Annotated in this window: 51 protein-coding genes (2 of these 51 running past the window's edge); 14 read left to right on the top strand and 37 right to left on the bottom strand. The window is 56.8% G+C overall.

Annotated features, from left to right (window positions below):
• On the top strand, window positions 1-194 hold the 3' portion of the coding sequence (locus tag OMR58_RS02710; protein WP_105592198.1) for a DUF485 domain-containing protein. 118 nt of this gene lie to the left of the window's left edge; only the last 194 of its 312 coding nucleotides appear in the window; its start codon lies off the left edge, out of view; its stop codon occupies window positions 192-194.
• Window positions 191-1,849 (top strand): cation/acetate symporter ActP, encoded by a 1,659-nt coding sequence (gene actP, locus OMR58_RS02705; protein WP_264545227.1) that lies wholly within the window; start codon window positions 191-193, stop codon window positions 1,847-1,849. Before OMR58_RS02710 ends, actP begins: the two co-directional genes overlap by 4 nt.
• Before the next feature lie 66 nt (window positions 1,850-1,915).
• On the opposite strand, the gene OMR58_RS02700 is transcribed toward actP, so the two are convergent.
• From OMR58_RS02700 to OMR58_RS02685, 4 genes are all read right to left on the bottom strand, one after another.
• Entirely contained in the window at window positions 1,916-2,746 is an 831-nt protein-coding gene (locus OMR58_RS02700; protein WP_264545226.1) for an Rpn family recombination-promoting nuclease/putative transposase, read from the bottom strand.
• A gap of 289 nt (window positions 2,747-3,035) precedes the next feature.
• A complete protein-coding gene (locus OMR58_RS02695) occupies window positions 3,036-3,581 on the bottom strand; it encodes a YfaZ family outer membrane protein (protein WP_105592201.1) in 546 nt (181 codons plus the stop codon).
• A gap of 144 nt (window positions 3,582-3,725) precedes the next feature.
• Window positions 3,726-4,424 carry an LrgB family protein gene (locus OMR58_RS02690; protein WP_264545225.1) on the bottom strand — a complete coding sequence of 233 codons (699 nt, stop codon included), beginning with the start codon at window positions 4,422-4,424 and terminating at the stop codon, window positions 3,726-3,728.
• Window positions 4,417-4,848, bottom strand: coding sequence for a CidA/LrgA family protein (locus OMR58_RS02685; protein WP_172606570.1), 432 nt, complete (start codon window positions 4,846-4,848; stop codon window positions 4,417-4,419). The genes OMR58_RS02690 and OMR58_RS02685 overlap by 8 nt, the downstream gene beginning before the upstream one ends.
• Window positions 4,849-4,957: 109 nt before the next feature.
• Between OMR58_RS02685 and OMR58_RS02680 the strand changes: the two genes are divergently transcribed.
• On the top strand, window positions 4,958-5,860 hold the full coding sequence (locus tag OMR58_RS02680) for a LysR family transcriptional regulator (protein ID WP_205065746.1): 903 nt from the start codon (window positions 4,958-4,960) through the stop codon (window positions 5,858-5,860).
• 45 nt (window positions 5,861-5,905) lie between these two features.
• Here the strand turns inward: OMR58_RS02680 and OMR58_RS02675 are convergent, their stop codons facing one another.
• The 4 genes from OMR58_RS02675 to soxR all read right to left on the bottom strand — a co-directional run bounded on the left by OMR58_RS02675 (window position 5,906) and on the right by soxR (window position 10,615).
• Complete coding sequence (locus tag OMR58_RS02675; RefSeq protein WP_264545224.1) at window positions 5,906-7,555, bottom strand: Na+/H+ antiporter; 1,650 nt, start codon at window positions 7,553-7,555, stop codon at window positions 5,906-5,908.
• Between the two features lie 195 nt (window positions 7,556-7,750).
• Window positions 7,751-9,100: an NCS2 family permease gene (locus OMR58_RS02670; RefSeq protein ID WP_200543124.1), complete on the bottom strand. Its 1,350-nt coding sequence runs from the start codon at window positions 9,098-9,100 to the stop codon at window positions 7,751-7,753.
• 343 nt (window positions 9,101-9,443) lie between these two features.
• Window positions 9,444-10,106 carry a glutathione S-transferase family protein gene (locus OMR58_RS02665; RefSeq protein ID WP_200560517.1) on the bottom strand — a complete coding sequence of 221 codons (663 nt, stop codon included), beginning with the start codon at window positions 10,104-10,106 and terminating at the stop codon, window positions 9,444-9,446.
• A 41-nt stretch (window positions 10,107-10,147) separates the two neighbouring features.
• Window positions 10,148-10,615 (bottom strand): redox-sensitive transcriptional activator SoxR, encoded by a 468-nt coding sequence (gene soxR / locus OMR58_RS02660; protein WP_105592207.1) that lies wholly within the window; start codon window positions 10,613-10,615, stop codon window positions 10,148-10,150.
• A 145-nt stretch (window positions 10,616-10,760) separates the two neighbouring features.
• Here soxR and soxS point away from each other — a divergent pair, with 145 nt between their 5' ends.
• Window positions 10,761-11,183, top strand: coding sequence for a superoxide response transcriptional regulator SoxS (gene soxS / locus OMR58_RS02655; protein WP_105592208.1), 423 nt, complete (start codon window positions 10,761-10,763; stop codon window positions 11,181-11,183).
• A 10-nt stretch (window positions 11,184-11,193) separates the two neighbouring features.
• Here the strand turns inward: soxS and OMR58_RS02650 are convergent, their stop codons facing one another.
• The 5 genes from OMR58_RS02650 to pgaA are packed head-to-tail and all read right to left on the bottom strand — an operon-like array spanning window position 11,194 to window position 18,310.
• Entirely contained in the window at window positions 11,194-12,057 is an 864-nt protein-coding gene (locus OMR58_RS02650; protein WP_200560516.1) for a GGDEF domain-containing protein, read from the bottom strand.
• A gap of 26 nt (window positions 12,058-12,083) precedes the next feature.
• Window positions 12,084-12,506 (bottom strand): poly-beta-1,6-N-acetyl-D-glucosamine biosynthesis protein PgaD, encoded by a 423-nt coding sequence (pgaD, locus tag OMR58_RS02645; protein ID WP_200560515.1) that lies wholly within the window; start codon window positions 12,504-12,506, stop codon window positions 12,084-12,086.
• Window positions 12,507-12,511: 5 nt separating this feature from the next.
• Complete coding sequence (gene pgaC, locus OMR58_RS02640) at window positions 12,512-13,840, bottom strand: poly-beta-1,6-N-acetyl-D-glucosamine synthase (protein ID WP_264545223.1); 1,329 nt, start codon at window positions 13,838-13,840, stop codon at window positions 12,512-12,514.
• Entirely contained in the window at window positions 13,837-15,846 is a 2,010-nt protein-coding gene (pgaB, locus tag OMR58_RS02635) for a poly-beta-1,6-N-acetyl-D-glucosamine N-deacetylase PgaB (RefSeq protein ID WP_444861293.1), read from the bottom strand. The genes pgaC and pgaB overlap by 4 nt, the downstream gene beginning before the upstream one ends.
• A 10-nt stretch (window positions 15,847-15,856) precedes the next feature.
• Window positions 15,857-18,310, bottom strand: a complete 2,454-nt coding sequence (gene pgaA / locus OMR58_RS02630) for a poly-beta-1,6 N-acetyl-D-glucosamine export porin PgaA (RefSeq protein WP_264545222.1) — start codon at window positions 18,308-18,310, stop codon at window positions 15,857-15,859.
• Between the two features lie 769 nt (window positions 18,311-19,079).
• Between pgaA and OMR58_RS02625 the strand changes: the two genes are divergently transcribed.
• Window positions 19,080-19,361 carry a YjcB family protein gene (locus OMR58_RS02625; RefSeq protein WP_105592214.1) on the top strand — a complete coding sequence of 94 codons (282 nt, stop codon included), beginning with the start codon at window positions 19,080-19,082 and terminating at the stop codon, window positions 19,359-19,361.
• 276 nt (window positions 19,362-19,637) lie between these two features.
• Window positions 19,638-20,033 (top strand): transposase, encoded by a 396-nt coding sequence (locus tag OMR58_RS02620; protein WP_264545221.1) that lies wholly within the window; start codon window positions 19,638-19,640, stop codon window positions 20,031-20,033.
• 115 nt (window positions 20,034-20,148) lie between these two features.
• On the opposite strand, the gene OMR58_RS02615 is transcribed toward OMR58_RS02620, so the two are convergent.
• Window positions 20,149-21,108, bottom strand: a complete 960-nt coding sequence (locus OMR58_RS02615) for a DMT family transporter (RefSeq protein ID WP_264545220.1) — start codon at window positions 21,106-21,108, stop codon at window positions 20,149-20,151.
• Between the two features lie 78 nt (window positions 21,109-21,186).
• Complete coding sequence (locus OMR58_RS02610; RefSeq protein ID WP_200560511.1) at window positions 21,187-22,017, bottom strand: AraC family transcriptional regulator; 831 nt, start codon at window positions 22,015-22,017, stop codon at window positions 21,187-21,189.
• 182 nt (window positions 22,018-22,199) lie between these two features.
• On the opposite strand from OMR58_RS02610, the gene OMR58_RS02605 reads away from it, so the two are divergent.
• Window positions 22,200-23,135, top strand: coding sequence for a VirK/YbjX family protein (locus OMR58_RS02605; protein ID WP_264545219.1), 936 nt, complete (start codon window positions 22,200-22,202; stop codon window positions 23,133-23,135).
• 2 nt (window positions 23,136-23,137) lie between these two features.
• Here OMR58_RS02605 and OMR58_RS02600 read toward each other — a convergent pair whose 3' ends face one another.
• From OMR58_RS02600 to dld, 5 genes are all read right to left on the bottom strand, one after another.
• A complete protein-coding gene (locus OMR58_RS02600) occupies window positions 23,138-23,602 on the bottom strand; it encodes a YbjP/YqhG family protein (protein ID WP_264545218.1) in 465 nt (154 codons plus the stop codon).
• A gap of 134 nt (window positions 23,603-23,736) precedes the next feature.
• On the bottom strand, window positions 23,737-24,444 hold the full coding sequence (locus tag OMR58_RS02595) for an alpha/beta fold hydrolase (RefSeq protein ID WP_264545217.1): 708 nt from the start codon (window positions 24,442-24,444) through the stop codon (window positions 23,737-23,739).
• Window positions 24,441-25,937, bottom strand: a complete 1,497-nt coding sequence (locus OMR58_RS02590) for a J domain-containing protein (protein ID WP_264545216.1) — start codon at window positions 25,935-25,937, stop codon at window positions 24,441-24,443. Before OMR58_RS02590 ends, OMR58_RS02595 begins: the two co-directional genes overlap by 4 nt.
• Window position 25,938: 1 nt before the next feature.
• Window positions 25,939-27,636 (bottom strand): Hsp70 family protein, encoded by a 1,698-nt coding sequence (locus OMR58_RS02585; protein WP_200560508.1) that lies wholly within the window; start codon window positions 27,634-27,636, stop codon window positions 25,939-25,941.
• Between the two features lie 38 nt (window positions 27,637-27,674).
• Complete coding sequence (dld, locus tag OMR58_RS02580) at window positions 27,675-29,366, bottom strand: D-lactate dehydrogenase (RefSeq protein WP_264545215.1); 1,692 nt, start codon at window positions 29,364-29,366, stop codon at window positions 27,675-27,677.
• Window positions 29,367-29,972: 606 nt separating this feature from the next.
• On the opposite strand from dld, the gene OMR58_RS02575 reads away from it, so the two are divergent.
• Window positions 29,973-31,367 carry an amino acid permease gene (locus tag OMR58_RS02575; RefSeq protein WP_264545214.1) on the top strand — a complete coding sequence of 465 codons (1,395 nt, stop codon included), beginning with the start codon at window positions 29,973-29,975 and terminating at the stop codon, window positions 31,365-31,367.
• A 188-nt stretch (window positions 31,368-31,555) separates the two neighbouring features.
• On the opposite strand, the gene gdhA is transcribed toward OMR58_RS02575, so the two are convergent.
• Complete coding sequence (gene gdhA, locus OMR58_RS02570; RefSeq protein ID WP_200543108.1) at window positions 31,556-32,899, bottom strand: NADP-specific glutamate dehydrogenase; 1,344 nt, start codon at window positions 32,897-32,899, stop codon at window positions 31,556-31,558.
• Between the two features lie 887 nt (window positions 32,900-33,786).
• Between gdhA and OMR58_RS02565 the strand changes: the two genes are divergently transcribed.
• On the top strand, window positions 33,787-35,952 hold the full coding sequence (locus tag OMR58_RS02565; protein WP_264545213.1) for a FepA family TonB-dependent siderophore receptor: 2,166 nt from the start codon (window positions 33,787-33,789) through the stop codon (window positions 35,950-35,952).
• Between the two features lie 14 nt (window positions 35,953-35,966).
• A complete protein-coding gene (locus OMR58_RS02560) occupies window positions 35,967-37,409 on the top strand; it encodes an NAD(P)/FAD-dependent oxidoreductase (RefSeq protein WP_264545212.1) in 1,443 nt (480 codons plus the stop codon).
• 45 nt (window positions 37,410-37,454) lie between these two features.
• On the opposite strand, the gene OMR58_RS02555 is transcribed toward OMR58_RS02560, so the two are convergent.
• From OMR58_RS02555 to OMR58_RS02545, 3 genes are all read right to left on the bottom strand, one after another.
• Window positions 37,455-38,654: a multidrug effflux MFS transporter gene (locus tag OMR58_RS02555; protein ID WP_264545211.1), complete on the bottom strand. Its 1,200-nt coding sequence runs from the start codon at window positions 38,652-38,654 to the stop codon at window positions 37,455-37,457.
• 200 nt (window positions 38,655-38,854) lie between these two features.
• Window positions 38,855-39,409 carry a TetR/AcrR family transcriptional regulator gene (locus OMR58_RS02550; RefSeq protein ID WP_264545210.1) on the bottom strand — a complete coding sequence of 185 codons (555 nt, stop codon included), beginning with the start codon at window positions 39,407-39,409 and terminating at the stop codon, window positions 38,855-38,857.
• 239 nt (window positions 39,410-39,648) lie between these two features.
• Window positions 39,649-40,671, bottom strand: coding sequence for a LacI family DNA-binding transcriptional regulator (locus OMR58_RS02545; protein ID WP_200560502.1), 1,023 nt, complete (start codon window positions 40,669-40,671; stop codon window positions 39,649-39,651).
• 287 nt (window positions 40,672-40,958) lie between these two features.
• Between OMR58_RS02545 and OMR58_RS02540 the strand changes: the two genes are divergently transcribed.
• From OMR58_RS02540 to OMR58_RS02525, 4 genes are all read left to right on the top strand, one after another.
• Entirely contained in the window at window positions 40,959-41,882 is a 924-nt protein-coding gene (locus OMR58_RS02540; RefSeq protein ID WP_264545209.1) for a substrate-binding domain-containing protein, read from the top strand.
• A gap of 268 nt (window positions 41,883-42,150) precedes the next feature.
• Window positions 42,151-43,329 (top strand): Gfo/Idh/MocA family protein, encoded by a 1,179-nt coding sequence (locus tag OMR58_RS02535; RefSeq protein WP_105592231.1) that lies wholly within the window; start codon window positions 42,151-42,153, stop codon window positions 43,327-43,329.
• A 9-nt stretch (window positions 43,330-43,338) separates the two neighbouring features.
• Window positions 43,339-44,280, top strand: coding sequence for a sugar phosphate isomerase/epimerase family protein (locus OMR58_RS02530; protein ID WP_264545208.1), 942 nt, complete (start codon window positions 43,339-43,341; stop codon window positions 44,278-44,280).
• 111 nt (window positions 44,281-44,391) lie between these two features.
• Entirely contained in the window at window positions 44,392-45,870 is a 1,479-nt protein-coding gene (locus OMR58_RS02525; protein ID WP_105592233.1) for a sugar porter family MFS transporter, read from the top strand.
• Window positions 45,871-45,922: 52 nt separating this feature from the next.
• Here OMR58_RS02525 and OMR58_RS02520 read toward each other — a convergent pair whose 3' ends face one another.
• The 13 genes from OMR58_RS02520 to OMR58_RS02460 form a co-directional block, all read right to left on the bottom strand.
• The gene (locus OMR58_RS02520; protein WP_264545207.1) at window positions 45,923-46,126 is read right to left on the bottom strand and encodes a hypothetical protein; all 204 of its coding nucleotides are present in this window, start codon (window positions 46,124-46,126) and stop codon (window positions 45,923-45,925) included.
• Window positions 46,127-46,355: 229 nt separating this feature from the next.
• Complete coding sequence (locus OMR58_RS02515) at window positions 46,356-47,318, bottom strand: KpsF/GutQ family sugar-phosphate isomerase (RefSeq protein WP_264545206.1); 963 nt, start codon at window positions 47,316-47,318, stop codon at window positions 46,356-46,358.
• 2 nt (window positions 47,319-47,320) lie between these two features.
• On the bottom strand, window positions 47,321-48,088 hold the full coding sequence (srlR, locus tag OMR58_RS02510; RefSeq protein ID WP_105592235.1) for a glucitol operon DNA-binding transcriptional repressor SrlR: 768 nt from the start codon (window positions 48,086-48,088) through the stop codon (window positions 47,321-47,323).
• A gap of 92 nt (window positions 48,089-48,180) precedes the next feature.
• Window positions 48,181-48,543, bottom strand: a complete 363-nt coding sequence (gene gutM / locus OMR58_RS02505; protein WP_200543098.1) for a transcriptional regulator GutM — start codon at window positions 48,541-48,543, stop codon at window positions 48,181-48,183.
• A gap of 43 nt (window positions 48,544-48,586) precedes the next feature.
• Window positions 48,587-49,366, bottom strand: a complete 780-nt coding sequence (gene srlD, locus OMR58_RS02500; protein WP_105592237.1) for a sorbitol-6-phosphate dehydrogenase — start codon at window positions 49,364-49,366, stop codon at window positions 48,587-48,589.
• A gap of 13 nt (window positions 49,367-49,379) precedes the next feature.
• Complete coding sequence (locus tag OMR58_RS02495; protein WP_105592238.1) at window positions 49,380-49,748, bottom strand: PTS glucitol/sorbitol transporter subunit IIA; 369 nt, start codon at window positions 49,746-49,748, stop codon at window positions 49,380-49,382.
• Window positions 49,749-49,761: 13 nt separating this feature from the next.
• Entirely contained in the window at window positions 49,762-50,850 is a 1,089-nt protein-coding gene (gene srlE / locus OMR58_RS02490) for a PTS glucitol/sorbitol transporter subunit IIB (RefSeq protein WP_264545205.1), read from the bottom strand.
• Between the two features lie 14 nt (window positions 50,851-50,864).
• The gene (gene srlA, locus OMR58_RS02485) at window positions 50,865-51,413 is read right to left on the bottom strand and encodes a PTS glucitol/sorbitol transporter subunit IIC (RefSeq protein ID WP_264545204.1); all 549 of its coding nucleotides are present in this window, start codon (window positions 51,411-51,413) and stop codon (window positions 50,865-50,867) included.
• A gap of 824 nt (window positions 51,414-52,237) precedes the next feature.
• On the bottom strand, window positions 52,238-52,990 hold the full coding sequence (locus tag OMR58_RS02480; protein ID WP_244913704.1) for a Crp/Fnr family transcriptional regulator: 753 nt from the start codon (window positions 52,988-52,990) through the stop codon (window positions 52,238-52,240).
• 388 nt (window positions 52,991-53,378) lie between these two features.
• Window positions 53,379-54,725 carry an MFS transporter gene (locus tag OMR58_RS02475; protein WP_264545203.1) on the bottom strand — a complete coding sequence of 449 codons (1,347 nt, stop codon included), beginning with the start codon at window positions 54,723-54,725 and terminating at the stop codon, window positions 53,379-53,381.
• 79 nt (window positions 54,726-54,804) lie between these two features.
• Window positions 54,805-55,929 (bottom strand): mandelate racemase/muconate lactonizing enzyme family protein, encoded by a 1,125-nt coding sequence (locus OMR58_RS02470; RefSeq protein ID WP_234471960.1) that lies wholly within the window; start codon window positions 55,927-55,929, stop codon window positions 54,805-54,807.
• 368 nt (window positions 55,930-56,297) lie between these two features.
• The gene (locus OMR58_RS02465) at window positions 56,298-57,311 is read right to left on the bottom strand and encodes an OmpG porin family protein (protein ID WP_264545202.1); all 1,014 of its coding nucleotides are present in this window, start codon (window positions 57,309-57,311) and stop codon (window positions 56,298-56,300) included.
• Between the two features lie 12 nt (window positions 57,312-57,323).
• Window positions 57,324-57,671, bottom strand: the 3' end of a protein-coding gene (locus tag OMR58_RS02460; RefSeq protein WP_264545201.1) for a glycoside hydrolase family 32 protein. It continues 1,146 nt past the right edge of the window; only the last 348 of its 1,494 coding nucleotides appear in the window; its start codon lies beyond the right edge, outside the window; its stop codon occupies window positions 57,324-57,326.

Raw genomic sequence — 57,671 nt, 5'->3', positions numbered from 1 at the left:
TTATTCTGCTGATTGCCTTTGCTCCCGGCTGGCTGGGCACGCCGCTGCATGACGGTACTAATGTCACGCGCGGTATCCCCATCGGCATCGGACTGATTGTTATCTCCTTTGTACTCACCGGCGTTTACGTCTGGCGCGCTAACGGCGAGTTCGACCGCCTGACCCGTGAATTGCTGAACGAGGTGAAAGGATGAAACTTCGCCGTCTCACGCTGGCTCTGCCAGCCCTGCTGCCTTTCGGTACACAGGCTGCCGATGCGATTACCGGTGCGGTTGAACGCCAGCCAACCAATGTTGAAGCCATTGTCATGTTCCTGATTTTTGTGGCTGCCACGCTGGGCATTACGTACTGGGCTTCCAAACGCACCCGATCCCGCAGTGATTACTACACCGCCGGCGGCAATATTACCGGTTTTCAAAACGGGCTGGCGATGGCCGGGGACTTTATGTCTGCCGCCTCGTTCCTTGGCATTTCCGCGCTGGTTTATACCTCCGGCTACGATGGCCTGATTTATTCACTCGGCTTCCTGGTCGGCTGGCCGATTATTCTGTTCCTGATCGCCGAGCGCCTGCGCAATCTGGGCCGCTACACCTTTGCCGATGTGGCCTCCTACCGCCTGAAGCAAAAGCCTATTCGCACCCTCTCCGCCTGCGGTTCACTGGTGGTAGTGGCGCTGTACCTGATTGCGCAGATGGTCGGGGCCGGTAAGCTGATCCAGCTGCTGTTTGGGCTGGACTACCACGTTGCGGTCGTGCTGGTCGGCATTCTGATGGTGATGTATGTGCTGTTCGGCGGCATGCTGGCCACCACTTGGGTGCAGATCATCAAAGCCGTGCTGCTGCTGTTCGGCGCCAGCTTTATGGCCATCATGGTGATGAAAACCGTCGGGTTCAGCTTCAATAACCTGTTTACCGAAGCGATGAAGGTCCACCCGAAAGGCATTGAGATTATGCGCCCCGGCGGGCTGGTGAAAGACCCGATATCCGCGCTGTCACTCGGCCTTGGCCTGATGTTCGGTACCGCAGGCCTGCCGCATATTCTGATGCGCTTCTTTACCGTCAGCGATGCCCGTGAGGCGCGTAAAAGCGTCTTTTATGCCACCGGCTTTATGGGCTACTTTTACTTCCTGACCTTCATCATTGGCTTCGGCGCGATCCTGCTGGTCGGTGCTAACCCGGCCTTCAAAGATGCCACTGGTGCGCTGATTGGCGGCAATAATATGGCCGCGGTTCATCTGGCCGACGCGGTTGGTGGCAGTATGTTCCTCGGCTTTATCTCAGCGGTGGCCTTCGCCACAATTCTGGCGGTGGTAGCCGGGCTAACCCTCGCGGGCGCATCGGCGGTTTCCCATGACCTTTACGCCAGCGTGTTCCGCAAAGGACAGGCGACCGAGCGTGAAGAGCTGAGAGTATCCAAAATTACCGTGCTGGTGCTCGGCGTGGTGGCGATTGCGCTGGGCATACTGTTTGAGAAGCAAAATATTGCGTTTATGGTCGGGCTGGCCTTCTCGATTGCTGCCAGCTGTAACTTCCCGATTATCCTGCTATCAATGTACTGGTCAAAACTGACCACGCGCGGTGCGATGGTCGGCGGCTGGCTGGGGCTGATTACCGCCGTCGTCCTGATGATCCTCGGCCCGACCGTTTGGGTACAGGTGCTGGGGCACGAGAAGCCGGTTTATCCTTATGAATATCCGGCGCTGTTCTCTATGCTGGCAGCCTTTATCGGCACCTGGCTGTTCTCCGTCACCGATAACTCAGCAGAAGGTGCGCAGGAACGTCTGCGCTTCCAGGCTCAGTTCGTCCGTTCACAAACCGGTATCGGCATTGAAGGCGGCAAAGGGCATTAACCGATCGCTACAGGGGCGGGCCGGATGCCTGCCCCATCACGGATAAGCCACGGCCTGGATGGATGATTAATGATCCAATTTGGCAAGTTCATCTTCCGACAGGCCGGTAATGTCTGCTACCGTCTGCCGCTCGAATCCCTTCGCCAGCATTTTTCTCGCCAGGGATCTTGTGACATCCATCGCCCCCTCAAGGCGGCCTTTTCTCAGCCCCCTTTCCATGCCTTTTTCAATCCCTTTTTCCTCTCCCTGTTCAAAAAAAAACTGATTGCCGTTCTGCTCAAACCATTCTGCCAGCCTCATCATTCCCTCCTTGTATCCAGACGTTCGGCGAGACAACTCCTGAGCAAAGGCATGCGGTGAGGGCGTCCTGCCAACCTGTAACATATAATTGAACAGCGGTTTCAACTGCTCCTCGCCAGTGTAGCCAGCGAACATTAGCGTGACCAGCGGCTCCAGCAACTCCGAAAGATCGCGCTGGCGAATATGCTTCTGCAGCAGTTCCAGTATCGCCATTCGGCGATGTTGCATGATTTCATCATCCGCAATAACCGTCACATCAACCAGTGGGAAGTCACCACCGTAGAGCTGAGCTGCCCGCTGCGGATCGCTAAACGCCTGCAGCCAGCTCATCGAATAGGGATAAGGCGTGACCCGACCGTGATAAAAAAGTATCGGCACCACCAGCGGCAGAGTCTCATTTCCGGCATCAAGATGGCGCTGCATGACGGCAATGGCGTAACGCATTAATCGAAAGGCCATTAGCCTGTCGGGCGTGCTTTGATGTTCAATCAGCGTGTAAATATAGCCCTCACCGTTGAGGGTTTTGACCGTATCCACGTGGCCTAATATCTTTTTAAAAATCGCATCATGCGGCGTTGGCGTTTGAGTTCCTTTCATCGCCGCAAGATGATTTATTTTTCAGAGGCGGGAAAGGAGAATTTTTATTTATTCTCTGCGCCTGCGGCAGCCATTCCTTTTTTATGAAAACGGTATGCATTCGATAATAAAAAAACCGAGCGCTGTCCGAAAGTCATCATTTACTATTTCAGTTAAAACCGCCGGGAGTATATTTTAAATTTAAAAGAACAGCAGAATAAACGGGACGAAAACAGGCTCAATGCCCGTTCTCACCCCGTTCCGCTTCAGCCGCGCAGGTTTGCGCGGTTCGAAGTATAAGACTGCCCGATTAGAAGTGCAGCGCGGCACCGACGTAAGGACCGTCGGCCACAACGTTGTCTTTACGGCCGTCTTTACCGTTCATGGTCATGTACTTGTAACCTACATTCACATCAATCAGCGAGATCGGCTGGAAGCTAACACCGGCAGAGGCTTCCTGGTAGTTATCGATATGGCTGGAGAAGGAGTCAGGCGAGTAGAAGTACTGGCCGTAGACATTGAACATTTTGGTAACCGGCACCTTCACACCGCCACCAACGGCGATGGCATAGCCATCTTTGGTGTCTTTCGGGTTGGTCGACATGGCTTTGATGGTTGGGGACAGCATCACATCACCGATCGCCACGTTATAGCCGAGACCCAGGCTGCTGACGTTGCCATCATGATCGCTGCGCAGCCAGTCACCGGATAAGGCAAAACCCGGAGTACTGGTGCCCAGGCCGACGTGTACGTCGGTGTAATCTTTGCCGACGCTCACGCCGCCATCAATCGCCTGAGCCGTTCCTGCCAGCGCCAGCAGCGCCAGAGCGCCGGTTGTCATTGCCACTTTTTTCATTGTTCTCTCCCAATTAATTTTACTCACGCCTGAAAACGGCGGTGGTGCAGCGTAAACCAACTGTTTTAAGAATTATATGAGAAAGAACTAAATGGTAATAAATTTGATTAATCTTACAAAAGAGTGAGTAACCAGATATTTCCGTCAGGCGCTGACCCACATAATATGGCCGACTATCGGCGCGATAATCACCGTCAGCACCCCGGAAAGCATCATTACCAGGCTGGACACCACGCCCTCCTGCGGGCCGAGTTCGTAGGCTCGCGCGGTACCGGCACCGTGAGAGGCAGCACCGAAGCCTGCGCCTTTCGCCATGCCCTGTTTGATCGCCAGGCGCAGGAACAGCAGGTCACCGACCGCCATGCCGAAGACCCCGGTGATCACCACAAATAGCGCCACCAGATCGGGTTTACCGCCCAGCTGTTCAGCCGCCGCCAGCGCAAAAGGCGTGGTGATCGAGCGCACCGCCAGGCTGCGCTGGATCTCTTCCGGCAGCGTCAGCAGGCGCGCCAGCCACACCGAGCTGCAGATTGCCACCAGCGTAGCGGTAATCACCCCGGCAGTCAGCGACAGCCAGTGGCGTCGGATAATCGCCGTGTTTTCATAGACCGGCACCGCGAAAGCCAGCGTCGCCGGGCCGAGCAGCCACAGCAGCCAGCGGCTTTCGCCAATATAGTCCTGCCAGCTGATATGGGTGACCACCAGTAACGCCACCAGCACCATTGGGGTCATCACCAGCGGCATCAGTAGCAGACGATGCCAGCGGCGATACAGCCGTTTATTAGCAAAGTAAATCAGCAGGGTTGCGGCCAGGCACAGCACGCTCAGGACAAAATCATTCATGGTGCTGCCTCTGCTGTTTACGCGCGGCCAGCCACAGCTCAAAACGGCTGACCCGATCGACGACGATGCTGGTTGCCGCCAGCACCAGCAGCGTGCTGAGGGTAATCACCAGCAGGATACGCCAGCCCTCAACGCGCAGCAGTTCAGAGTAGTTCACCACCGCTACGACCGCCGGAATGAAGAACAGCAGCATTTCGGCCAGCAGCCAGTTAGACCCGGCCTTCACCCAGCCAATGGGCAGGATGCGCAGCATGATCATCGCCAACAGCAGCAGCATACCGACGATATTGGCCGGCAGCGGGAGGTGCAGCCAGCTCACCAGATGTTGTGAAAAAACAAACAAACCGACATACAGCATCACCTGTAGCGGAACCTGAACCCGTAGCAGCCAGCCCGTTTTCACCGGGTCTGTCATGGTGGCCATCGCTTTATTACCTCTTTGGCAGCAATTTTGCTGTGATTATTATAAAGGGGTAACAAAGCGTGAAAAAAATGACTTAATATTATTCCAACTATGCCAAACAGGAATGATTATGGACGTTCGCGCCCTGCGCTATTTTGTTGAGGTTGTCCGCCAGCAAAGCTTTACCCGGGCCGCCGAACAGCTGTATGTCACCCAGCCGACCATCAGCAAAATGCTGCGCCAGCTGGAGGATGAACTCGGCTGTACCCTGTTAATGCGCGAGGGCCGCAAGCTGCACCTGACCGATACCGGCCAGGCGGTCTATCAGCGCGGGCTGACCATTTTGCAGGAGTTCAAGCAGCTGGAAGCGGAAATCAGCGATCTTAACGAGCTGAAAACCGGCGAACTGCGGCTGGGTATTCCGCCGATGGTCGGCATGCAGATCGCCGGGTCGATCTCCGCTTTCCGCCAGCGCTATCCCGGCGTGGAGCTGAAAATTTCCGAATTCGGCGGCCTGACCGTTCAGCAGGCGGTGCTGTCAGGCAGCCTGGATATCGCCATGACCGCCCTGCCGGTAGCCGACGATCTGCCGCTTAACGCACTGCCGCTGATGAGCCATCCGCTGTGCGTGCTGGTGCCGCGTACCGAAGCCTGGCTGCGGCGCACGCACCTCAAACTCAGCGAACTGGCCGGGCAGCCGATTCTCATCTACAACGAAGAGTTCTCCCTTAACCGCCAGCTGATGCGCGCTTTTCAGGCCAGCGGCTTCACGCCGCAGATCGCCGTCCGCAGCGGGCAGTGGGACTTTCTGGCGGCGATGGTACAGGCCGGAATGGGCGTAGCTATCCTGCCCGAGCCGATCTGCCAGCGGCTGGATAAAAGCCAGCTGCTGTGGCTGCCGCTGGAGTCGGACCTGGTGTGGAAGCTGGGGCTGATCTGGCGGGAGGGAAGCTATCTGTCGCGCAGCGCCCAGGCGTGGATTGCCTGCTGCCGCGAGTTCTGGCCGGACAGCACGCCAGGACTGGCGGTTTAACATCATAAAAAAGGGCGGCCATTTCAACGGCCGCCCTGTACAATATTACTCTTCTTTTTCGCTCAGCAGCGTTTCCAGCAGGTCAAGGTCGTGCAGCAGCTTTTGCATCGTTTCGTCGCTGATCTGTTGCGTAGCACGCAGGTGATACAGCTCGCCGCGCTCGGCACGCAGGCCGGTCAGGCGGAAGCGACGTTCCAGATTCTCCGCATACAGCGCGCGCTCCAGATCCTCTTTGCCATCCACCCGGCGGCGCAGATTACCAATCACCCGCGAACTGACCTCTTTCAGCAGCTCAGGGTCGGAAGTCTCTTCGCTATCGGCCAGCAGGCGCTCTTCCATTTTGTACAGGCTTTCAATCGCCGTTCCGGCCATGACCGCTCGTGCCATCTGCACTTCACGGCGGTGACCCGTTTTATCGGTCCCTTCAATCCCACGCAGCAGCAGCGGTAAGATCACCACGCCCACCAGCAGGGAGAAGAGGATCACGCCGGTCGCGAGAAACACCAGCTCATAGCGTGCCGGGAAGTCGTTGCCGTTGCTTAACAGCAGCGGAATCGACAGCACACCAGCGAGGGTAATCGCACCGCGCACGCCAGCGAAGGAGGCGATCAGCAGCTCACGGGTGGTATAGCTGGAAAACTCCATCGGGCGCTTCTTCAGCATATGGCGGCTGATGTAACGCATGCCCCATAGCCAGCCAAAGCGCACCAGCATCAGCGCGGCGTAAATGGTGACAACGGAAGCAAATAGCGCCCACAGTTCCACGTTGGGATCGGCATCGGCCTGCCGCACGGAAATCTCCAGAATGCCCGGCAGCTGCAGGCCCAGCATCAGGAACACCATGCCGTTAAAGACGAATTCCAGCATCTGCCAGGCCCCGTTGGCGCGCAGGCGCATCGCCAGCGGAGCCTGGCGGATAATGCCGGAGCGGGAGATGGTCATCCCGGCGGCGACCGAGGCCAGAATGCCGGAAACGCCAATGTGTTCCGCAATCAGGTAGGAGGCAAACGGCAGCAGCAGCAGCAGCACGGTCTGCGTTGCCGGGTCGTCACCGCTCCAGCGGCTGAACAGGCGCAGGGATTTACCGTACAGCCAGCAGATAGCGATACCCGCCAGCAGGCCGCCAATCGCCACCTTGAGGAATTCCAGCGAGGCGCCGGAAACGGTAAACACCATAGTGCCCATCGCCACCGCGACGGCAAACTTCAGCGATACCAGGCCCGATGCGTCGTTCATCAACGCTTCGCCCTGCAGGATCGCCATAATCTTTTTCGGGATGCGCCCTTCCCCAACGATGCCGGACAGCGCCACGGCATCGGTCGGTGACAGCACCGCCGCCAGGGCAAACGCCGGGATCAGCGGGATGCCCGGAACCAGCCAGTAAATCAGGTAGCCAATCCCCACCACGGTAATCAGTACCAGCACCAGCGCCAGGCCGATAATCTCGCGCCCGTGGTGCAAAAATTCACTGGTGGGGGTTTTCCAGCCGTCGGCAAACAGCAGCGGCGGGATAAACAGCACTAAGAACAGCTCCGGGTCAAAATCGACATGCAAACCAAACGTCGGCCAGGCAAGCAGCGCGCCCACGGCGATTTGAACCAGCGGCAGGGGGATTTGAAATGGGATCATTCGCGCGGCGACGCCCGACAGCGAAACGACCAGCATCAGGATCAGGATGGTAAAGAAGATTTCCATGTTTTCCTTTATTTATCTTCCAGTTGTGTGCAGGTGAACGCCGGCAAGGCAAGAGCCATGCCCTATCCGGCAGCGCCGTAAGACACTGGTTATAGTAAAGCAAATAAATAAACTGATGAAAAACAGGATGTGCGTCGAGGGGAAAATTCAGTGACATCTGAAGGTGGGGCCGAAGATTTCGGCCCCGGAACAGGATTAAATCGCCCAGCCGCCCGCATAGAAGGCAACCAGTATTACCGCGATAACCACGGTGCCGATATTCAGCTTGCGCCATTCACCGGCCACAATGCGGCCAATCACCAGCGAACCGAAACCGATCATAATGCCGGTCACAATGTTGCAGGTCAGCACGATAAATACCGCGGCCAGCAGGCCGGACATCGCATCAACGAAATCATCGAAGTCGATTTTCGACACGTTGCTCAGCATCAACAGGCCAACGTACATCAGCGCAGGTGCGGTCGCATAGCCCGGTACCAGATACGCCAGCGGCGACAGGAACAGGATCAGCAGGAACAGCACGCCAACCACCACCGCCGTCAGGCCGGTTTTACCGCCCGCCGCCGTACCGGCCGCAGACTCGATATACACCGCCGCAGGCGCTGCGCCCACCAGACCGGAGAAGATGCTGCTCACCGAGTCGCTGGTCAGCGCTTTACCGCCGTCGATAATCTGATTGTTTTTATCCAGCAGGTTCGCCTGACCGGCAACGGCGCGAATGGTGCCGGTGGCATCAAATACCGCCGTCATCACCAGCGCCAGCACGCTTGGCAGTACCGCAGGCTGCAACGCACCGAGAATGTCCAGGCTGAACACCAGAGAGTTGCCCTGCGCATCGCTCAGGCTCGGCATGGCAAACAGGCCCTGGTATTTCACTGAAGGATCAAAGATCAGCCCAATCACTGAAATTCCGATAATGGTTAACAGGATGCCACCGGGGACGCGGCGTTTTTCCAGACCAAAAATCACCGCCAACCCCAGCAGCGACATAATTACCGGGAAGGAGACGAAGTGACCCAGCGCTACCGGCAGGCCCGGAGCCGGGTTTTTTACGACCAGGCCAACGCCGTCGGCGGCAATCAGCAGCAGGAACAGACCGATACCTACGCCAGTACCGTGCGCCACGCCCATCGGTAAATTGCGCAGTATCCAGGCGCGAATCCCGGTTGCGGAGATGACGGTAAACAGGATACCCATCAGGAACACCGCGCCCAGCGCAACCGGCACGCTAATCTGCTGACCCAACACCAGACTAAAGGCGGTGAAGGCAGTCAGGGAGATGGCGCAGCCGATAGCCATTGGCAAATTCGCCCACAGTCCCATCAACAATGAGCCAAATCCGGCAACCAGACAGGTGGCAACAAATACCGCCGTCGGTGAGAAACCGGCTTTGCCCAGCATGCCCGGCACCACAATGACCGAATACACCATGGCCAGAAACGTGGTCAGACCGGCCAGAACTTCGGTACGCACGCTGCTACCGCGCGCGGATATTTTGAACCAGGTGTCTAACGTACCACCGGCCGGTTTAGAAGGAGTCGACATAGTAATCCCCTGAAATTTCTTATGAACTATTGCTGCGTGGCACCGTTGAAGCAAATGGACGTAAACGTTTGCGTCTTCGATGCAATATTCACGAGAAAAAGAATAAGGTTTCCTTTTTTCGTGTTTATAACCGCGTAATTTAGATGCTTAATTAAAAGGCAAACGATTATCCAGCGTTTAACGGTCTGTTTTCAACACCTGTTCACGGTTATCTTTATTTATTCCATAATCGGCAACTCGGTGATTCAACGTGAATCCCGGCTTAAAAGAAACTTTATAGAGATACGCGGTACGGCAAAAATAGCGCTTTCTTATGAACAGCTGAGAAAGCGCGAAAAATCCGTCAGGAGAGAGTGATTTCACCGCCCTTTTGCAACGCACGCTGCCAGGCACCGCGATGCTGAATTTTATCCAGCCAGTTTTGAATCCCCGGGCTGTCTGCACGACCACCTCGCGCGGTCAGCGCCAGCAGTGGAAAGCTCATCTGCACGTCGGCAATGCTGAAGCGGCTGCCGGCAAACCACGCATGCTGCGCCAGGTGCTGCTCGATGAACTTCCGATGGGTGGCCAGCTGCTTGTCCAGATACGCTTTCTGCACCCCTTTGCCAAACGCGCTGCCAACCGGCCTGAGCAGCCAGGGCACCGGTGCCTGACCCATCCGGCTGAAAATCAGCTTCATCACCAGCAGCGGCATCAGCGATCCTTCGGCATAGTGCAGCCAATAGCGGGATTGCAGCTGCTCCTCTTCTTCTATTAAAGTCAGCCTTTCTTCGTCGTCATAGCGCGACTCAAGGTACTCCAGAATCGCGCCGGACTCGGCAATCACCCGGTTGCCATCGGTGATAACCGGTGATTTCCCCAGCGGATGGATTTTTTTCAGCGCTTCGGGGGCCAGCATGCTCGGCTCTCGCTGATAGCGCTTGATCTGATAAGGCACGTCCAGCTCTTCCAGCAGCCACAGCACGCGCTGCGAACGGGAGTTGTTCAGATGATGTACGGTGATCATGCTCGCTCCTGTCAACGCCAAATCTGAAGTATAGGTTTGGCTCAGCTGCTTTTCACATCCAGCAGGATCGCCCCGGTCCCCTGTTCGCTCAGTCGGTCATTCGGGTTACGCAGCGGGCAGTCTTCCATGGAGAGGCAACCGCAGCCGATGCAGCCATCCAGATCGTCACGCAGGTGGGTGAGCATTTCGATACGGCTATCCAGCTCGTCGCGCCACTGCTTCGACAGCACCGCCCACTCTCTCGGCGACATGCGTTTACCCGGCGGGAACTGCATTAAGTTGTCGCCAATTGTCGCCAGCGGAATGCCGATACGCTGGGCAATCTTGATAATCGCCACCCGGCGCAGCACGTCTCGCGTATAGCGGCGCTGATTCCCCGCGTTGCGATGGCTGCTGATTAATCCTTTGCTTTCATAGAAATGCAGCGCAGAAACTGCGACACCGCAGCGCTGCGCCACGTCGCCGGGGGTCAGTTCACGCTTGTTGGGGGAGTTGCCGCTTTTTTTCATTTAGCTCTTTACCTCAAGTTAACTTGAGGAATTATACTCAGCCTCCATTGAAAGGGCGAGATGCGTGTTCCATCGTGCCCATCCGTTTCTGATACGTCAGTTGTTATGGCGGCCAGATTTGACGCAGAACCAGGGAGAAAAATGTATGCATGATGACATCATCCGCACCCTTACCGACTGGATCGAAAGCAATCTTGATAAAACGCTGTCGATTGATGAAGTGGCGGCCAAATCGGGCTATTCGAAATGGCATCTACAGCGCATGTTCCGCACCGTAACCAAGCAAACGCTGGGGGGCTATATTCGCGAGCGCCGCCTGACGCTGGCGGCAGAAGAGCTGCGGAAAACCCAGCGCCCGGTGTTTGATATCGCCATGCAGTATGGCTACGACTCACAGCAGACTTTTTCCCGCGTGTTCCGCCGTCAGTTCTCGCAAACGCCGACCGCCTATCGCCACACCATGCGTCGCCAGGCACTCCAGCGCGGCAGCTGGAATTTCGACTGTAGCGACTTTGCGATGAGCGGATTTTCGCGCAGCAGCAGTAAAGTCAGCACCGTCTGCAACTGACCCGCCCGGGTCAGCACGGTGCCGCCTCTCTCTCCGGTGGCACCCCGGGGGTCAGTTCCCAGAACGACGGGGACAAGAACCAGCCACCGCCCCGCTGTTTAATCTGATACATCGCGCTGTCCGCCTGGGCAAGCAGCACCTCAGTACTCTGATGGTGCTTGCCTAAGGCAACGCCAATACTCAGCGTCTGAGGTAATAGCGTACCGTCACCCAGTTTTACAGGCTGCCGCATCTCGGCAGTGATATCCCGTGCCACCTGCGCCGCCTGCTCTTCGCGATCGATCGACGTCAGCAGAATGGCAAACTCGTCGCCGCCGAGCCTCGCCACCAGATCGTCTTTACGCAGCCGGGCCCGAAGCCGCTGAGCGACAACCCTCAGCACCCTGTCGCCCGCCGCATGGCCGAACCGATCGTTGACCTCTTTGAAGCGGTTGCCGTCGATAAACAGTACGGCAATGCGCTGACGCTCCCGAAGATCCAACCAGCGTTTCTCCAGCTGATAGGTAAACGCCGCGCGGTTGGGTAAACCGGTTAGCGTGTCGTGCAGCGCCTGATGGGCAAGCGTGTCATTCTCGCGCGTCAGGTGATGATGCCAGCGCTCCAGCTCCGCATTTAGCCGCCGGGTGAGGAAGCTGGCAATCAGCCCGCTGACCAACAGCGCCACGCTCAGCAGCAGCAGCAGTGGCCATAGATAGAAAGGCAGCTGCCCGCCCTGATGCGGTTTTTCCAGCGCCATTGCCAGCAATGAAATCAGCCCCGCCAGCAGGGCAACCGCCGCAATAATCAGATGGATGCGGTGGAATGATTTCCGCAGCGTCGGCAGCGTGCGCGACGGTGCAGCGGCAGGCGGGCTGTCATCCCGATCAATATTCATGTTTATGTCCTCCCTGAAAGCGGCCCTCAGGCCGGCTCCCGCAGCGCTTCGACCTGCGTAATACGCCCGTCGCTGTCGTGATACACCCGCAGCATATCGCTGCCGCTCAGCAGGCTGACATCCTGCTGGCTGATGTCAAAACTGCGTGCCACCTCTACCGGCTCCAGCCCAGGCCTGCGCCGACGGCGCTCGATGCGAAAACGCAGCTGGTTATACTTGGCCCAGCCGATCAGCAGCAGCGCATTAAACAGCCCGATGCCGATATACAGCGTCAGCGTACTCAGCCCGGAAACCAGCGGACGCGGGCCGCTGAAGGGCATGGTTTGCAGGACTTTGAGCAGCCCGGTGGTAAACAGCCAGATAAAGCCGCCCCAGCCAAACAGCGTGAGCACAAAATCGATAGCGCGCGGCACCCAGCCGCGCGGGGTGAAAATCAACGGATTCGCCATAGTTATTATCCTTTTTCGATGCCGCGATCGGGGCTTTCCCAACGGGCGCGCTGCTTTCTGGAACGCAGCATCACTTTAGGGAACGCCACCAGCGTGGTGAACAGACTCAGCATCCAGTAGACCAGCGGATACCAGATGACCCAGAACAGAGAACCGGCCAGACGCGGCTCATAGCGGCGTTCAATCAGCAGGCTGACGCTAAACTGCAGCAGACAGGTCACCGCCAGCACCATGCCGGTAAACTGCGGCGGGAACAGATCGTAAACCCGGATACTGTCGGGGATCGGCATCACCAGCCCCAGCAGGAACAGAATGACGCTTACCGCATAGGTGAAGGCCCAGATGGTTGACAGGCTGAATTCAAAGAACAGCGTCCACATCCGGCGATACTCCCAGGACCAGATATGACGCAGATTTTTCAGGAACACCTCTGCTCCGCCCTGCGCCCAGCGCAGCCGCTGGCGCCACAGGCCTTTCAGCGTTTCCGGCATCAGTATCCAGCACAGCGCCCGCGGTTCAAAAAACACCGACCAGTGACGCAGCTGTAGCTTCCAGCTGATATCAATATCTTCGGTGATCATGTCCGGGCTCCAGTAGCCGATTTCCGCCAGCGCGCGGCGGCGGAACGCGGCGACCACGCCGGAAACGGTAAACACCTGGCCGTAAACCCGCTGTGTGCGCTTGATCAGGCCGATAATCGAGGAGAACTCACCCACCTGAATTCGACCAATCAGCGTCGAGCGGGTGCGGATACGTGGATTACCGGTCACCGCTCCCACGCGCGGATTATTCAGCAGCGGTGCCACCAGCCAGGCAGCGGCGTCCCTGTCCAGCAGTGCGTCGCCATCAATGCACACCAGAAAGTCGCTGCGCGCGGCGGCGGCTCCGGTCTGTAGCGCAATCGCTTTCCCCTGATTAGCCGCCAGGTGGATCACCCGCAGTTTGGGGTGGCTGACAGCCATCGCATCCAGCACGGCGGCGGTGTTGTCTTTGGAACCGTCGTTAACGGCGATCACTTCGATATTGCTGTAGCGCTGGCCCAGTGCCGCCAGCAGCGTCTCCTCGGCGTTAGCCTCTTCGTTGTAGCAGGGAACAATAATCGAAATCAGCGGATTCCCTTCCAGCTCGGGGGCCGCGACGTCTTTCCCCCATTTCCAGCGGCGTTCACGATAAAACCAGAAATAGAGTCCGCCGGTCATCCAGATGCCGGACATAAACAGCGGCCAGAAGAAAACGAAGTTCAGCATCACTTCACCGGTATAAATCACCGTAATACCGAACGGTATGCTCAGCACCAGGCAGAGCATCAGAAAGGCAAGAATACGATCGATCATGGCAGCGGATACCAGGTTGATGAAAACACGGGACGGATGTCGTTCAGCGCAGGGCTGTCGTTAAGGAAATCATCCGGGTAGTAGCCAAAGCTCTGCGCACCGCTGGTTTGCAGCTGTTTCATCCAGCTTGCCAGCTGTACCGCCGGGATAGCGCCGTGCTGTTCCGGCTGACGCCAGTCGCGGGACTGCAGCTCAAAGACGGTCTTCTTCAGCGCGCCGGGGCGGCGACCCACTTCGGTCACCAGCTTGTCCAGCCAGGCGTTGCTTTCCGGCATCGGCACTTTTTCCATCAGCGGCATCGCCATCGGCGCAACCCAGTCATAGGCCTGCAGGAAGTCGTCAAGATTCTGCGCAAACCACGCTTCGCTCTGCGGTTCCAGGATCGGCAGGGCAAAGATATTGCGCGCGGTTTTCACCTGCGGCCCGCGAATAGCCCGCACGTCAGCGGTCAGCTGGCGGGTGAAGTCGATCAGCGTGCGGCTCTTGAAGCGCGTCCAGCGCTGGAAGGTGGCAGGATCGCGACGAATCTCGGCGATCGATGCCGGGAATCCGGCGGCCTGATAGGCGCGCATAGCATCCAGGCTGGCATCTTCATCATCGGCGAGCACCGCGTCATCGTGGTAGATGATCCCGCTGAACACCGCGTGACTGGCGAGATCCTGGTAGATCTCGCGAATACGATCGCGGGCCACTGCGCTGTACGGCGACAGGCGCTGATACTGCTGCGGGTCCACACGGGTCTGCCCGGTTTTCAGATCGATTTTCTCCACGCGCGGCAGCGATTTATCCAGATCGAAGGCCAGCACCGGCATCCAGGCATAGACCTCAGCGCTGGTGCGGGTGGCGATCTGCCACGCCACGCGGTTAAACAGATCCTCGCGTACCGGCAGCCAGCGGTTGGGGAAATAGAGCTCATGCACCAGCCCGTCACCGTCAGGATCGGCGAACGCCTGTAAGAAGACGGTGTTCGCCCCGGAGTCGGCCACGCGCTGGATCAGCTTGTCTAAATTACGCGCCTGCTGCTCAGGGTCGGCATCGTAGACGTAGTCGAGGTCGACATGCATCACCCGCATGTCGCTGGTTTCCTGCACCTCCACCACCCGCCGGGCAAAGCTTTCCAGGCTGGGGTTGTTAGCAATCAGCAGGCGCGGCACGTTGTCCAGCGCATCAACGGAAGCCAGCCCGTCATCCAGCGTCATCGCCATCTGGTAGCCGTGCTGGCGCACGATGCTCAGCGCTTCACCGCCAGCGGCACCGTAAGGCCAGACCCAGACGCGCGGCGCTTTGCCGGTGGCCTCGGTAATACGCTGAGTGATTTTCTCCACGTCGGCATTCACCCGCTGGCGATACTCGGCCCCGGTTTCATAACGCTGTTGTTTGGTGTCGTAGCGGCGGTTCACCGCATACGGCTCGCTGTTGCCCTGCGGGTTGGACACCTCGCCTTCATGCTGGGCATAAGTATGTGCGCCGATTTCAACCAGCCCGGAGCGGGACATCTCGGCGATTTGCTGCCAGGTGGTGAAGCGATCGCGCGGCGTCATCAGCCCGCCAAAGTTCACCGGCTGCCCGGCGGGAGTATCGATCCAGCTGCCCACCGGGGCCAGCACCGCGTGCCAGCGGTACGCCTGCAACAGCGGCCAGACGCGGCGATAAAAGCTGCTGTAGCCATCGTCGAAGCTGAGCAGTACCGCTTTTTTCGGCAGCGGCTTGCCACCGGCTTTGGCGGTGAGGATCTCGTCCACCGACACCGGGTGGTAGCCGTTTTCCCGCAGCCAGGCGAACTGATCGTTCAGCGCGCTGCTGCGCACCGACAGGTAGCGCTGATCGGCGGACTCATCCTCCACGTCATGATAGGCGAGGACAATAAAGTGATTTTTCGGCCACGGCTTTTCCGCCGCTGACAGCTGGCGGTCAGCGGGAGAGAGAAAGCGCGGGCGCTCGGCCTGACTGCATCCGTTTAGCAGCAGCGCGACAGGCAACAATAGAAGAAGCATGAACAAACGCATCGTCTGATCCTCAGAATCGGTAGTTCATATCAAATGAAACAGAAAGGTTTTTCTCGCGGACGCCGTCATACGGGCGTTTATCCCACGTCAGCTTGACGCCGGTATCCAGCACGTCGTTCCAGCGAACCCGCTGGCCGTAGCTGACCGTGGTCACCGCGCCGCTGCCCTGCCCCTGCTGCCAGTAGGCACCGGCACCCACCTCAACCTGCTGGCTCCATTCGGTCTGATAGTGGCGATACATCAGGTGATCGAGGCTCAGCGCAGGCACCACCGCCAGAGCCCGCGACGGGCTGTAGTACGGCGTATCCGTTTTACTGTTGTGGCTGCCGCTGATATTCGGCGTGAAGTCGAGGGTATAGCGCGCGCCCGAGGTCAGCCGTTCCGAGCCGTCAACCGACCACTCAACGCGGTTGTTACCGTCCGAGAACCAGGACGGCGCGACGGAGACCTGCCATTCGCGGCGTTCGCTCTGCCGCCAGCGCGCCCAGAGATTACCGCCGTTGACGGTGATGCCGTTGCGCAGTGCCTGTAGCGGCGTTTCACGCATCAGCCGCTCCGCGCTGCCGCCGATGCGCCAGCTATCGCTAAAATCGTGCCAGCCAGACAGCCGAGCACCGATTTTCTGCCCGCTGCCGTAGCGCTGGCCGTTCAGCTCCGCTTCCGCCCAGTTGTCGCGCGCGCGGTACTCCACACCGCCGCGCACGCTGCGGTTAATTCCCCGGCCTTCACTGAACTCGCTGTCGGCAAACGACAGGCCGGTGAAGACCCGCCAGTTCTCTTCGATGGGCGGACTGTAGAGCAGCGCGTCGAGGGAGAGATCGTTAGCGCCGCTGACCGGGCTGTCGGAGTTGATGCCGTGTTCACCCTGCACGCGCAGCTCGGCGTAGCGATGCACATCGCGCAGGCGATCGAGCCGCTGCGTGCTGCGGCTTTCCGGTTGGCGCGTGATCACGTCATCCGCCAGCAGGTCGGCCTGCCGCCACTCCTGCAGCTCCAGCGCGGTCAGCCCCTGCTGCGTTTCCAGCCCCAGACTGCGCGGCTCCATGCTCTCCACCCGCTTCAGTTCGGCTTCCGCCCGGCGCGGCCAGCCGCGGGTCAGCCACAGGCTGGCTACGTCGATCTGTAATCCCTGATTTCCCGGCGCGGTGCGCGCCAGATGTTCGGCCTGCTGCTGTGCCGCAGGCAAATCGTCATGCAGCAGTGACGACTGAACCTGCAACTGCTGCGCATCCAGCCAGTCGTCGTTAGGCACCCGTTCCGGTGAACCGAAAATATTGAGCAGATACGGGCTGGAGGCAACGAACCGATCGCTTTGCCGGCGTGCGGCATCGGGCTGCTCATCCTCGGCCAGTGCATAGAACAGATCGCTCTGTTCGGTGCGGCTGAGCGGACTGGATGAGGTTTCCGGCGACAGCGACTGATAGAGTGCCACCGCGCGATCCGGCTGGCGCAGCCAGAGGAAGGCGGCCGCCACCCAGCGGCGGGCATAGGTCGGGATCACCGCGCCTTCTGCCGTCAGCCGCTGGTACTCATCCACCGCTTCCTGCATCCGGCTGCGGGCCACCAGCGCACCCAATCTGTCGATGCGCGCCTGCTGATAGTCAGAATGAGCGGCAGGGTCGTGCTGCCAGGCCGCCAGCAGCGGCTGATAGTCAGCCAGCGCCCGATCGGCGACGGTAAAGCGCTCCGCTTCCGAGCGGCTGGGCGCAAAGGCAATACGTACTTTTTCCGCCGCGGCATCGCGCTGCAGTCTGCGCAGCTGCGCCGCATCGGGGCTTGTGTGCGCAGCCTGAAGCAGCGCCGGGCCGCTGACCCGATTGAGGGAGAGCGCATTCAGGTAGTTTTGTTCAATCTGCCGATCGCCCGCGAAGCGCAATTCAGCCTGGCTGGCGGAGTGTAGCGCATCCTCTTTTTTCCCGGCGGCAAACTGAACGTAGGAGAGATCGAGCCAGCGACGCGCGGTGGCAGCCTGTCCGACACGCTGCTGCGCCAGCGGCAGGGCTTGCGCACTGCGCCCGGCATCAGCCAGGGTCATCAGATAACCGCTGTACAAATCGTCGTTGCCCGGCTCGCGAACCAGCGCCCGCTGCCAGAGCGCCAGCGATGGCTGCCACTGGTGCAGATTGCGCAGCGAACCGGCCACCGCCTGCAGGCCACGAACCGGCAGCGTCACCTGCCGATCGTAACGCTGCCAGACGGCCACCACCTGACGATCGTTCCCGGCCCAGTTGGCAATCTGCAACCAGTCGGCTATTTCACCCGCACTCAGCGTTCGTCGTGCGGCTTCACCGTCGAAGAATTGCAGAGCAGGAGCATTGTTCCCCTCGCGAGCGGCAACGATCAGGGCGTCATAATTCTGCGCCGCTGCCAGCGATGGCAGGGTGCTGAATGTGAGTAATAACGCGACCGCTTTTTTCCGCTGGTGTGGGCGGCATTTCAACCTGGAAAAGCAACAAAATAACACGGCAACTCCTTATTATTTTACTTATCCGTACAGGTGTATTGTTGGATTTTTTATTTATTTAAATTATTAGAGCGACGGAATCCCCACCCAAAATCAGCTTTCGGGAGAATAGGCAGTCGTATCATTTGTGATCAAAATCCTACATATCATTGGCAATCTGTACAACTTTCCAGGCTTCAGATTCCTCTTAAACCGTTGTAATCCAGGCTTATTTTCTAAAATTCAATATCAATAAATTATTTATTTTCAAGCAATTACCAAACTCACCATACCAGTTGAAATAAGACTAATCCCGCGGGCTAACGCAATTTATAAAAAAGCTTTTGTTCAAAAAATGAAAAACTAAATTCCCATCAGACAAATTAATCAGTGCTGTCATGAATATTTAATCGGGAAAATGAAAACGACAAAACTCCAGTAATAGATGGATCTGATTTTCACCGCACGGCCTTAGTTGATTCACTGCCTTTATGCAAAGTGAAAAAGCCTTTTTCGATGGGCAAATTTAATCACCGTGATAAATTTCATTCCTTTTGATTAAGAAAAACCCGGCATACCGCATAACGACAGGGCGCTTTCCACGAGACAAAAAACTGTCATATCGTGCGTAAATTTCGTTCAACTTTTAAAAACCGATGATATAATGTGACCGTCGTCACACTTCCTTGACCTTTAATGTCAGTCCGGAAAGAGCCTACCTGGCAGCTCTTGTTCCGCTTTCGGTGATGCCGCTTCCAGTCTGTCAGGACCGATCATCGTGGAGTTAAACATGGGTACGATTACTGCCAGCGTTATGCTGATGAGATGGGAACTGCTGAGTGCAGTAATGATGTTTATCGCCAGCACGTTTAACGTGCAGTGCCGTAAAGCCAGCCGCAACGCCATGGCGTTCGTCTTTACCGGCATCGGTATTGGCATGTCGTGCTGGTTCGTCACCGGTCTGTTAGGGATTAGCCTGAGCATGGAAAATTTATACAACTTCTGGCATATCACTAAAGACGTGTTTATCAACGTTATGAGCCAGACGCCGCCGGACTGGCCGATGCCCTGATTTCCCGGCCCGATGAAGAACTCTTCATCGGGCAATGTTGTTTTCAGTTCCCCTTCACTTCCCTCTTCTTTGCTACTTTGTTAAAACCGCGTGGAATTACCTCAGGCTCTAAAATAACCCTCACCGCAATAATCCGAATAAGAGTTTATTTTAAATCCACAGGAATTTTCCTAATCGCATATCGTGAAATACTGATATAAAATAGCCGAACTACCTCAGCATTAATTAACTCCAGTTATTATCGCCATATTATAGTTAAGAAAGGTAATAGCATTTATGAGAAAGTCACGATATACGGCAGAACAAATCAGCAGAGCAATTAAAGATTCAGAAGAAGGTATTAAAGTTAAACAAATTTGTGAAAACCTCGGTATTTCTGAAGCGACCTTCTACAGTTGGAAAAAGAAGTACGCCGGATTAAATTCAGAACATGGAAGAAAAATCAAAGAATTAGAAGAGTCACTGCACAGCCTGTCGCGCGAACTGCAGCTGATTTCCTCCGATAAAGAACTGCTTCAGAGTATTGTGAAGAAATTCTTCACCACCGGCGATAAGCGCAAAGCGGTCACCTTTCTGCAGGATACCCACAACGTGGGAACCCGCCGCAGCTGCCGCCTGCTGAATATCAGCCGCAGCGTTTATCACTACCCTTGCACCTGTGACAGTCAGTAGTCTGCTGACAGCAGAAATTATTTATCACTCTTTAACATTAGCCACCGACCGGGCAAGTAATATGCGGTCGGTGCTAATGTTTTCGCTAAAGTTAACGCAGCATACTGTCTGATGATTATTCGTTCAGCGGCACAATCCGTGGCTGAGGCTTAATCCGCATCGCCACCACCACCCCGCTAATCAGGCAGATAATGCCGCAAAACGTCAGCAAAGGTGGCCACGCCTGGCGCAGGGCAAAGGTATAGGCCAGCCCGGCCAGCGTTTCAAATACGATTAACGGCCCGAGCAGCACCGCAGGCAGGCGCTGGCTGGCTTCATTCCAGCACAGCGTCCCCAGCCACGAGCACAGCAGCCCGATAGCCAGCATAAGCGCGATAAATACCCCCGGCTGTGGGCCAAACGGCAGACTAAACTCAGGCTGCGTCAGATGCAGCTGCCCCATCACCAGCAGATAGCCCAGCAGCGCCAGCGGCAGCGTTGCCAGCCCCTGCGCGGTTGCCCAGGTACCGGGGCGCAGCGTCGGATGCTGCCGCAGCCAGCGCGAGTTGCGCAGCGGATACCACGTCCAGCAGATAACCGCAGCCAGCGCCAGCGCGATACCGCTGAAATAGCGCCACGGGTCGAACTGCTGCCCGGCCCCGTTCATTTCAGCCACGTTAACGCAGGCCAGCCCGCAGACGATCAGCAGCAGTGCAGGAGCCAGGCTCCGCCAGCTGAGTCGGCCATCATCGCCGCCGTAAAACAGGTTAGCGCAGACCGCAATCACCACCGGCAGCGTGCCGATAATCATCGTGGAAACCGGTGCGCCGGTGCGCTGGATAGCCGTCGCCAGAAAGGCGTAGTAAAGCAGATTCCCCACCAGCGTCAGCTTAAACGCTTCCCGCCAGTCATCCCCCGTCAGACCGCGCAGGCGCTGGCGATCCTGCCAGGCCAGCGGCAGCGCAATCAGCCCGAAGGCCAGATAGCGTCCCATGGACTGCAGGGTTCCCGGATAGTCCGGAACCAGCAGCGGCCCGACAAAGATCAATCCCCACATCAGCCCCGCTCCGAGGGCAAATAAAATTCCCGCTAACATCGTTCACTCCAGATAGCACACAACAGCAATACCGTATTATGAGGGGGGATGGCGCGGCGGGGATTGTAGCAAATTGCGCTAACCGCTCTGGCGGACCTGCTTCTGATAGCGGGCGGGGGTGATGCCATAACGGGCGGCAAAACTGCGGGTCAGATGTGCCTGGTCGGTCAGCCCGACGGCGGCGGCAACCTCGGCTGAGGGCATGCCATCGATCAGTAGCTGACGGGCCTGATAGAGACGAAAAGCCATCAGCATCTGATGCGGGGTAACGTGATACTGCGCCTTAAACTGACGCTGGAAATGATAAGGGCTGAGCGACATCAGCGCGGAGAGATCGCCGAGCGTGATACGCTCCGCCAGATTATCGCGCAGATAGTCGCGTACCCGATCGAAGCGGTGGCGGGCCGGAGCCTCCGAGGGGCAAACATTACGGGCGTGGGGGCGCAGTACGTCACAAAGCGACAGCAACAGCCCATCAATCGCCAGAGCATCGTCCGTCTGCCACAGCCGGGAGAGGATCTGCGAAACTTCGCGCGCGTGCTGCGGGTGATGGCGCACCGCGCGGTCAAACCACCAGCCCGATTCGCCGGTCAGCTCGGCAAGCCGCTGCGGCTCAAGGTAGATCATACGATACTGCCAGCCGCCCTCGCTGGCGGATTCGCCGGTATGCAGCTCGTCCGGATTCATTAACACCAGCGAGTCGACCGGGGCCAGGTGCTGTTCACCGCGATAGCGAAACCGCTCGGCACCGATGTCGATCGTTCCGATGCCAAACGCTTCGTGGGTGTGTGGCTCAAAGGCATAGTGCGTGATGTGCGCGCGATACAGCTCTACGCCCTGCACGCCGGGTAGATGGCGGAAGCTGGCGCGGTCCTGCTCGTAGCAAAACTGTTCCGGTACACCTTCCACTTTCGCCTCCTCGCTGAAAAATCGACCATCAGTTTACGACGTTCAGGTCGCGTCGAAAAGTGCTGATTAAACCCCGGTTAAACGGCTCACCTGTGCAGTAAAAGCCCTCGCACTCATTGTGACTCTATTTATCTGGCACCTGCTCAAATACGGTTTTAACCAGCGGAAAAGGATAATCTGCTATGTCGGAAATTCTTCTCACTCCACGTACGAACAACGGCCTTGCGTTATTTTCAGCATTAATTGGCGGCCAGCTGGCGCCGGAAAAGCTGTGGCTTTCGCCCTCGTGGCGCGCCAAATTTCTGCTGCGCTCCATGCTGACCCCCGTCAGCAGCTGGCAGCATATGCGCCATATCGCCGCCTTTGCGCCGATGCAGCAGATTTTGCCGCAGCAGCCCACGCTGCCGGGAAAAATCCACCGCCCTTACCTGCATCTTGGGTTGTCGGTCAGCCAGCGCGTGGCGGCGCTGCACGATCATTACCGCTTTGTCTCGCAGCTGGCGTGTGAAGAGCTGCGCCAGGCGATGCTTAGCGCGACAGATTTCGCACTCGCCCGCTTCAGTGGGAAAGACGGTGAGGCCATAGCGATCACCATGATATGCAACGGTCGCTGCGAGCGAGAAGGGGAAGTGAATTTACTCCTCCACTGCGACGGCACTCTGCTGGGAGTGCTGACGTTTGCCGTGACCGAGCGCAATGGCAAACCGCAGCTGATCGTCGGCGGCCTGCAGGGCGCTCACCGCGATACGCCGCATGAATTTATTCGCCACGCCACCAAAGCGTGCCACGGGCTGTTCCCCAAAAGAGTCCTGCTGGAAGCGCTGATGCAGCTCGCCGCGGCGATGGGCATTCAGCAGATTTATGCGGTGCGCGATGGCGGCCATGTGTTCTATAGCCTGCGCTATCGCCTGAAAAAAAGGGCGCTGTTTCACGCCTGCTATGATGAGTTCTGGCAGTCGGTTAACGCGACGGTAGCATCGCGTCATTTATACCAGCTGCCGCTCAGCCTGGCGCAAAAACCGCTGGAGGAGATCGCCAGTAAAAAGCGCGCCGAGTACCGCCGCCGCTATGCGCTGCTTGACCAACTGCATCAGCAGCTGAGCCGCTTTACCCGATAAGATTAACCGGCTGGCGGCTGCGCGGTACCGGCGGCCGGTTCCAGCTGTACGTCGTCTATCTTCCAGCCGTCGTGCTCGTGCACCAGCGTGACCAGCAGATGCTGTTGATCGGTCGGGTCGCGCCCGAGTGTCACGTCGCCAAAGGCGCGATTGCCGTTCAGCGTGAAATCGCTGACGCTGACGTTATTCACCCAGCCGTCGCTGTAGTCCTGATCCTGCAGAAAGTAATCATCATCCATGCCTTCCGGGCTTTTAATCAGCAGATTGATTTTTTGCAGCAGCCGCTGGGTAACATACTCACTCAGCAGCGGATCGTGCTCATCGATCGGGCTTTCTTCTTTGCTCAGCGCCGTCAGATACCAGCTGTAGAAGGCCACGCTGGTACTGTGCGGATCGGCATTATGCTCTGCCGCCATCGCCTGAAAGGCGAATATCGGGGCAATCAGCATCAATAACCACTTTTTCATTCCAACCATCCCGGATTAACCACGACTTGTTTTCCTCAATCAGCCCAGGCACTCCATGCCGCCTGTGATTGTATTGAATTTACGCGGCTAATCCAGTGTTCCCGGCGGTGTTCCCGGCTTTTTTTGGTAACTGTTTATCGGCGAGTGATACAGGTGTTAATCCACTCCGTCAGGATCGCCGCCAGCCGCTGTGGCTGTTCAAGCGGCAGCATATGGCCGGAATCCTCCACCAGCCGGAATTCCGCATCAGGGATCGCCTCACACAGCGCCCGCGACTCCGCCAGGCTGCGCATGCGATCGTCTGCGGCAGCAATCACCAGCGTCGGGCAGCGAATGTCGGCCAGCAGATGGCTGTCACTGTTGCGCGCCATCAGCAGCTGACGAATCCAGGTTTCCCGCCCCAGCCGCAGGCTCATATCGAGGATCTGCTGCACCAGCTGCGGATCGTCTTCGTGCTGCTGGCCCAGCGACAGCTTAATCGCCCGGTGGCTCAGCCCGCGGAATGGGCCGCTGTCCTGCTCAAGCTTCCCGGCGACCGTCGCTTTAAACTGCGACTGCATCACGCTGTCTGCTGCACTGGAGGTGGCAATCAGCACCAGCCCCCGCACGCGATGCGGCACCTGGCGAGCAATCTCGCGGGCGACAAAACCGCCCATCGAAAACCCCACCAGCACGAACTCCGGCGGGCAGTACTCCAGCACCCTGGCGGCCATCTCCTCAACCGATTTTCCCTGCGACAGATCGCCAAAGGTCAGCGGGCCTGTCGCCTCCAGCTGCGGCAACAACCCCTGCCAGAGCCCGGCATCGCACATCAGTCCGGGCAGTAATACCAGTGCGGTCATCGGTAGTGCTCCAGAACATTATTGGCCAACTTGAAAAACTCATACATAACGGCACAGCTACCGAAATAGGCGGTCAGGCCAATGATTGCCCCCAGCATGCGTGACGGTATTGCTCGCGGTGCGTTCCACGGCGCGGCCAGCAGCCAGTTGACCAGATGACCCGGCAGACAGATAACGGGAACGCCGCGCTCGCGGATGCGCCATACCCCGCTGAGCACAATCAGCGCCAGCATGATTTCAAGCAGCCCCGCCAGCTCTGCCCGGTTGCCCAGCAGCTTCGGCAGGCCAAAATGCATCAGCACCAAAAAGAGGGCAACCACCAGGGTCGAGAGTATGCCTTCAATCAGCAGCCAGACGCCCAACGCGATCTGCCAGCGCCGCAGCGTTTGGAAAACCAGATCGTGGCCGTAGAGGTAAAACAGAATCAGTACGCCGCTCAGCGTCAGCACCGGCCATGTTGGATGTGCTTCAACCGCGCTGCGGTTAATGACCACGCCCCAGAACAGCAGCAGATACACGCCGGCCCAGCTCAGTGCAACGTGCTTTTCCTGAAAGCACTTTTCCTGGCTGTACTGCAATACCATCGGATTGATGCGGTCGGTCAGCTCGGGATAGCGGGTGCACAGTTCATCCACCTGCTTGCTCATATCGGCGAGAAAATTGGGGATCAGCCTTGCCCACAGCGGCATTTTCTCGTCGCTGCCGGCGATTAACGCCACCATCCGTTTTTTGCGCCAGGAATCCCCGGCGGAATGCAGCAGCGCCTGCCAGCTTGCCCCCATTGCCGTGCGGCGTGCGGCGCGGTTGAGCTGCCACACCAGGCGGCCCGACAGCAGCCGGGTATCATCGTAGCCGTCCAGCCCCCAGCCGAGCGTTTCCGACAGGCGCATCAACAGCTCTTCGGTCAGTCCCGGCCGGTCAACCAGCGCCTGTGCCAGCTGCTGGTTGAACTGCTGCTGCTGCAACAGCGAGCCGTTAGCCGCGACCCGCAACCAGGTTTCCTCCAGCTGCGCCATGCCCTGCTCTGATACCAGCAGCCGCTCCGCCAGCCGGTTGATTTCTTTTATGCTGTAGGCGGGCGGCGGCAGAGGGATATCTTCCGCGTTATCTGACGTCATGCCAGTGCGATTGGGCGAATTCTCAATGTCTTCCGGCAGCAGAATGCGATCGGCGGCATGTGCGCCCGGCTCCTCGTCGGAGATTGCAGCGCCATCATGCCGAACATCGTCACCGTTTCCGCTGTACTCCACGCCATTATCATCAAGCACCAGCGTTAAGCCAGCTTCCCCGGACTGAACCTGGAAGCCAAAACCGGCCAGTTCGCCCGGCGCGCTGGCGGCATACTGCTTCGCCTGTTCCCACGCCTCGCGCAGCCGCTGATAGCCTTCAGGATCGCGATCCGGGCGGTGCTGCTTCAGCTGTTTCACATAGGCGCGGCGGATCTCACTCTCGTCACGGGTCGGATCGATCCCCAGTACACTCCATTCGTTCATGTTACTGGGTCCAGTTATCGTAGCGGGACAGCATCTGTTCCAGATGCTGACGGAAATCAGCAATCTGACGTACATCCTGGGTTTCCAGCAGCTGTTCAAACGCCGACAGCGCCGCATCAATCTGCTGCCGCTCTTCACCCAGCAGGAAGCGATAAAGCTCGTTGCAGCGCGTCAGCACCCGGCGGTTTTCCGGCCGATCGCGCGGATGCTGCTTCAGCGAGGCCAGCCGTTGCAGGCTCTGCTGGATCTCCTCCGCGCTCATCTGGCCCGGCACGTTTTCAATCACCAGCCGGCTGATGGTGTCCGATGCCGACGTGCGGCACTCCACTTCCAGAATGCCGTCCAGCGTATAGGTAAAGCGCACGTCGATGCTGACTTCACCCGCCTTGCGCGCCGGTACTTCAAGTTTAATGTCGCCCAGCTGGATATTGTCCTTCACCCGCCGCCCTTCTCCCTGGTAGATCTCAACTTCCACCAGGGTCTGATTGTCGACGGCGGTACACAGGGTTTTCTCCATGCTCACCGGCAGGAAGGTGTTGCGCTCAATCAGCGGCAGGAAGAAGCCCGCTTCCTGGCGGCCATGCTGCTCGCGCATTGTCGCCACCCCCAGCGAGTACGGCATCACGTCGGTGAGGATCACGTCTTCTACCGCGCTGTCCTCCATCACCATCCCGGCCTGCACGCCTGCGCCCAGCGCAACCGCCTGGTCAGGATGCAGATCGTGGCGCGGGAAGCGGCCAAACAGGCGGGCCACGGTCTGACGGATCAGCGGCATACGCGTAGCGCCGCCCACCAGCAGCACGTGATCCAGCTGATCGAGGGTGAAACGGGCATCCTGTAGCGCCTGGCTGACGGGCCGCTGGAGGCGGGCAATCAGCTCGCTGCAAATCTCGGCAAACTTCGCCTCGCTCAGCTCCCACTGCCAGCGCTTATCCTGCCATTCCAGCTCGGCGGTGGCGGGAGAGGACTGGGTGAGATCGCACTTCAGGCGTTCGGCCAGCTGGGTGAGGCTGGCGTAGAGTGCACCTTCCGCCTGATTCAGCTCGGGGAACTGCTGCTGCATCCAGCGCAGGATCGCTGCGTTAAAGTCATCGCCGCCGAGGAACACGTCACCGCTGCTGGAACGCACTTCCACCACGCCGTCGAACATATCGATAATCGACACGTCAAAGGTGCCGCCGCCGAGGTCAAAGGTCAGGTACTTTTGCTGCTGGTTATTCAGCAGGCCAAACGCCAGCGAGGCGGCGGTCGGCTCGTTCAGCAGCCTTTTCACTTCCAGCCCGGCCAGTTCACCGGCAGTTTTCACCGCCCGGCGCTGCACGTCGTTGAAATAGGCCGGCACGGTGATCACCGCGCAGGATACCGGCTGACCGAGGGCGTTTTCCGCATCCTCTTTCAGCTGACGCAGCAGGATCGCCGACAGCTCCTCGGCGCGGAAGCTCTGTGCGCCAAGCTTAACCGTGGTTTCGCTGCCCATATGTCGCTTAAAGCTGGCGGCGGTGAGGTGAGGATGCGACTGTAATCGCGCCTTAGCGGGCTGGCCCACCAGCATATTGCCCACATCGTCCACGCCGACGACCGAAGGCGTCAGAAAATCGCCAAAACGGTTCGGCACCAGTTCTGAACGCCCGTTGCGCCACAGGCACAGCAGGCTGTTTGAGGTGCCAAGATCGATACCAATAACTAAATCGGTGGTCATTCACGCTGTCCTTGTTAACCCGCCCGCGCGGGTAAATGTTATGCCCAGTTCTTTTTCTTGCTGGTTTTGCCGATACCCGGATTACAGCTGTTGGTCGGGTCAAGCTGATGAAAATGCTGCTCGTGCTCGCTGGAGGCGTGATACAGATGGCCGATATTGTGCTCCGCCGGGTACTTCGCTCCGCGCCGATCGAGGTATTCCAGCACCGCGTCTTTAAAGGCCGCGCCGTCCACGCCGGGCTTCAGGATGTAATCCTGATGATTGACCAGACAGAAGAAGTGGCCGCAGCAGGACCCTTCCAGTACCTGCGCCTGGAGTTCCGGCGGCAGCTGGATCATCCACTGCTCGTCGTTACGCCGCAGCGCCACGTCGAAGGCAATCAGCCGACGATCGGTATTGATGCCGTAGTAGTCGCAGTAAAAAACGGTGCAGGCACCGACGCCGAAACGCACCAGAAACGCATCGCCCTGCTCCGCTTCCGTACAGTGGAACCAGTCGCCGTTGCACTCGGCAAAGAACGCGGTCAGCAGGCGGTTCATCGCCGCCGCTTCCTCATGCGCCAACTTAATCATCAGGTGATGTTCGTAGCGGCGATGCCACGACAGCAGGCGCGGCGAAATCGTCGACGGCGTCAGCCGGTTGCCCAACTGGATCAGCTTATCGATGGTGTTGGCAGGCAGCAGCTTGAGTTGCTTCACCCGCGCATCCCAGCGGGCTTTTTTCTGCATCAGCCCCGGCAGCGCCGACGGCCCCAGCCGTTTAATCGACAGCAGCATATGGCGGGCATAGCGCAGCGTCAGGCGGAAGGCATTGCGATGAATGTATTCCGCCTGAATCGGCAGCTGTTCAAGACTTTCAATCAGATAGCGGCGCAGCTCCAGCAGCACCTGCTCATCGTTGGTGCCAATATAGAAGGTGTCTTCCTGCGGCGTGGCGTCAAAGGTGGCGAGGCGCACGGCAAACACAATCACCTTTCCGGCGCAGCCCGCGCTGTCGTGCAGATACTGCGGATTGCCGTTAAAGCGCGTTGGCGTGACGGCATCCACGTCCTTAATTACCGAGGCGTAGTCGTCGGCCCAGATTTTCCCCTGCCAGTCAGCGGCGGTGCCGGTGGTGTAATCGCCGGATTCCAGCCGGGCAATCATCTGCTCCGGTTCGGTTCCCAGCTCGATACCCAGATGGTTCACCAGCTCCAGCCGACCGTCGTCGGTAATGCGGGCAAACAGGGATTTTTCGGTAAACGCCGGGCCTCGCTGTAATAGCGATCCGCCGGAGTTGTTGCAGATGCCGCCCACTACGGAGGCACCAATGCAGGAGGAACCGATCACCGAGTGCGGTTCTTTACCGTACGGCTTCAGGCTCTCTTCCAGTTCGGTCAGCGTGCTGCCGGGAAACGCCACGATTTGCTGCGCATTATCGATCACCTGCACCCCTTTGATTTTTCGGGTGCTGATAATGACCACCGGGCGATCGTAATCGTCTCCGTGCGGGGTCGATCCGCCGGTCACGCCGGTATTGGACGCCTGCATCAGAATAATCACGTCATTTTGCTGGCAGACTTTAAGCGCCTGCCAGAGCTGAATCAGCGTTGCAGGCAGCACCACGGCCAGTGCGTCACCGTGGCCTACGCGAAATCCTTTGCAGTAGTACGCTTTCTGATAGCTGTCGGTAATCAGACCGTCGGCACCGACCACCTTGCCAAGCTGTTGTAGGGTATTGGCATGTTGCATAGCGGGTTGACCTCTCCCTGGAAGATTGATGTGCGCAAAGAGTGTACCTGACACTTTTCCGCCAGAGCTAGCACTGTTCGACAGAAAATGCCGCGGTTTATCGGCGGATAAATCCACAACATTGATAATGATTTCAGCCAGTTCGGGAATTTCAGAGAGATCTTCGGTGAAAGCGCATTATGCAGAGGCGATCGACTGGATGACCGGCCGTTCGTCCAGAAATAGCGCGCCGCATTTTTATTCTGACCGTGGATTATTTTTCTGAAAAAAACGGCAGGAAAGGATGAATAAATAGTTAGCTTTTTAGCAGCCATAGGCAAAGTATTTTTATGCATATTTTATTCACACAAAATGCATAAAATTAATTTTTCCTCTGTTTTTCAGAAACTTGAATGTGATCAAAAAGTGAATAATTCCGAGCTATTCTGTGTTGACATTGTTATTCCCCACGGCCAGCATTAGGCCACTCGCTCACCTCCCGCCAGCGGTTCTGGCCTGAGTGAAGGCCATACGGCGCTGTCCGTTTTCTCGTCGCGTAGTACGCCTGCCCCCCTTTTCCATCGGGACGGGATTGCTTTGCCTGCAAAAAAATATTGAGAGGATGCCATGTCTGACCAAGCGGATGCGCAGCAAAATCTGCACCGGGGCCTGAGTTCCCGCCATATCCAGCTGATCGCCCTCGGCGGTGCCATCGGTACCGGGCTGTTTATGGGGGCAGGTAAAACCATTGCCGTTTCGGGAACCTCCATTCTGATTACCTACGTGGTGGTCGGATTCTTTATGTACATGACCATGCGGGCGATGGGTGAGCTGCTGCTGACCCGGCTGGACTATCGCTCATTTGCCGACTTCGTGGCCGACTATCTGGGGCCGAAAGCCAGTTTCTACCTCGGCTGGTCCTACTGGCTGAGCTGGGTAGTGACCTGTATTGCCGATGTGGTGGTCTGCGGCGGCTACGTGCAGTACTGGCTGCCGGAACTGTCGCCGTGGATACCGGCGCTGTCAACGCTGGCGCTGCTGTGCCTGCTTAACCTGCTGTCGGTAAAGATGTTTGGCGAGGCCGAGTTCTGGTTCGCCATTATCAAGGTGATTGCCATCGTGGCGCTGATCGTCACCGGCGGCTGGATGATCGCCAGCGGCTGGACCTCGCCGGATGGCGTACAGGCGTCACTCAGCAACGTCACCAACCCGCAGGTGTTTATGCCGCACGGCATTGTCGGCTTCTTCGCCGGTTTCCAGATCGCCATCTTCTCCTACACCGGCATTGAGCTGCTGGGCACCATGAGCGCCGAAACCCGCTCGCCGGAACGCGTACTGCCGAAGGCGATTAAAGCCATTCCGATGCGCATTATCATTTTCTACGTGCTGTCGATGGTGGTGATTATTGCCGTCACCTCCTGGCAACATATCGCGCCGGATACCAGCCCGTTCGTCACCCTGTTTGATAAAGCCGGGCTTCCGGCGGCGGCGGCGATTATCAACTTTGTCGCCCTTACCTCGGCGATGTCCTCCGCCAACAGCGGCGTTTACTCCAGCACCCGCATGCTCTACGGCCTGTCGGTTGACGACCACGCCCACTGGCAGTTCCGCATTCTGTCGCGCACCACCTCGATTCCGGTGCACAGCCTGCTGTTTACCTGCTTCTGTATGCTGATTGGCACGCTGCTGCTGTTCCTGGTGCCGGACGTGATGACGCTGTTCACCGTGGTTTCGACCCTGGCGGCGATTCTGGTGATCTACAGCTGGGCGATGATCCTGATTGCCTATCTGGTATACCGCAAACGTCGCCCGGATCTGCACCAGCGTTCCACCTTCAAGATGCCGGCGGGCATCGCCATGAGCTGGCTGACCCTGCTGTTCTTCCTGTTCTCACTGGTGGTGATGGTGTTTGATGCCGAAACGCTGACGGCGCTGTGTACCATGCCGCTGTGGTTTATTCTGCTGGAGTGGGTCTGGCGGGTGAAGCAGCGCAAAGCGCAGGTTGAGTCAGAGGCAGTGTAAGCGCCTGAAAGAGTGGCCGTGTGCGTAGCTGCTGAAAAAACGTAAGCGTGTGGCGGCAGGCCACATAATAAAACAGGCTCTGCCGGGTAACCGACAGAGCCTGTTTTGCAGAAGACGGCGTCTCTACGGATGCCGCCTGCTGATGCCGCCCGGTGGGCGCAATCGCCCACCGCAGACGGCCTGAACGCTTACAGTACGCCCTGCGCCAGCATCGCATCGGCAACTTTAACGAAGCCAGCGATGTTCGCGCCGTGAACGTAATGGGTCTGTTTGCCTTCACCGCCGTGCTCAACGCAGGCGTGGTGAATATCCAGCATGATGTGCTGCAGGCGAATATCCACTTTCTCAGCCTTCCAGCTCAGACGCGCGGCGTTCTGCGCCATTTCCAGACCTGAAGTCGCCACGCCACCGGCGTTAGCCGCTTTGCCCGGTGCGAACAGTACGCCCGCATCCAGGAAGGCATCGGTTGCCGCAATCGTGGTTGGCATGTTTGCGCCTTCGGCAACGGCCTTCACGCCGTTTGCAATCAGCTGCTTAGCGGCTGGCAGATCCAGTTCGTTCTGCGTGGCGCACGGCAGCGCGATATCCACCGGCACGCTCCACGGCTGCTGGCCAGCGAGGTAAACCAGGTTGCGTTCGCGGGCGTAGTCTTCCACGGTGCCGTAACGTACGTTTTTGATCTCGGCCAGATGCGCCAGCTTCTCGGTGGTGAAGCCTTCTTCATCCACCACGGTGCCGCCGGAATCGGAAGCGGTGATGACACGCGCACCCAGTTCCAGCGCTTTCTCGATGGCGTACTGCGCCACGTTACCGGCACCGGAAACGGAAACACGGCTGCCTTCAAAGCCCAGACCGTGGCGCTTCAGCATTGCATCGGTGAAGTACACCAGGCCATAACCGGTGGCTTCAGGACGGATCAGGCTGCCGCCAAACGTCAGACCTTTACCGGTGAACACACAGCTGGTGTTGTTGGACAGCTTTTTCATCATCCCGGACATAAAGCCCACTTCACGGCCGCCCACACCGATATCACCCGCCGGAACGTCGGTATCCGGGCCCAGGTGGCGATACAGTTCGGTCATCAGCGCCTGGCAGAAGCGCATCACTTCCGCGTTGCTTTTGCCTTTCGGATTAAAGTCAGAACCGCCTTTTCCCCCGCCCATCGGCAGCGTGGTCAGTGCGTTTTTAAAGGTTTGTTCAAAGCCGAGGAACTTCAGAATTGACAGGTTTACAGAAGGATGGAAACGCATACCGCCTTTGAAAGGACCAATAGCAGAGCTGAACTGCACGCGCCATGCGCGGTTCACCTGTACCTGGCCACGGTCGTCGGTCCAGGCTACGCGAAACTGAATGGCTCGCTCTGGTTCCACCAAACGTTCCAGCAATCCCTGCTCCTGATACTGCGGGTTCTGTTCCAGAAACGGCCACAGAGAGGTAAAGACTTCACGTACCGCCTGCAGGTATTCCGGTTGATTAGGGTCACGCTGTTGGACGGAGGTTAGAAACGACTCCAGAGAGTTAAAACCTTTCATTACTAAATCCTTCTGACTGTGGGATGTCACTGGTGCTAATTAAGAGTTATTTGAATAGCCAGTGAGGTAATATTGTGCGTCAACGACTATATCATCGCTTTTCAAGCGCACAACAAAAAAGTTTTGCACCTTTAATCGCCTGAAAACCTATATCGAGCGACAGGATGACGCACGAATTTCGTGACTCATCATCGTCCAGGGCACGGCTGGCGTGCTCTGCAAGGGATCGCGCTAAAATCAACCATGCCAATACAAGCCATTTGGCACCATAACAAAAAGACCATAATTACATAAGGTTAAGACAATCTATAAGAAAAAATTATGACAAATAAATGCTAATTAAAGTTAATCATAAAGACACATAAAAATTAAAGACACGGTAAAAACACCCGTTAATTCACATTTTTTACAATGGTATTAAATAACCCAAAATGGTTATTAAACCTGATTAACATTCGCGAATAAAAGCCATTTAAGGTGGCACACTTATCACTAAAAGCATAAAGGCAATGCTCAAAACCTGGAGATAAAATAATCCATTACTTATCGAAGTAATAGTTCAGGCTACCGCAAATTCCGACAAGTATTAGCCTCTGACGTCACATCACGAATTGTTATTATCCACTTAAAACACCCTTATCTTCGCCGTTTAAAAAGCGCCATCCTTTTCTCCAGGAATACGATCTCTCACTTAACCGGTCATTCTTGCCACCACCATTCCCGATAAATAGGCACTGTTTTTGAAGGGATTAATAAGTTGTACATATGTACACTTTTCTGTTTACATCCTTTAATGAGAATGCATATCATAAACATCCTTATTAAAAAAATGCGCTTATCTTATGAAAACCACGACTTTTGTTGCGTTCAAACCTCTCAGGGTACTGATGCTTTTCGCGCTATACGGCATCCTGCCTCCCGCGTATTCCGCTGATGCGGATGGCGATAATCCACTAAAAAAAGAAGAGTCCGCTGAACAAACCTTATTCGTCACCGCCGAAGAGGAGATTAAACAGCAGCCGGGCGTGTCGGTCATTACCGCCGAAGACATCAGTAAACATCCTCCGGTTAACGATCTCTCAGATATTATTCGCAAAATGCCGGGCGTGAATCTCACCGGCAACAGCAGCACCGGCGCCAGGGGAAATAACCGGCAGATTGATATTCGAGGAATGGGCCCGGAAAACACGCTGATTCTGATCGATGGTAATCCGGTCACCTCTCGCAATGCTATTCGCTACGCGTGGGACGGCGAACGCGACACGCGCGGCGACAGCAACTGGGTACCGGCTGAAGAAGTTGAACGTATTGAAGTGATTCGAGGCCCCGCAGCGGCACGTTACGGTTCCGGCGCGGCGGGCGGCGTGGTGAACATCATCACCAAACGGCCAACCAATGCCTGGCACGGCTCGCTGAGCTATTTCCTCAATCAGCCAGAAAGCAGCAGCGAGGGGAATACTAACCGGACCAACTTCAGCCTCAGTGGCCCACTGGCGGATGAAGCATTAACGATGAGACTGTACGGCAGCTGGAATAAAACCAAAGCCGACAGTCCGTCGATTAATGGCACAGATAACAGTTCGGGTTTAACCCCTGCGGGACGTGAAGGCGTACGTAATAAAGATATTAACGCCGTGCTCTCCTGGAAACCAACCAACAATCAAACTCTTGATTTCGAAGCGGGCTACAGCAGGCAGGGAAATATTTACGCGGGTGATACTCAGTTCAGCCTGGCTTCTGATGCCACGAAGGCGCTGGCGCAGTCCGGCGCGGAAACCAATAAGCTTTATCGGCAGAATTTCGGCATCACGCACAACGGCATCTGGGACTGGGGCCAGTCTAAGCTGGCATTCCAGTATGACGGAACGCGCAACAGCCGACTCGATGAAGGCCTGACCGGGCGCACGGAGGGGTCGATTAAAGACGGGGCCGGTTTCATCACCAGCCAGCTGCGGAACTACCGGGTGAACGGCGAGATTAACTTCCCCGTTGACTGGCTGCGTGAGCAGACCATTACCCTTGGCGCGGAGTGGAACCGCTCCGAGCTTGAGGCCCCGAATTCAGCACTGCAAACGCTGATTTCCGGCGATGCCGTCAGCGGCGCGGCGGCAAACGGCAGCCATGTGAAGTCCCACTCCGATCTGAGCGGCATCTATTTCGAAGACAATATTCAGGCCACCGAAACCACCCAGGTGATACCGGGTCTGCGCATGGATTACGATAACCGCTTTGGCAGCAATTTCAGCCCCAGCCTGAATCTGTCACAGGCGCTGGGCGAATACTTTACTCTGAAGGCCGGTATTGCTCGGGCGTTCAAAGCGCCAAACCTGTACCAGTCCAGCCCCGACTATCTGCTTTATTCCCGGGGTAATGGCTGCCCGCTCACCGTGGGCTATGAGCCCTGCTACCTGGCGGGCAATGACGATCTCAAACCGGAAGTCAGCGTGAATAAAGAGATCGGGCTGGAATTTAATCATCAGGGCTGGGCCGCGGGTATTACGTGGTTCAGAAATGACTATAAAAATAAAATTATCGCCGGTAATGATTTCCTTGGCGCAACGAATTCCGGTACCGCCATTCTGCGCTGGGAAAATACCGGAAAAGCGGTGGTGGAGGGTCTGGAAGCCAACGTCACCGTCCCGGTCAGCGATGCGCTGAAATTTAATACTAACGCCACTTATATGATTACCTCCGAGGATAAAACCACCGGAAATCCGCTGTCGATTATTCCTGAATACACCATTAACTCAACCCTCGACTGGAAAATCCGTCAGGACCTGTCGGCGAACGTCAGCTACACCTTCTACGGCCCGCAAAAGCCACGAAAATATGCCGTTAACCATACCGAGTTAAATAACGGCCTGGATCAGACCCGCGTAGGATCGTATGGACTGGTGGGCTTAAACCTGCAGTACCAGATGACGAAGAACCTCGATCTGAAAACCGGCATCAGCAATCTGTTTGATAAAGAGATTAAACGCCGGGCCGAAGGGGCCTCAACCTATAACGAACCGGGCCGGGCGTATTACTTCGGCGCTACCGTATCATTCTGAGGCGAGGAACAGAGATGTCAGTCAGTCGTCGTAAATTTTTAATGGGCGCAGGATGCGGTATTGCCGGTGCAGCGGTGGGCTTTACGGCGGGGGTGTTTACCGCCGCCCGCCCCGGGTACATTTCAGCTTCGCAGATCCCGCGCGCTCAGGCAGTGTCAACCCAGGCGGATCTCCCGGCGGAAGCCGACGTGGTGGTGATTGGCGGCGGCATTGCCGGAATATCCACCGCGTTGTTCCTTAATGAAAAGAAACTGAACGTGGTGGTGCTGGAAAAAGGCGTCGTCGCCGGAGAGCAGTCCAGCCGCGCATTCGGCTGGGTTTATTCCAACCACTGGGATTTGGGCAAGTATGAGTTAGCCAATCAGTCCAAACGTATCTGGTCGGGCTTTGCCAGCCGCTTTGATACCGACGTGGGGTTCAGAGCATCGGGCAACTACGTCATGATGCACACCGATGAAGAAATCTCAGCGGCAGAAGAGTGGCTGAAGCACGCCCGCGCGCGCGATCCGCAATGCGATGCCCGCATCGTTTCCGGTGCAGCGATGAACGCCGTTATTGCCGGTGCCGGGGACAAATATAAAGCAATGCTGTATCAGGCCAGCGACGGCACCGCAGAACCGGTCTGGTCCGTATCTCGTATCGCCGAAGGTGCCATGCGGGAAGGGGTGAAGATTGTTGCGCCCTGCGCCGCACGCACCATCGAATACGCAGCGGGCCGGGTTGCGGGCGTCCATACCGAACAGGGCTTTATCAAATGCCAGAATGTGGTCCTGGCGGGAGGCGCCTGGTCGGCTCTGTTCGCCGAGAACGCGGGCTATCATCTGCCGCAGCTGTCGATTGACTCTTCCATGATGCGCATCAGCAGCGCTGAAGGAACCTTACCCGGCGCGGGCTATGGCCCCGATTTTGTCTGGCGGCAGATGGCAAATGGTGAAACCTCAATTGGGGTGATGCAGCATATCGCGCCGGTGACCAAAGCCAGCTTTAAGTACCTGACCGATTTCTTCCCCAGCCTGCGCTATTCGTCGGATCTGCTGAAGATAACGTTCACCCGTGATTTCTTCCATTCGCTGAATATGAAATCACGCTGGTCGGCACAGGATATTACGCCGTTTGAAGAGATCAGGATGCTGTCCGGCCAGGTTGACCACGCGGCAACGCAGGAGGCGCTGGCAAACCTTCGCCGTGCCTGGCCTGCCTATCAACAGACCACGGTGAAAGAGCAATGGGCCGGGATTATTGATGCCAGCCCGGACTCAACGCCCTACATTTCCGCCGTCGCCAACCGCAACGATATTTACGTGATAACCGGCTTTTCAGGAAATGGCCTGACGACCGGCCCGGCGGCTGGCCAGATGCTGGCGCAGCTGATAGCCGGCGATCAGACCACCTGTAATCCTCATATCTACCGCTTCAACCGCTTCAGCGACGGTTCGCCGTTCACCTTCCGCCACTGATTCTGCCGGTATTCCAGCCCGCGCCTCTTGATGCGCGGGCTGTTTTTATGCGTCTCTGACCTGCGTACAGAGCGCGATGGCCAACAGACCGCAGAGCAGAATACTCAACGCCAGGCTTAACGGGCCCTGTGGAAACAGGCTGATAAGATAGCCAATCAGCGATGAGATCAGATATTGCAGTGCCCCCATTACCGCCGCTGCCACCCCAGCGGAACTACCGGCATTCTGCATCACTAATGCCATAATATTGCCGTAAATCAGACCTAATGACCCCATCGCAGCGGCCAGCATCACGGTAAAACCCACCGCCGTGACGCCATGCATCACCAGCACCACCGCCAGTAGCAAACCCATCGCAGCATGGAGCCCCAGACCGAGTATCGTCACCGCCCTGGCCGACATCCCCAGGTTCAACAGCCACACGCTAATAAAACCGGCAACGATGCTGACCAGCGCATTAAGCGCAAAGATATAGCTGAACGACTGAGGAGAGAGCGCATAGAAATGGGTGAAGATAAAAGACGAGGTTGCGATGTAGTTGAACAGTGAGCCCAACGCCACGCCACTGGCGATGGTGTAGAGCATATAGCGACGGTTTTTGAATACTGCGGCATAGGCGCGCAGAATCGACCGGGGATGCAAAGGTGTACGTTTTGCCAGCGGCAGAGAATCAGGCAGCGATGCGGCACACCAGAAAAAACCCGCCGTCCCCAGCACACCAAGCATCATAAAAATAAGCCGCCAGTCGCCCAAACCCAGCACGTAACCACCAACGACCGGGGCCACCACCGGCGCAATCATCATCACCTGCATCAAAATCGTAAAGATCTTTGCCGCCTCGCCGTCGCTGTAGCGATCGGAGACGATGGCTCGCGGGCTGACCAGTCCGGCCGACGCGCCCAGCGCCTGCAAAAACCGCATCACCATCAGCATTTCAACGGAGGTCGCTGCCGCCGCGCCAAAAGAAGCTGCGGAAAAAAGTGCCATTCCCGCCAGCACCGGCGTTCTGCGGCCGTACCGATCCAGCAGAGGACCATACAGCGCCTGCCCTATTGCCAGCCCGGCAAGAAAAATAGCCAGCGTCAGCTGCATGCGCCCCGCATCGGTATTAAACGCAACGGCCATATCCGGCATACCGGGAAGGTACATATCGATTGCCATCGCATCAAGCGCCGTCAGCAAAGAGAGCAGGACAATCAGCGCCGGGCTGATGCGGCCAGCATCATGTGTTTTTACGTCGGACATTCATTCACCCATAGTTTTTGCTAGTGAAAGTCAGGATTAACCGGTCACGATAAGAGACTGCGCCGGAAGAGGTGACAATTTTACTAAACGTGTACATTTGTACAACCTTTTCGGGTGAATGCCCTGCTGGAAAATAAAAAGACACCATTGCTGATGTCTTTTTATTTAAATCCTGTGAGAGGTCGAGTTAAATGACAAAATCATTTATGAAGCAGCAGATGAATGGCCGTGACTAAATTTTCTTCGTCGAAAAGAATGCTGTCGGGTTCCAGCACGCTGCGCATCAGCAGCGAGTCAATCATCGAGGAGAGGAGCTTTGATTTGAGTAAATCTTCCGTGACGTATTTCAACATCATATCTTCGATAATCAGCAGCCAGCTGAGGCTGAGTGGCCGAAGCGAAGGCCGGGATATCGCCGCAGCATACATCTCATATTCGTGATGGATAAGCTTCCTGTCCATTAGCGTGGTAATGAGGAATTTTATCACGATATCGGCAGGTGGCAGCTCAGCATGCTGAGAGAACCACTTCTCTGTTATTTCTTTAAAAACTGACAGATAAGACTGCATCGCAGCTTCTAACAGATCGTCAAGGCTCTTAAAATAGTAGGTGGTCGACCCCAGCGGCACCCCGGCCTCTTCGGCAACGGCGCGGTGATTGCACTGGTTTATACCCTGCTTGCGCAAAACTCTCATGGTTGCATCAATGATAATTTTTTTCTTCAATTTTGCCGCAGTTCGAGTTTCGCCAGCCATGCTAAATACACCCCGTTAAAAAACTTCGCGGATCATAGCATTCCATCGAAAATCTTACCAACGTTAATAAAAGTCGATATTATTGCGGTTGGTGACAAATGAAATACAACGATTCACCCTGATGCAATCACTCATCAGAAAATAATATTTAATCATTGAATACAATTAATTTACGAAAAAATGAGATTTTGAAAAATAACGGAATGTGCACATTAAACATCACATTCCGTCTTACACGATTATTTCAGGCGATTCTTCAAATGGGATCGCCGGATGCGTATTTCACCTTTCCGCCACTCCCCTTGCGGCGTGGCCTGGTCATCAATCAACCGGTTCAGCGCTTCGGTAATCAGCAGATCAATACGCTGGCTGAACGTGGTCAGCTGCCAGCCTTCGGCAGCGGCATCATCGATATCGTCAAAACCAACAATGCCGATTTCGCCCTGATGCCCGGCCAGCCTGAGGGCTTCCAGCGCACCCAGGGCCAGGATGTCGTTCTCACAAAACAGCGCATCCACCCACTGCTCTGCGGGCACCGATTGCAGATAGTCGGCCATCGCCCGGTAGCCTGAATGCCGGTCGTAATGTCCGGCGGTCAGCAGCACGCCGACATCATGGCCCGCATCCTGCAACCGCGCACGGTAGCCTTCCATTCGCTGCAAATGATCGTTGCTGGTATCCGGCCCTTTCATGTAGCCGAAGCGATGATATCCCTGCTGCAACAGCAGGTTAGCGATATCGCGCCCCGCCTGGATGCCGTTGATATTGACCACATCGATATCATCCGCATCGTTATTGCGGCACACCTGCACCAGCGGAATATGCAGCATGTCGTGCGCTACGGCGATCAGTTCGTCGGTCAGCAGCGTACCGAGAAACAGAATCCCGTCCACCTGCAACTGGTCAGCCATGGTCATCACCGAGGTGTAGTTTTCTCCCGGGGTGATATTCAGCGTCAGCGCCATGCAGCCGCGCCGCTGCAGCTGGCGAGTCACAGCGTCCAGCAGCATCATTAGATGCGGGTTTTTCAGTTCATCAATAACCACACCGATGATATTGGTTTTCTTCTTCGACAGGCTGCGCGCCAGCAGATTTGGTCGGTAGCCCAGTTCGCCTGCCGCCGCCAGCACTTTTTCGCGCGCCCGGTCGGACACCGACGCCCCCGGCGTAAAAGCCCGTGAAACGGTCCATTTCGACACGCCGGCCCGCTTTGCCACGTCGTTGGCGGTGGTTTTATGGTGCATTTTAGTTTTTGTTGTCATAGCCCCTGCGTTTCAGAGTTTGCCCAATCTGCCCCCTGCATTGAACGCTAAACCCGGCGGAAAAGAAATCGAAAAACAAAATGCAATCGGGTGCAAAATGTTAATTTTGTGTGATCAAACGCAGTGATTTTCACTTTCGGTGATTGACTAATTTTTAGGCGTGGAAGACATTTCCATCACTCCCCCGGCGAAAGCAAATTTCTTCTTCGGCGGAGTACCCCTCTGTTTGCACCCGGTTGCATTCGTAATACGAATCAGCCGACAACCTTATGATATGGAATAAAAAAATGAAAAATATCAAAGTGCTGCTGTTGATGTTCTGCTCGCTGTTTATGTTCCAGGCCCAGGCCAAAAGCTATCAGGTCGGCGTGGCCCTGGCGAACTTCGATTTAAACTTCGTTTCCATTCTTCGCACGCAAATGATCGCCGAACTGAAAAACCAGGGGATGAACGGCCAGTTCTCCGATGCCAAAGGTGACGTGGCGTTACAGATCCAGCAGGTGGACGATTTTATCAACCAGGGCGTGGATGCCATTATCCTCAACCCGGTGGATACTCAGGGGGTTAAACCGGCGATGGATGCCGCCAAACGCGCTGGCATTCCGCTGATCTTTGTGAACCGCAAGCCGGAAGTGAAGCTGGAAGGCATGCAGGCCTACGTGGGTTCCGACTCGGCGCTCAGCGGCAAAATGCAGATGGAAGAGCTGGCGAAAAAAATGAACTACAAAGGCAATGTGGCCATCCTGATGGGCGCACTTTCCACCGAAGAAGCCCGCGAGCGCACCCGCGCGGTTGAAGAGGTGATCGCTAAGCATAAGGACATGAAAGTTATCGAGAAACAGAGTGCAAAATGGCAGCGTAACGAAGCCGTTGACGTTACCGCCAGCTGGCTGCTGAACGGCACAGCGATCGACGGGATTGCCGCCAACAACGACGAAATGGCCATCGGGGCGATTATGGCGCTGAACCAGGCGAAACGCAGCAACATCGTAGTCGCGGGCATCGACGGTACGCCGGACGGATTACAGTTTATCAAGAATGGCGAAATGGCGGTGACCATCTTCCAGGATGCCAAAGGCCAGGCCATCGGTTCGGTAAAAGTGACCAAAGCGATGCTGGAAAAACAGCCGACCGAAGCCTACAACTGGATCCCCTATGAAGTGGTGACAAAGCAGAACTACGCCAGCTTCGCAGAGAAAAACGCGAAGTAATCACCCGTATCTCCCTGTTTTTAACCCGGATAATGCCCATATCACAGCGGGTTTGCCTTCGGTAGATCCGTTTTTGCACCCGGGTGCATTTTGTTGAATTTTTGTGATCCGGATGGTGAATTTTGCATCAGGTCGATTGACTTAATCTTCGCCATCTCTAAAAGTGCAGCACATGGCAAGCAGCAGCAATAGCGCTTATCACCGTCTGTGAAACCCGTTTAACGTCCTTTTTTGCACCCGGGTGCAAAACAACATTCAGGAGTCAGATATGCTTAACGGCGAAAGAAAAATCCCACGTCCACTGCGCTGGGCCATGATCGGCGGCGGCCGCCTGAGCCAGGTGGGTTACAAGCACCGCAGCGGCGCGCTGCGCGATAACACCGCCTACCAGCTGGTGGCCTGCGCCTTCGATATCGATGCCGCACGCGGCCGCGATTTCGGCGTCAACCTCGGCGTGGCGGCAGAGCGCTGCTACGACACCTACCAGCAGCTGCTGGCGGAAGAAGCGAAGCGCGAAGACGGCATCGAAGTGGTGACCATCGCCACGCCAAACGGCACCCACTATGAGATCACCAAAGCCGCGCTGAACGCCGGTATTCACGTAATTTGTGAAAAGCCGCTGTTCTTCACCACCGCCGAAGCACGTGAAATCAAAGCGCTGGCAGCGGAAAAAGGGCTGATCGTTGGCGTGACCTACGGCTTCTCCGGCCATCCGCTGCTGATGCAGATGCGGGCGATGATCGCCAACGGCGAAATCGGTGAGGTGCGCATGGTGGAACTGCAATACACCCACGGCTTCAGCGCTAACGACAGCGCCGACAAATTCAGCGAAGCGCAGAAGTGGCGCGTAGACCCGAAAATTGCCGGGCCGACATTCGTGCTGGGTGACATCTCCACCCACACGTTCTACATCTCCCAGCTGGTGCTGCCGGAGCTGCATATCAAATCGCTGCTGTGCGACCGCCAGAGCTTTATCCCGTCGCGCGCGCCGCTGGAAGATAACGCCATGGTGCTGATGCACTACGAAGGCGGTGCGGTTGGCCGCATGTGGGCTTCTTCCATCAACGCCGGTTCCATGGACAGCCAGTTCATCCGCGTGATTGGTTCCAAAGCCAGCCTGCAGTGGAGCGACTACAACCCGGGCGAGCTGAAATATGAAATTCAGGGCCAGCCAACGCAAACCATGCACCACGGCATGCCGTACCTAGATGAAAGCGCGCTGGCCGACGAACGCCTGGGCGCGCTGCACACCGAAGGGCTGGCCGAATCCTGGGCCAATATCTACCTGAAATTCGCCATCGCCATCAGCGCACAGCAGCGTGGCGATCGTCAGACGCTGGAAAACCTGATTTATCCCGATATCGACGCCGGTCTGGAAGGCGTTCGCTGGATTGAAAACTGTGTACGTTCCGCCGACAACGGCTCCACCTGGGTTAACTACGAGTAAGGCACCGCCATGAAATTATCATTCTGTACCGACAGCCTGGGCCACCTGCCCTTTGAAGCGATGCTGGATAAACTGCTGGAACTCGGCGTGACCGGCGTGGAAATGACCACCGGCGGCTGGTCTTCCGCCCCGCATCTGCGCACCGACGAGCTGCTGGCCAGCCCGGCTAAGCGCCAGCAGGTTCTTCAGGCGCTGGAAAGCCGCGGCATGCAGATCGCCGCACTGAACGTCTCCGGCAACCCGCTCGATCCGGGCGAACTGGGTCAGCGCCATAAGAGCGACACCGATAAAGCGTTACAGCTGGCGGGCCACTTTGGCGTGAAGAAAATCGTAATGATGAGCGGCCTGCCGCCGGCCAGCCCACAGGACACCATCCCGAACTGGATCACCTACACCGTCAGCTGGCCGCCAACGCTGAAAAACTGCCTCGACTACCAGTGGAATGAAGTCGCCATCCCATACTGGCAGGGGCTGGTTGCCCGGGCGAAAGATTGTGGAGTGGAGAAATTCGCGCTGGAAAACTTCAGCTCAATGCTGGTGTGGAACCCGGAAACGCTGTTCCGCCTGCGTGATGCCGTTGGCCCAACGGTCGGCCTGAACCTCGACCCGAGCCACCTGTTGTGGATGGGTGCCGATCCGATTGCCGCCGCCCGCGCCCTTGGCCCGGCGATCCATCACGTTCACGGCAAAGACGTGCGTATGGAACGCGGCCTGGTCGGCATCAACGGCCTGCTGGAAACCAAACCGGTGGAAGACGTTGCCAACCGCGCGTGGAACTACGTGGCCGTCGGCTGCGGCCAGGATCTGCAGTGGTGGAAGGAGTTCTTCTCGGTGGTGCGCATGATGGGCTACAACGACTGGGTTTCTCTGGAGATGGAAGATCTCACCATGTCGGTGGAAGCGGGCGTCACCTCCTCTATCGCCGCGCTGCAACAAACCATCAGCCAGTAGTTCCGCTTTTCGGTGGCCGCTGCGCGCGGCCACCCGCATCCGTCATTTCAATCCCCGACTGGCCAATAACAACCACACCACATAGCCCAGTCTTTATCCGGAGTGTGAATTTTGGAACATTACCTCTCTAAAAATCCGGCATCTGGCCCTAACAGTAAAACCCGGACCGAACCCTTAGTTAAAGTGATCACCGCCATCGCCACTCTCGGCGGCCTGCTGTTTGGTTACGATACCGGGGTGATCTCCGGTGCCCTGCTGTTTATGGGGCCGGAACTGCAGTTAACGCCCTTTACTACCGGGCTGGTCACCAGCTCCCTGCTGGTCGGTGCGGCCACCGGCGCGCTGGTGTCCGGTAGCCTGGCCGATCGCCTGGGACGGCGGAAAATTATTCTGATCCTGGCGATTATCTTCGCCGTTGGCGCGCTCGGCACGGCGCTGGCACCCAACCTGGAGGTGATGCTGATTTCCAGGGTGATCCTCGGCCTCGCCGTGGGCGGCGCGGGCACCACGGTGCCGGTATACCTGGCCGAAATTGCCCCGGCCAACCGGCGCGGGCAGCTGGTGTCCATCAGCGAACTGATGATCGTCACCGGGCAGATGCTGGCCTATATGTCCAACTTCGCCTTTAACGAAATCTGGGGCGGCGAACACACCTGGCGCTGGATGCTGGGCATCGCCACGCTGCCTGCGGTGCTGCTGTGGTTCGGCATGCTGTATATGCCGGATACGCCGCGCTGGTACGCGCTGAAGGGCCGCTTTGCCGAAGCGCGCGACGTGCTGAACCGCACCCGGGCAAAGGAAGACGTGGACTGGGAGATGATGGAGATCGAAGAAACCATGACCGCCCAGGCGCAGGAGAAAGGTTCACTGCGCGACCTGCGGGTGCCGTGGATGCGGAAAGTGTTTCTGATCGGCGTGGGCTTCGCCTTCTTCCATGCGGCAACGGCGGTGAACAGCATTATGTATTACGCCCCGGTTATCCTGCAAAACACCGGCATGAGCACTAACGCCGCGCTGTTTGCCACCATCGCCAACGGCGTCGTTTCGGTGATTATGGTGATGATTGGCATTCTGCTGCTGGGCTACATCGGGCGACGTAAAATGGCCGCGCTGGGGCAGATTGGCTGCACCTGCTGCCTGTTCCTGCTGGCGGCGATCTCGGCGTTTATGCCGGAGCATATTGGCAGCGAGGTCAACCTGCTGCGCAGCTATCTGATCTTAGGCTCGATGCTGCTGTTCCTGTGCTTTATGCAGGGTGCCTACGCGCCGGTGATCTGGCTGATGCTGTCCGAAATGTTCCCGGCGAAAATTCGCGGTATCTGCATGGGCGGCGCGGTGTTTGCCCTCTGGTGCTCCAACGTGATTATCGCCATGTCGTTCCCGGTGCTGCTGGCATCGTTCGGGCTGGCCAGCACCTTTGCGATATATGGTGCGGTGGGCATCGTCGGCATTATCTTCGTGCTGAAATATATCCCGGAAACCCGTAACCGCAGCCTGGAACAGATTGAACACTATCTGCGTGAGAAGTATGACGAAGAGCGTGTGATGAAAGCCCAGAAGCGCCAGAAAACGGCGCGCCAGGCGGGCTGATAATCAGTAAGGCGGCGGCAGAACGCCGCTGCCGGATAGCCAGGGCAGCCAGTCACTCCCAGTAAACGCTTGCTGCCTGATGTGCGGCTTTCTCAGGATCGATCGCTGTCCAGTCGAAATCCGGACCCGCAGAGGAAAATGCCCAGTATTTAAGTTCCCTGCGGGCAATTCGCCCGCCGGTACGTCTGGACAGGGTGAAATAAAAAGATAAAGTCCATTGAATATAGCGGCTATAGCTGATGAGTTTAATAAACATAATAATTTCATTAACGATGATGATAATCTGGAACGAACCCTGTTCCGCCGCACGGTGCGAAATTTAAGATATTAGTTAGTAATAAATCTAATAATCCGCACTTTTAATAAGGTTTTCGCGCAAATAATTACATGTCGTTATTGAATGTTCAATAAACTATTTAAACTTTGGCTGATGTCTTAGCTGAATGAATGTTCGACAGCGGCGAAACGCCGCTGCCGGAATAGGATCAGATCCCCGCCTCGCGAATATCGTGGGCGTTAATCGCGCCGATAATCATGCCGTCTTCGCCCAGCACCGGCGCGGAGGAGATTTTGCGCTGCTGGAACAGCGCCAGCGCTTCGGCGGCATGCTGGGAGGCCAGCAGCGTAAAGCCCGGGGTGCTCATCGCCTCCTTCACCGGGGCGGCAATCACCCCGCCCTTCAGCAGCCAGCGGCGCAGGTCGCCGTCGGTAAACACGCCGTTCAGCGCGCCGTCTTCACCCGTGACCGCCACCAGCCCCAGCCCGGTGCGGGTCAGCTCAAACAGCGCATCGGTAATCGTGGCGTCGACATTCACGCGGGGGATTTTCTCCCCGGTACGCATAATATCGCCCACCAGGCACAGCAGGCGAGCGCCCAGGCTCCCCGCCGGATGGGTGCGGGCATAGTCCTGTTCGCTGAAGTTGCGGGCGCGCATCAGCGCAATCGCCATCGCATCGCCCATAATCAGCGTATTCACCGCCGATGAGGTCGGGGCCAGCCCCAGCGGGCAGGCCTCTTTTTCCACGTGAATATTGATCCAGCGGTCGGCGGCCTGCGCCAGCGGGGAGTTTGCATTGCCGGTGAAGGCAATAATCCCCACCGGCAGCGCCTTGAGCAGTGGAATAATGCGCACAAACTCCGCGGCGTGGCCGGAGTAGGAGATCAGGATCACCACGTCTCCGGCGGAAATCATCCCCAGATCGCCGTGCAGCGCTTCGGCAGGATGCACGTAAAACGCCGGAGTGCCGGTACTGGCGAGGGTGGCGGCAATTTTTCTGCCGATATGGCCGGACTTGCCGATGCCGCTGACAATCACTTTGCCACCGCAGCCATGCACCATCATGCAGGCCTGTACAAAATCGTCGTTCAGCCTGTCGGGCAGACTGGCGGCTTCCTGGAGTTCGGTGGCAATCGTCTCGCGCGCCGCGTTTAATAAAATGTCCCGCACGGTTATTTCTCCCCGGCAATAATGACCTGAATCCCTTTTTCCCGCAGCTGGGCGACGGTTTCATCCGCCACTTCGCTGTCGGTGATCAGCACGTCGACCGCATCCAGGCTGCACACCACGTTCGGGCTGCGGCGGCCAAATTTGGAGGAGTCGATCAGCAACACAATCTTCTTCGCCGCGCGGCACATCGCCTGGCTGACGGCAAAGACTTCGTTAAAGGTGGTGACCCCAGCGGTAATTTCCACGCCGTCGGCACCGATAAACAGCGTATCAAAGCTGAAGTGGCTGAAGGCGGATTCCGCCAGGCTGCCGTGGAACGAGGCGGAGGTGCTGCGGTAGGTGCCGCCGGGCATCAGGATCACCTGATCGTTGTTCAGCTCCACCAGCTCGTTGACGATGCCGAGGCTGTTGGTCATCACGGTGATATTATTGAAGCGCGCCAGGTGTGGCACCATTTGCAGCACGGTGCTCCCCGCATCAAAAATCAGCGAGTCGCCCTCGTGGATCAGCCCTGCCGCCAGCGCGGCGATGCGCTTTTTCTTCTCTATGTTAATCAGCGTTTTTCTGTCGATGGGCTGATCGCCTTCATCGCGGTTCAGCATCACGCCGCCGTAGGTACGGATGACCGCGCCTTCCTGCTGAAGCCGGGCGAGATCCTTACGGATAGTGGTTCCCGTGGTATTGAAGTGCGCAATCAGCTCCTCCACGGTGGTGCGTCCCTTATCCTGAAGATAATCGAGAATTTGTGCCTGGCGCTGTACAGGTTTCATAAAACGGTCCTTTGCAATATCTGAACTGTTCCTCTTCACCCCGGACGGCATAACGCGTGATGCAAAGGATTAATCTTTCAGAATGAAAGGTATCACCGTTTATTTGAAATGGCTAATGCCAGCGCCTGCTGCGCGGATTTATTACGTGGAAACATGATCTCGGGACGGATTTCACTGACCAGTTTGCCGGTCAACGCGCCTTCACTCTGCGGCCGGGAGAACACCGTCAGCCCCTTCATCAGGAAGTTGCCGGTCACCCGACGATCGTCGTCCAGGCTCAGCACCACGATTACGCGAGGCTTAAAGCGCCCGGCGGAACGGCCAATGCTGATGTGACCATTATCGGCCATGTCGGCCAGCGCCTGGTTAAAGCGGCGGATTTGCACCCAACCCAGCGCGATTTGCCCCAGCCAGGCCACCCCGGCCAGGCAAATTAAGGTATTAACCGGATCCATCTTCTTCCCTCCAGAACCGGCAGCCGAAGCTGCCGGTATGTCATCAGAACATTACCTGTCCGCCGGTGATATTCACCGATTGTCCGGTGCAGTAGGCGGCTTTATCGCTTGCGTAGAACAGCAGCACGTTGAGCACATCCTGATAATCGCAGCCGCGTTTCAGCGGCACCTTATCAATATAGTGCTGCTCCACCTCTTCCGGCTCGATGCCCAGCTTCTCGGCATACTGCGGCAGCAGCGACTGGAACATCGGCGACTTCAGCAGATTGCCCAGCATCAGTGAATGCACAGTAATGCCGTATTCGGCCAGATCCAGCGCCAGCGACTGGGTCAGCCCCACGCCGCCAAACTTGGCCGCGCTGTACCCGGAGTTGTGCTTGCTGCCCACTTTACCGGATTTGGAGTTGATCTGGATGATGCGGCCTTTAATACCGTCGCGGATCATCAGCTTAGAAAACTCTCTGGCACAGAGGAAGTACCCTACCAGATTCACCTGCAGCGACAGGTCAAAATCGCTCAGTCCAAACTCGGTAATCGGTGCCGCCCGCGCCACGCCTGCGCTGTAGAGCAGCAGGTCGGAACGGCCAAAGGTTTCATCCACCGCTGCGGCCAGCGCAACGACGCTGGCTTCTTTCGTGGCGTCCGCCTCAAAACCGGCAGCGCGCCCTTCCCCATAACGGCTGTTAATGGTGTCCGCAACGCGGCGGGCGTTCTGAATATTAAGGTCAGCAATCGCAACACGATAACCGGCTTCCGCCAGCCCTTCGCACAGGTAAGCACCCAGCGTCTGACCGCCACCGATGACTACAGCAACCTGATCCATGATTCTCTCCTGGTTATTCACTCAACATACGAAACTTCTGGCCCGCGCCAATCGCCGACGGCGCAGCGCCGGAGACGTGGACGGTTCCGGGAAACTCGGCCTCAGCCGCGCCGTCAAAACGCACGGTGATATGCCCGAGGTCGCGCAGGTTTTCACGCGCGACTTCACCGACTGCGGTCACCGGCCAGTGCTGCTCGCCGATAGCCAGCACCGACCCGGCGCCAAACGTGCCGCCGTTGTTAATATCGGTGCGGTGGATAAAGCAATACTCGGCGACATCCTCCGGCGCGCCTTCGCCGAAGGTGATAATAAAGTTGTCTTCCAGCGCCGACATGGCCTCTGCGCCGACGGCGACAAACGTGGATTCGTAAACGGTTTTCATACGCTCTCCCCTGTTACTGATAAATAAACCCGGACGCTGCCCAGGCAAGAAGGACCGCCGGTGCGCCGGTCAGGAAGCGGCCAACCAGCACCGAAGGTACTCCGACGCGAACCGTCTCCTGGCGCGCATCGGCCAGCGACAGGCCGACCGGAATAAAGTCACACGCGGCCTGCGAGTTAATGGCGAACAGCGCCGGTAAAGCCAGATGCGGTGGGATATTGCCAAGGCCGATCTGCACGCCAACCAGCACCCCGATGACCTGCGCAATGACCGCGCCCGGGCCGAGGAACGGCGACAGCAGCGGGAAAGAGCAGATCAGCGCCAGCGTTACCAGCCCGACCGGGCTGTTGGCCAGCGGTGTGAGTCCGTGCGCGATCAAATCCCCCAGCCCGGAAGCCATAATGATGCCGATCAGCGCCGAGACGAACGCCATAAACGGCAGGATGGTTTTCAGCACGGTATCGATGGTTTCACGACCCGCCTGGAAGAACACCGCGACCACCGAGCCCATACCCATACCAACTTTCGCCAGCAGGCCGTCGCTCTGTTCGGTGATTTTTTTGCTGGTATCGTAGTCACGCGCGCCGGAAGCTGCCTGCGCTGCACCTGCCGCAGATGCAGAGGCAGCAGCCGATGCTGAAGCTGAAATCGGGGTAGTCGCCGCCGAGGCTGTGGAACTCGTTGCTGCCGACGAACTGCCGGACTCCAGCGTATCCGCCTGAACCGCCGCGCCCTCTGCCACGATGTTGATGTCGCCCGGACGCACGCCGGAAACATAGATATCTTCGACGATATACTGCGCCAGCGGGCCGGATTTGCCGGTGGCGTGAATGTTGACCGTGGGAATACGTCGCTTCGGATAGATACCGCAGCGCAGCGTGCCGCCGCAGTCGATCACCGCCACGCCGATCTCTTCCGCCGGTGGTTCACCTTCTTTAAAGCCGTCTACCGCTTCCCAGCCGGTGACTTCCCGCAGGCGGTCGACAATCGCCGGACGCGTTCCTGCGGTGATGTAAACAATTTTTTTGCCTGGTGTAGCCGTCAGAGTCAGCGGGCCGCCCCAGCCGCTCTCGCCTTTTTTAATCTCAATCGTGTTAGCCATCGTTTACTCCGCGCTTATAAACGAACCTGACGGTCCAGTTGAATACGCATTTTTTTCTCAAAGATGGTGGTGGTCAGGTCGGTCACCCAGCCACGGAAGAAGTTCATGATCATGCCGACCAGCAGATAGCTGACCGCTAACGGCCCCAGCGGCAGGTTCAGCGTGGTCAGCCCGTTGGCGATGCCGAGATAAACGAACAGTTCGCCGGGGTTGATATGCGGGAACAGGCCGTTCATTGAGTGGCAGCTGTAGGAGGCCGAGGCGTAATAGCTGGGCTTATATTTTTCCGGCAGAAACTTGCCGAGGCTTAGCGTCATTGGATTACAGAAAACAAAGGTGCCGATCACCGGCAGGAACAGATAGCGGGATACCGGGTTCCCGGCACAGCGCTGCGCCAGCCGTTCGATGCGGCTCTGGCCGACAAAGACGATCAGCGCGTTCATAACCACCAGCAGGCTGATCAGCAGCGGCAGGATGCCGGTCACCATGCCGACAAACACTTCCCCGCCTTTCTGGAAGAGGCCGATAAACCACTCGGCCCCGTGGGTGATGCTTTCAATCATTTTTAACCCCTCGCGTAGAGAACAGATAAAACGTTCTTATTCACAGCGCTAAGAAGGTAGATCGAAAACCATTTAAAAAAAGCAATCTATGTCACAAAACGATTATAAAATCTTTCATTGTGAAAGAAACAATGAAAGATAAAATCTTTCATTTGTGATGAGAAGTGGATGAAAAGCCGTTTAAGTTGTTTACAGGGTATGAGTTAGCGCTGGCTGGCGGTGCCCCCGGTCGGGCTGCTACAAAGTCGGGTGTTAGCGCTGGCTGGCAGTACCCCCGGTCGGGCGGTCCTCGCGCCGCTTCGCGGTTCCCTCACTTCATTCGTCAGCCTGTCGGACCGCCACAGACGGGCCGTCCTGGCCCGGCTGTGACTTTCGTCCGCGTCCATGCGGCCGAATCCTGGCTTCCGATCTACGTTCAGCGCTGTGGATTGCCCGCTCGGGGGCACTGTCAGCCTGCTTTCAAACATTTGAGTTGCCTGAAAACCCAAAAATAAGAAGCGATGAAATTGCCTGGAAGGGGCAGCCTCTGCTGCTGCGCAAGGGCATCCGCAGCGCTGAGGTGAAGCCATTGCGCCAGGAGACGACAGCAGGGACGCTGGCGTCAGGCCGGGCTTGAACAGGGATGTTCAATCCTGGCCGATCCGTCAGCGCAATGGCGTAACCGAAGGCACCGCAACGCGGCACGAGGACCGCCCTGGAGCAGCAGCAGAGGCTGAACCCCAGCCCCCACTTCACAAGCGTCTTATTCTTTAAAAAGCAAAAAGCGATGAAATTACCAAAAGGGGGTCAGCCTCCCACCAATTCTCCAGCGCCTTTTTAAAAAACTACTCATCCAGATAAAGCTGTTTTAGCGCTTCCGAATTCATAATTAATATTTTTCCGTATTTGGCGTCGATCCATCCCAGCTTCTGCCAGTCCACCAGCCGCTTATTAATCGTCTGCCGCGTGGTATTGATAATCGTAGCCATATCGTCCTGCGTCAGATACAGGCCGATCAAAATCCCCCGTTCATGCGGTTCTCCGTAAGCCTCGGCCAGACTGATCAGTCGTTTTGCCAGCCTGGCCGATACCGACAGCAGCGTGGTGTCATTCAGCATGGTGAAAGCGTTTCTGACCACCCGGCACAGCAGCAGCGCGAGGAATTTATAAAAAATTGGATAGAGGTTAAGCAGCGTTTGCACATCGCGGGAGGAGAGCACCAGCAGCAGGGTATTGTTGATCACGCGGGCATCGTGAGTTCTGGCGGATTTATCCAGCATGCCGATTTCGCCAAACCAGCTACCGGGCGCAAGGTAGCGAAAGACGCACTCTTTGCCATCAGCCCCGAGAGAACTGACTTTTACCGCACCGGAGAGTACCGCATAGAGCCCGCGTGAAGTGTCGCCCTGGTAGTGGATAACATCGCCATCTTCGTAGTTACGGATACTGGACAGCTCGACGATTTTGGCGATCAGGTAGTCCGGCAGTTCGTTAAACCAGCTGCTGGTGGAGAGGATCGCCAGCAATTCCTGTTCTGACAGGGTGATGACATCGCCTTCGGGCTGGAGCAGGTACTGGCCGTTGTCGGATAATTTCACGTTGTTTACCTTTGCTGCCGGGTGGGGATCGGGATGGGGATTTATAGCATTTAGCTGGGTGCAATGTTCACACTGACTCGCTGACTGAGCATTGTTTATTTGATGTCTTCTGGGTTTGGCGATCGCGCTGACGGGGTTTGCCCCCGGCTGGGCTGGTCCTCGCGCCGCTTCGCGGTCCCTTCACGTCGCGCGTCAGCCTTGCGGACCGCCGCAGACGTGCGTCCTGCACGGCTGCGCCTTTCGCCAGCGTCCCTGCTGGCGAATCCGGGCTTCCTTCCTCCGTTCAGCGCTGCGGATGCTCCAGTCGGGGCAAACCCCGTCCGCTTCTGAGCTGTTGCGTTGTCTGATTGAAGATTGGGTTGCGGCAATACAGCCAGCTTCGTCTCTTTTAGTTTAGCGCGGCGGATGACCCGGTCGTGGAAGGAGCCGCCACCTTTTTATCCATTCCCATACGGCGCAGCAGCAGGATCATCACGCCGCCGACAAAGGTCACCAGCGCGAGGAAATACAGCCCCGCCCGCGCGGAGTGGAACGTCTGCTCGGCCCATACCCGGATGTTCGGCGCAACAAAACCACCCAGGTTGCCCATCGAGTTAATCAGCGCAATACCGGAAGCCGCCGCCGTGCCGCCTAAATAGGAAGACGGGAAGGTCCAGTACAGCGGCTGCATCGCCAGGTGACCCGCTGCGGCTACGCACAGTGCGGTAATAGCGATAACCGGGACGCTGTCGGCAAAACCGGAGATGGCAATGCCCGCTGCGCCCAGCATAAAGGTCACCGCCGCCACGATCCGCCGCTCGCCCAGCTTCTCGGAAATCCGCGGTACGTAATAGACGGCTATTGCTGCACACAGAGGCGGAATGGCGGTGACAAACCCCACCAGCAGGCCGACTTTGGTTCCCATCAGCGTGGCGATCTGCGTCGGCAGGAAGAAGTAAATACCGTAGCCGCAAACCTGCACGGTAAACCAGATCAGGCACAGATACAGCACCTTGATGTCCAGCAGTGCCGCCAGTGCGCCTTTTGGTCCGTGGGCAATTTTTTGTTCGTCTTCCGCCGCCAGCTTATCCGAAAGCGCTTTCTTCTCACTGGCATTCAGCCATTTGGCATTTTCCGGGCGATCGTCCAGGTAAAAAATCACCCACACCCCAACGATGGATGCCAGCAGCCCTTCAACGAGGAACATCATCTGCCAGCCGTGCAGACCAAAGGCAAACGGCGTGCCGTCCAGCGTCAGCAGACCGCCCGACAGCGGGCCGCCGATAATGAACGCCAGCGGCGCGCCGAACAGGAAATAACCGGTCACCCTGGCACGGATATGCAGCGGGAACCAGAACGTCAGATACAGAATCACCCCCGGGAAGAAACCGGCCTCGCTCACGCCGAGTAAAAAACGCAGGAAGATAAAAACGTTCTCGTTATGGGCGAACATCATTGAGGCGGAAACCAGGCCCCAGGTAATCATAATCCTGCCGAGCCATATTCTGGCTCCCACTTTATACAGCAGAATATTGCTGGGCACTTCAAATAGCGCGTAGCCGATAAAGAATATTCCAGCGCCAAACGCATAGGCGGCATCGCTTAGCCCGGTGTCATATTGAAACTGCTGTTTAGCAAAACCAATATTCGCCCGGTCCAGGTAGGCCAAAATAAACATAAGCGTCACCATCGGGATAATTCTTTTTATCGCTTTGCTGATGGCGACGGACAAATGATCGGGAGACGTTTTATCCATGACATTCCTCTGCTGATGTTATTTTAATTATCAATACAGTAATGAAATAAAGGGTACAGCCCTGAAATATTAAATCGGATTATCTGACGCTAAAGCGATCTAAAGCCTCCGGACGTAACGTGGTGCCCGCCCCCGGTTCGGTTGGCGTTTGATACACACCGTCCTTCACGACCACCGGATGAACGAAGCAGTCCAGCGTCCACGGAATATACTCCAGCAGCGAACAGGCCGGGTGCGCCATCACAAGGTGGAGCTGCGCCTGCATCATATCGCCGTGATGCGGGGTGACCGGCAGATTAAATGCCATTCCCAGGTCAGCAATTTCCCACACCGCCGTCAGGCCGCCGCAGCGCGTGGCATCCGGTTGCAGGTAGTCGACCGCACCGGCCAGCACAAACTCTTTAAACGAATCAAACTGATACAGCAGCTCGCCAAGCGCAATCGGCGTAGTCATATGTTTTGCCAGCTCTTTGTGGCTGGAGACATCATCATGCCACATCGGCTCTTCGAACCAGGTAATGTCATAGTCGGCCAGGCGCGGACCGTACTGCTTCGCCGTGCTGATATCCCATTTAGCATTGGCATCCACCATCAGCTGAGCACCATCGCCAATCGCGTTTCTGACGGCTTCGATACGGCGGATATCCTCTTTCGGGTCAGGCTTGCCGATCTTCATTTTGATGGCGTTAAAGCCCTCTTCGAAGATCATTTTCTTACAGTCGTCCACCAGCTCGGCGGTGTCGCGTACCAGCCATCCGCAGTCGGTGTTGTAGGCCGACACTTTTGCCTGCTTCGATCCGCCAAACAGCTGCCACAGCGGTTGTCCGGCGTGTTTAGCCTTCAGATCCCACAGCGCGATATCAATCGCCGACAGGGCCATTTGCATCAGTCCACCGCGCCCTACCCAGATATTGGTTGAGCTACGCGATAACTTACGGTGAAGGTGGCGTACTTCGGTGGGGTCTTCACCAATCAGCATTGGACCAAAGACGTCAGTAATAATGGTGGTGATCAGCCGGTCGGTGGTGATATCCGCATGGGTGCCGGTATGGCCGTAGCCCACCAGACCGCATTCGGTTTCAATCATCACCCCAGGCATTCCCCAGTGGGTAATGCTGTGAGTGGAGTCGCCAATGATATTTTTCGTCACCGGCACATGCATGATAAAAGGCGTGAGTTTCTTAATTTTCAGTGTGTTGGACATCGATTTCTACCTGACAATGTTAATGTGGGTATACTCTAGCAATGGCCAGGATCGATGACTGTCAAACGGCATACACATCCGCAGCGGCGGGTAGATTTTGTTGGAAAGTTTGAGCTGGATCTGATTTTTCTGGTAATGGCTCCGTCGAAAATAATTTAAATGTTTCGGTTAAAAACTGTATTCCAGCAATAACAGATGCCACTCAGATTAAATAACACCTTGAGTGATAATTTCACGTTCTATTCAGATAAATTAATTACATACTAAAATTTCGCAGATTCAGATCAACAATAAATAACGCCTTATTGGGGCCTTGCCTGATGCTAACCGCAGCGATTGCGATTAGCGTTCAGCAAGGCCCGTCGAGGTTAAAAATTATAATCCAGCATCAGCTTATACTCGGTGGTAATCGCATCGCCGTTGGTTACCCAGTTTCCGCTCTGCGCAATATCCGATCCGGTCACTTCCCCCGACACGGTAAAGCGCGAGGTGATCGGATAGTTGGCCGTCAGTTTGATGAAGTGATAGCGCCTGTCCTGGAAGACCTCGCTGTTGTCCTGCAGGGCGTTGTCCTTCTTAAAGTGGCCGTAGCCGCCGCTGAAGGTGGTGGAGAGCCTGCCCCAGTTGTGCCAGACGCCTGCCGAGGTGGTCCAGTCCTTGCTGTCGATATTGCCCCACTGCGCCCGCTCGAGAATGCCGGAGGAGAACGCCTGGCGGAACCAGACGCCGGTGGTATTGTTGATAATATACTGCACGCCCGGCTCAATCTGGAACGAACGCACATCGCGGTCGTTTTGCGAGGCACCGCTGCGGCGATGGTCGATCTGCTGATACAGGTAGCCAAAGAACGACAGGCGATCGGTAGCACGCAGATCGGCAAAGAACTTGGCGCGCGCCTGCCAGCGATCGTCCTGCGAGGCGCTGCCGCCCATCACGTCCCAGCCGAAGCGCAGCCGCTGATAGAAATACTCATGGCCAACAATCACCTGCGTCCACTGATCCTGGCTAAGGTAAGTTTGGTTATCCCATGCGCCGTTATAGTTGGTGGTGCGGCCGTCGGAAAAGGCCAGATACCAGCCCGGCAGCGCATCGTGGCGCATCACGCCCTGCACAAAGGTGGCGGATTCGCTGCCGTTATGGAAGCTGCTGTGCCGCCAGTTGTTATCCTCAATGGCATACTTCACTTTCAGCTGGCCGTGAATTTTACCCCCGGCAGGATTGGAAGAGCGTGCCGAAGTCCACATCACTTCCTCATCCAGATAGGACCAGGGATCGACCGCAATGACGTTTCCCGCCCGGTCTTTTGCCATGCTCATACTGGCATGGGTGACGCCGGGTAATATCAGAGCAATAAATATTGCCAGGGCATGATAATTTTTCATAATTAGGTCCCGTTAAATCATTTCTTTGAATTTTATTTCGGCGTGAATGCCATCTTTTTGCGGCAGGCTGATGCTCCAGGGTTTATCTTCCATGGCATACATTCGCGTACTGAATGCGGCTTTATTATTGATATAGAACACCGCCATCGAATTTTGGATCAGCACCTTCAACTCGACTTTCTCGCCCAGTGGAATATCGACCCAGGATTCGGCATTGGCCTGATTAATTGAGGCGAGCGGGGAATTAAAGAAATAGACCTTGCCTTTGCTTTTATTAAACACCACGTTGAGCCGTGCTTCGCCGATGTTGTTATTATTCACGCCGAAGCTCATTGCCATTCCGGCGGTTGGTATCTCCAC

Source organism: Erwinia sp. INIA01, from assembly GCF_025947915.1.
GTDB lineage: Bacteria > Pseudomonadota > Gammaproteobacteria > Enterobacterales > Enterobacteriaceae > Erwinia > Erwinia coffeiphila.
This window is presented reverse-complemented; position numbering and strand designations above follow the sequence as displayed.

What these genes read in the sequence shown, in the direction of transcription:
- OMR58_RS02625 (WP_105592214.1), top strand. Translation starts at nt 19,080, where the DNA reads ATGGGTACGATTACTGCCAGCGTTATGCTGATGAGATGGGAACTGCTG.
- OMR58_RS02565 (WP_264545213.1), top strand. Translation starts at nt 33,787, where the DNA reads ATGCTTTTCGCGCTATACGGCATCCTGCCTCCCGCGTATTCCGCTGAT.
- pgaD (WP_200560515.1), bottom strand. Translation starts at nt 12,506, where the DNA reads ATGGCGAATCCGTTGATTTTCACCCCGCGCGGCTGGGTGCCGCGCGCT.
- OMR58_RS02680 (WP_205065746.1), top strand. Translation starts at nt 4,958, where the DNA reads ATGGACGTTCGCGCCCTGCGCTATTTTGTTGAGGTTGTCCGCCAGCAA.
- OMR58_RS02465 (WP_264545202.1), bottom strand. Translation starts at nt 57,311, where the DNA reads ATGAAAAATTATCATGCCCTGGCAATATTTATTGCTCTGATATTACCC.
- OMR58_RS02495 (WP_105592238.1), bottom strand. Translation starts at nt 49,748, where the DNA reads ATGAAAACCGTTTACGAATCCACGTTTGTCGCCGTCGGCGCAGAGGCC.
- OMR58_RS02535 (WP_105592231.1), top strand. Translation starts at nt 42,151, where the DNA reads ATGCTTAACGGCGAAAGAAAAATCCCACGTCCACTGCGCTGGGCCATG.
- dld (WP_264545215.1), bottom strand. Translation starts at nt 29,366, where the DNA reads ATGCAACATGCCAATACCCTACAACAGCTTGGCAAGGTGGTCGGTGCC.
- OMR58_RS02530 (WP_264545208.1), top strand. Translation starts at nt 43,339, where the DNA reads ATGAAATTATCATTCTGTACCGACAGCCTGGGCCACCTGCCCTTTGAA.
- OMR58_RS02560 (WP_264545212.1), top strand. Translation starts at nt 35,967, where the DNA reads ATGTCAGTCAGTCGTCGTAAATTTTTAATGGGCGCAGGATGCGGTATT.
- OMR58_RS02540 (WP_264545209.1), top strand. Translation starts at nt 40,959, where the DNA reads ATGAAAAATATCAAAGTGCTGCTGTTGATGTTCTGCTCGCTGTTTATG.
- soxS (WP_105592208.1), top strand. Translation starts at nt 10,761, where the DNA reads ATGCATGATGACATCATCCGCACCCTTACCGACTGGATCGAAAGCAAT.
- OMR58_RS02555 (WP_264545211.1), bottom strand. Translation starts at nt 38,654, where the DNA reads ATGTCCGACGTAAAAACACATGATGCTGGCCGCATCAGCCCGGCGCTG.
- OMR58_RS02470 (WP_234471960.1), bottom strand. Translation starts at nt 55,929, where the DNA reads ATGTCCAACACACTGAAAATTAAGAAACTCACGCCTTTTATCATGCAT.
- srlR (WP_105592235.1), bottom strand. Translation starts at nt 48,088, where the DNA reads ATGAAACCTGTACAGCGCCAGGCACAAATTCTCGATTATCTTCAGGAT.
- actP (WP_264545227.1), top strand. Translation starts at nt 191, where the DNA reads ATGAAACTTCGCCGTCTCACGCTGGCTCTGCCAGCCCTGCTGCCTTTC.
- OMR58_RS02550 (WP_264545210.1), bottom strand. Translation starts at nt 39,409, where the DNA reads ATGGCTGGCGAAACTCGAACTGCGGCAAAATTGAAGAAAAAAATTATC.
- OMR58_RS02650 (WP_200560516.1), bottom strand. Translation starts at nt 12,057, where the DNA reads ATGAATATTGATCGGGATGACAGCCCGCCTGCCGCTGCACCGTCGCGC.
- OMR58_RS02665 (WP_200560517.1), bottom strand. Translation starts at nt 10,106, where the DNA reads ATGATCACCGTACATCATCTGAACAACTCCCGTTCGCAGCGCGTGCTG.
- srlE (WP_264545205.1), bottom strand. Translation starts at nt 50,850, where the DNA reads ATGGCTAACACGATTGAGATTAAAAAAGGCGAGAGCGGCTGGGGCGGC.
- OMR58_RS02670 (WP_200543124.1), bottom strand. Translation starts at nt 9,100, where the DNA reads ATGTCGACTCCTTCTAAACCGGCCGGTGGTACGTTAGACACCTGGTTC.
- OMR58_RS02475 (WP_264545203.1), bottom strand. Translation starts at nt 54,725, where the DNA reads ATGGATAAAACGTCTCCCGATCATTTGTCCGTCGCCATCAGCAAAGCG.
- gutM (WP_200543098.1), bottom strand. Translation starts at nt 48,543, where the DNA reads ATGGATCCGGTTAATACCTTAATTTGCCTGGCCGGGGTGGCCTGGCTG.
- OMR58_RS02600 (WP_264545218.1), bottom strand. Translation starts at nt 23,602, where the DNA reads ATGAAAAAGTGGTTATTGATGCTGATTGCCCCGATATTCGCCTTTCAG.
- OMR58_RS02690 (WP_264545225.1), bottom strand. Translation starts at nt 4,424, where the DNA reads ATGAATGATTTTGTCCTGAGCGTGCTGTGCCTGGCCGCAACCCTGCTG.
- OMR58_RS02585 (WP_200560508.1), bottom strand. Translation starts at nt 27,636, where the DNA reads ATGACCACCGATTTAGTTATTGGTATCGATCTTGGCACCTCAAACAGC.
- OMR58_RS02700 (WP_264545226.1), bottom strand. Translation starts at nt 2,746, where the DNA reads ATGAAAGGAACTCAAACGCCAACGCCGCATGATGCGATTTTTAAAAAG.
- OMR58_RS02520 (WP_264545207.1), bottom strand. Translation starts at nt 46,126, where the DNA reads ATGTTTATTAAACTCATCAGCTATAGCCGCTATATTCAATGGACTTTA.
- OMR58_RS02590 (WP_264545216.1), bottom strand. Translation starts at nt 25,937, where the DNA reads ATGAACGAATGGAGTGTACTGGGGATCGATCCGACCCGTGACGAGAGT.
- gdhA (WP_200543108.1), bottom strand. Translation starts at nt 32,899, where the DNA reads ATGAAAGGTTTTAACTCTCTGGAGTCGTTTCTAACCTCCGTCCAACAG.
- OMR58_RS02575 (WP_264545214.1), top strand. Translation starts at nt 29,973, where the DNA reads ATGTCTGACCAAGCGGATGCGCAGCAAAATCTGCACCGGGGCCTGAGT.
- OMR58_RS02615 (WP_264545220.1), bottom strand. Translation starts at nt 21,108, where the DNA reads ATGTTAGCGGGAATTTTATTTGCCCTCGGAGCGGGGCTGATGTGGGGA.
- OMR58_RS02695 (WP_105592201.1), bottom strand. Translation starts at nt 3,581, where the DNA reads ATGAAAAAAGTGGCAATGACAACCGGCGCTCTGGCGCTGCTGGCGCTG.
- OMR58_RS02545 (WP_200560502.1), bottom strand. Translation starts at nt 40,671, where the DNA reads ATGACAACAAAAACTAAAATGCACCATAAAACCACCGCCAACGACGTG.
- srlD (WP_105592237.1), bottom strand. Translation starts at nt 49,366, where the DNA reads ATGGATCAGGTTGCTGTAGTCATCGGTGGCGGTCAGACGCTGGGTGCT.
- srlA (WP_264545204.1), bottom strand. Translation starts at nt 51,413, where the DNA reads ATGATTGAAAGCATCACCCACGGGGCCGAGTGGTTTATCGGCCTCTTC.
- OMR58_RS02685 (WP_172606570.1), bottom strand. Translation starts at nt 4,848, where the DNA reads ATGGCCACCATGACAGACCCGGTGAAAACGGGCTGGCTGCTACGGGTT.
- soxR (WP_105592207.1), bottom strand. Translation starts at nt 10,615, where the DNA reads ATGAAAAAAAGCGGCAACTCCCCCAACAAGCGTGAACTGACCCCCGGC.
- OMR58_RS02620 (WP_264545221.1), top strand. Translation starts at nt 19,638, where the DNA reads ATGAGAAAGTCACGATATACGGCAGAACAAATCAGCAGAGCAATTAAA.
- pgaB (WP_444861293.1), bottom strand. Translation starts at nt 15,846, where the DNA reads ATGCGTTTGTTCATGCTTCTTCTATTGTTGCCTGTCGCGCTGCTGCTA.
- OMR58_RS02605 (WP_264545219.1), top strand. Translation starts at nt 22,200, where the DNA reads ATGTCGGAAATTCTTCTCACTCCACGTACGAACAACGGCCTTGCGTTA.
- pgaC (WP_264545223.1), bottom strand. Translation starts at nt 13,840, where the DNA reads ATGATCGATCGTATTCTTGCCTTTCTGATGCTCTGCCTGGTGCTGAGC.
- OMR58_RS02595 (WP_264545217.1), bottom strand. Translation starts at nt 24,444, where the DNA reads ATGACCGCACTGGTATTACTGCCCGGACTGATGTGCGATGCCGGGCTC.
- OMR58_RS02675 (WP_264545224.1), bottom strand. Translation starts at nt 7,555, where the DNA reads ATGGAAATCTTCTTTACCATCCTGATCCTGATGCTGGTCGTTTCGCTG.